Here is a 55,985-nt window from a genome sequence, read left to right as displayed (position 1 = left end):
GGTGGAGACCAGGCGGCTCATCCAGTCGCACGCCCTGCGGCTGTTCGCCGAGCGCGGCTTCGACGACACCACCGTCAACGACGTCGCGCGCGCGTCCGGGGTCTCGGCGATGACCGTCTACCGGCACTTCCCGACCAAGGAGGACCTGGTCCTCCACGGCCGGTACGACCACCTCGTCGCGGCCGGGGTCGCGGCCCGGCCGGCGGACGAGCCGCCGGTGCGCCGGATCGGCCGGGCCCTGGTCGAGACGGTCCGTGACCTCGCGGGGTCCGCCGACCGGGAACTGCTGCTCGCCCGGCTGCGGTTGATGGTCGACACGCCGGCGTTGCGCGCCCGGCACCTGGACAGCCAGTTCGCCACCCAGCAGGCCATCGCCGCGGCCCTGCTCGGCGACGCGCCCGAGCCCGACGCGGAGTTCCGCGTCGGGGCCGCGGCCAGTGCCTGCCTGGCCGCGATGCATGTCGCCCTGACGCGCTGGGCCCGGGAGGACGGGCGGCCCGACCTGCCGGGCCTGGTCGCCGCCGCGCTCGCCGCCGCCTTCGGGGAGGAGTTCGGCGACGACGTCGACTGACCGGCCGCGCGGTCGGCTCAGCGGGTGGGCCGGTCAGCGCGGCGAGCCGGCCGCGTCGTACTCCTCGCGGGCGCGCTCGACATGGCCGAGGTTGGCCGTGGCCCACTCGGTGAGGTGCGCGAAGAGCGGGGCCAGGCTGCGGCCCAGCTCGCTGATCTCGTACTCGACGCGCGGCGGCACCTCGGGGTGGTAGGTGCGGACGACCAGGCCGTCGCGCTCCAGCTGGCGGAGGCGCTGGGTGAGCACCTTGGGGGTGATCCCGGTGACGCGCCGCTCCAACTCGACGAACCGCTGGCGGCCGAAGGTGTGGAGCGACCAGAGGATCGGCGTGGTCCAGCGGCTGAAGACGATGTCCACCACCGGCGAGATCGGGCACGCCAGCTCGGGGTCGGTCGTGGCGTCGGCCTTCATGGCGCGGACCCCCTCCTGGGGTAGTCACTTTCCTCTAGGTACCTACTATACCCAGGCTGTTAGCGTCCCTCCCGTCGCGAGAAACCACAGGTAAGGACACGGGAGTCGAAGATGATCGTGGTGACGGGTGCCACAGGGAACGTCGGCCGCTGGCTGGTCAGCACGCTGGCCGAGGCCGGGGAGCAGGTGACGGCGGTCTCGCGCGGGATCGCCGCGGGCGACGTGCCGGCGGGCGTGCGGGCGGTGCCGGCGGACCTGGCCACGCCGGAGAGCCTGCGGCCCGCCCTCGACGGCGCGGAGGCGCTGTTCCTGCACGACGGCGGCGCGGGCGGCCACGGGCTCGACCCGCACGCCATCCTGGCCGTGGCCAGGGACGCCGGGGTCCGGCGGGTGGTGCGGCTCTCCTCGCAGGGCGTGGCGACCAGGCCGGAGTCGCCCTCGCACGGCGGCACCATGCGGGCCGTCGAGGACGCGGTGCGCGAGTCGGGCCTGGCCTGGACGATCCTGCGGCCCGGCGGCTTCGCGTCCAACGCCTTCGCCTGGGCCGAGTCGGTGCGCGCCGAGCGGACGGTCGCCGCGCCCTTCGGCGACGTCGGGATCCCGGTGATCGACCCGGCGGACATCGCCGAGGTCGCGGCCGTGACCCTGCGCAAGGACGAACACGCCGGCCACGTCTACGAGTTGAACGGGCCGGCGGTCGTCACGCCCCGGCAGCAGGCCGCGGCGATCGGGGCGGCGCTCGGCGAGCCGGTGCGGTTCGTGGAACTGACCCGGGAGGAGGCGCACGCCCGGATGGCCGCCTTCATGCCGGAGCCGGTGGTGGCGACCACGCTGTCCGTGCTCGGCGAGCCCAACGCCGCCGAGCTGCGGCTGAGCCCGGACGTCGAGCGGGTGCTCGGCCGCGCGCCCCGCTCCTTCGCCGAGTGGGCCGAGCGCAACGCCGGGGCCTTCCGCTAAACTCTTCCCGTTCGCCTTCGGCGCCCCGACCTGGGGCGGCCGGAGGCTTTTTTCATGTCCTCTCACCCCAACACCCGAGCCACGGCGGCCGGTTACCGGGCGCTGCTGCGCGACCGCGAGTTCGCCGGCCTCTTCCTCGGCTTCATGCTGACCGTCGCCGCCGGCACCCTGTCCGGCTTCGCCCTCGGCACCCTTGTCGACGACCGCACGGGCTCCCCGTTCCTCACCGCCGTCAGCATGTACGGCGCCACGTTCGCCACCGTCCTCGGCGCGCTGACCCTGATGTCGGTGGCGGACGGGCGGCGCCCGCGGCGCACGCTCGTCGCGCTCCACCTGCTCACGCTCGTCGGCGTCGCGACGCAGGCCGTCCCCGGGCTGCCGCTCGGCGCGCGGTTCTGCCTGCTGCTGACGCTCGGCTTCTTCCAGGCGCTCGGCACCGGCGTCCGGCTGGGGCTGCTGGTCGAGATCGTGCCCGACGCCGGCTACGCGACGGCGCGTTCGCTGATGAACGTCACCTCGGGCGGGGTGATGATCCTCGGCTACGCGGTGGGCGCGGTGCTGCTGCGCCGGCTGGACCCGCAGGGGGTGTTCGTGGTCGCCGCGGCGCTGACCGGTCTCGCGCTGCTGGTGGTGGCGGCCACCGTCCGGGAACACTCGATCCGGCTCACCCGGCGCCCCGGACCGCGCGAGACCTGGCGCGCCAACGTCGAGCTGTTCTCACACCCCGGCCGGCGGGCGCTGCTGCTGAACCTGTGGGTGCCCAACGGGCTGGTCGTCGGCTGCGCGGCGCTGTTCATCGCCGACGACGCGGAGTGGGCCGGCGTGCTGCTCGCCGCGTCCTCGGCCGGGATGCTGCTCGGCGACCTGGCCGTCGGCCGGATGTGCACCGCCGAGCTGCGGTGGCGGCTCGCGTTCCCGATGCGGCTGCTGCTGGCCGCCCCCTACCTGCTCTTCGTCCTGGACCCGCCGCGGTGGCCCCTGGTCGGCGCGGTCTTCGTGGCCGGCGCCGGGTTCTCCGCCTCCCTCGCGCTCCAGGAACGGTTGCTCGCGCTGACGCCCGAGGCGGTGCGCGGGCAGACACAGGGCGTGGAGTCGGCCGGCCGCCTCACCTGCCAGGGCCTGGGCGCGGCCCTCGCCGGCGGCGTGGCCCAGTGGACGGGGCCCGCCGCCGCGATGGCCGCCCTGGCGGCGGCGTCGCTCGCCGTCACCCTCGCCTCCCGCCCGTGGGTGAGCCGGGCCGGCCGCGGGTAGCGGGCGGCTAGCCCACCGGCGGTAGGGACCGCTGCATCAGGATGGTGTCCAGCCAGCGGCCGTGCTTGGTGCCCACGGCGGTCAGCCGGCCGGCGTCGGTGAAGCCGAAGCGGCGGTGCAGCGCCGGGGAGGCCGCGTTGTCGCCGGCGTCGGCGATCACGGCGATCAACTGGCGGACGCCGGCCTCCGCGCAGGCGGCCAGCAGCGCTTCGAGGAGCCGGCTGCCGAGGCCCTTGCCGGTGTGGTCGGGGGCGAGGTAGATCGAGTTCTCTGCGGTGTGCCGGTAGGCGTGCTGGGCGCGCCAGGGGCCGGCGTAGGCGAAGCCGGCGATCCCGCCGCCGGGCGCCTCGGCGACCAGGAAGGGCAGGCCGCGCGCCGTGAGGTCGGCGAGCTTCCGCTCCCAGTCGGCCGTGGTCGGCGCGGTCTCCATGAACGTGACGACGGTGTCGGTGACGTAGTGCGTGAAGATCGCGGCGATGGCGTCCAGGTCGGCGGCGCGGGCCGGCCTGATGTCGCTGGAGTCGTGCATGCCCGCACTGTAGGGAAGCGCGCTTGACGGGCGGCCGGCGGGGGCGCTCACGGGACGGGGGCCGGCGCTTATTGGGTACACTGTACGAGGTTTAGTCCAGCCCTTCAGGTACCCCAGGGGGAATCACGTGTCCGCAGAGCAGCCGCCGCCGCACTCCAGCACCTTCGACGTCTCCGGCGCCCTCGCCAGCCTGCCGACCGAGGCCGACGGGCACACGGTCATCCAGGTCCGCGGCGCCCGCGAGAACAACCTGCGGAACGTGTCGGTCGACATACCCAAGCGCCGGCTCACCGTGTTCACCGGCGTCTCCGGCTCCGGAAAGTCCTCGCTCGTCTTCGGCACCATCGCCGCCGAGTCGCAGCGGCTGATCAACGAGACCTACACGGCCTTCCTCCAGTCCCTCATGCCGAGCCAGGCCAGGCCCGACGTGGACGGGCTGCACAACCTGAGCGCCGCCATCGTCGTCGACCAGGAGCGGATGGGCGCCAACTCCCGCTCCACCGTGGGCACCGCCACCGACGCCTACACGATGCTGCGGATCGTCTTCAGCCGGCTCGGCACCCCGCACATCGGCACCGCCACCCACTTCAGCTTCAACAGCCCCGAGGGCATGTGCCCCGACTGCGAGGGCCTCGGCCAGGTCACCGCCATCGACGTCGACCAACTCGTCGACCGCACCCGCTCGTTGAAGGAAGGGGCCATCACCGTCCCCAACTTCCAGGTCGACTCCTGGTACTGGCAGGTGATGGCGGGCTCGGGACTCTACGACCCGGACAAGAAGCTGGCCGACTTCACCGAGACCGAGTGGCACGACTTCCTGTACAAGGAGCCGACCAAGCTCAGGATCGGCACCAACAACGTCAGCTACGAGGGCCTGGTGGTCAAGATCAGGCGGCTCTGGCTCGGCAAGGACCGCGACAGCATGCAGCCGCACATCCGCGCCTTCGTCGACCGGGCCGTCGTCTTCACCGAGTGCCAGGCCTGCGGCGGCAGCCGGCTCAGCCAGGACGCGCTGTCCTCCCGGATCGACGGCCGCAACATCGCCGAGTGCTCCGCCCTGCAGATCAGCGACCTCGCCGCCTTCGTGCGCGGCATCTCCGAGCCCTCGGTCGCGCCGCTGCTCGCCGGCCTCGGCCAACTCCTCGACTCCCTGGTGGAGATCGGCCTCGGCTACCTCTCCCTCGACCGGCCGTCCGGCACGCTCTCCGGCGGCGAGGCGCAGCGCGTCAAGATGGTCCGGCACCTCGGCTCCTCGCTCACCGACGTCACCTACGTCTTCGACGAGCCGACCACCGGCCTGCACCCGCACGACATCCAGCGGATGAACGACCTGCTGCTGCGGCTGCGGAACAAGGGCAACACGGTGCTGGTCGTGGAGCACAAGCCCGAGGTCATCGCCATCGCCGACCACGTCGTCGACCTCGGCCCCGGCGCGGGCGAACACGGCGGCACGATCTGCTACACCGGCGACGTCGCCGGGCTCGCCGCCTCGGACACGCTCACCGGCCGCCACCTCGGACACCGGGCCGCGCTGCGCGAGAAGGTCCGCACCCCGGCCGGCCACCTCTCCATCAGGGGCGCCGACCTGCACAACCTCAAGGGCGTCGACGTGGACGTGCCGCTGGGCGTGCTCACCGTCGTCACCGGCGTCGCCGGCTCCGGCAAGAGCTCGCTGATCCACGGCTACCTCGCCAGGCGCGACGGGGTCGCCGTCGCCGACCAGACCCCGATCCGCGGCTCACGACGCAGCAACCCGGCGACCTACACGGGTCTTCTGGGCCCCATCCGCAACGCCTTCGCGAAGGCCAACGGCGTCAAGCCGGCGCTGTTCAGCGCCAACTCCGAGGGCGCCTGCCCCCACTGCAACGGCATCGGCCTCGTCTACACCGACCTGGCGATGATGGCCGGCGTGGCGACCGTCTGCGAGCGGTGCGAGGGCCGGCGCTTCACCTCCGAGGTGCTGGCGTACACGCTGCGCGGCCGGAACATCCACGAGGTGCTGGAGATGTCGGTCACCGAGGCCCACGCCTTCTTCACCGAGCGCCAACCACGGGCCGTCCTCGGCCGGATGACCGACGTGGGGCTCGGCTACCTGCGCCTCGGCCAGCCGCTCAACACCCTCTCGGGCGGCGAGCGGCAGCGCCTCAAGCTGGCCATCCAGATGGCCGAGCCGTCCACGGTCTACGTGCTCGACGAGCCGACCACGGGACTGCACATGGCCGACGTCGACAAGCTGCTCGCGCTGCTCGACCGGCTGGTGGACGACGGCAACACGGTCGTCGTCATCGAGCACCACCAGGCCGTGATGGCCCACGCCGACTGGCTCATCGACCTCGGCCCCGGCGGCGGCCACGACGGCGGCCGCGTCGTCTTCACCGGCACCCCGGCCGACCTCGTCGCCCACGGCGACACGCTGACGGGCCACCACCTGCGCGAGTACGTGACGGCCGTTTAGGCCTGCCGGCCTACCGGTCCGAAGGGACGCCAGGTTGGTGGGCCCCTGGGCCGGCCGCGGCCGGATGGCCGGTCTCGGCCTGTGGTCTCGTGGCCGGGCCCCGGCGCCCGGTGCCTGTCGGCTCGCCGCGTGGGCCGCCGCCACCACGCTGCTGCCGGTTCGTCATGCCAGCCAGTCAGGCGTGGCCGGTGTCGGCCGGCGCTTCGCGGCCGTGCCTGGCCCATGCGTCGCGGGGTGTCCGCCGCCCCTCTATCCGCGTGGCGAGCCCGCCAGGCCGGACCGGGCCGCCCGGGCGGAGCGCCGGGCATGGCCCGGCGTCCGCCGGCCGGGTGGCGCGGCCGCCGCGCGCAGCCGCCGCCGGCCGGCGGCCCGCGTTCGCGGAGTGGTTACGCCGCTTTGGCCAGCGCAGCGCTCCGGCGTTGGATGAGGAACGCGCCGACGCCGAGGGCCAGGACCGCGTAGAGCGTGGCCGCGATCGGGCTGGAGACCAGGACCGTCGGGTCGCCCTCGCTGACCGCCATCGCCCGCCGGAACTCCGTCTCGGCGAGCGGGCCGAGGATGACGCCGATGAGCACCGGGGCGACCGGCAGCCCGTAGCGGCGCATCGCGAAGCCCAGCAGGCCGATGGCCAGCACCAGCACCAGGTCGAGCAGCTTGCTGCTGGTCGCGTACACGCCCAGCATCGCGAAGACCGTGATGCCGGCGTACAGGTAGTGCCGCGGCAGTTTCAGCAGCTTCGCCCACAGCGGCGCGAACGGCAGGTTGAGGATCAGCAGGACGACCATGCCGATGAAGAAGCTGGCGAGCAGCGCCCACACCAGCTCGCTGGCCCGTTCGAAGAGCAGCGGCCCCGGCTGGAGGCCGTACTGCCGGAACGCGGCGAGCATCACGGCCGCCGTGGCCGACGTCGGCAGGCCGAGCGCCAGCAGCGCGCCCATGGCGGTGCCCGCCGTCGCGTTGCCGGCCGCCTCGGGGCCCGCGACGCCCTGGATGGCGCCCTTGCCGAACATCGAGCCCGGCTTGCGGGAGGCCAGCCGCCGCTCGGTGCCGTAGGCGAGGAACGTCGGCACCTCCGAGCCGCCGACCGGGATGATGCCGAACGGCACGCCGATCGAGGTGCCCCGCAGCCAGGCCGGCAGCGCGAGCCGGAACTCCTCGCGGGAGAGCCAGAGTCGGCCGCCGGACGGGATGAGCTCCGTGTCCTGCCGGGTGCCGCGCCGCGCGGCGACCGCGATCACCTCGCCGAGGGCGAGCAGCCCGACCGTGATCACCACGATGTTGATGCCGTCGAACAGTTCGGGCTGGCCGCCGGTGAAGCGGGCGGCGCCGGACATGCCGTCGACGCCGACCAGCGCGATCGCCAGGCCGATCACCAGCGCCGTCAGGCCGCGCACCAGCGACTCGGCGACCACGGCCGAGATCGCGACGAACGCGAACACCGCGAGCGCCAGGTACTCCTCGGGGCCGAACAGGGTGGCCAGGTCGGCCAGCGACGGGGCGAAGAAGACCACGAGTACGGAGGACAGGATGCCGCCGATGAACGCGGCGATCGCGGAGGTCGCCAACGCCTGCGCCGCCCGCCCGGTCCGGGCCATCTTGTGGCCCTCGATCGTCCCGGCGATGGCGGTGCTGTTGCCGGGCGTGTTCATCAGGATGCCGGAGATCGAGTCGCCGAAGAGGCCGCCGAACAGCACGCCGGCGAACATGATGAACGCGCCGATCGGGTCGAGCGAGAACGTGACGGGCAGCAGCAGCGCCACCGCCATCGCCGAGCCCAGGCCCGGCAGGACGCCCACCGCGGTGCCGAGCAGCGCGCCGACCAGCACCCAGAGCATGTTCATCGGCGTGAGGACGGTGAGGAAGCCGTCGCCGAGGTTGGCCAGTGAGTCCATCAGAAAACTCCTGCGAGTACGCCCGGGGGAAGGTTGAGACCGAGGCCCGCGGAGAAGGCGAGCTGCACGATCGAGGAGACGGCGATCGACAGGAACGCGTCGAACAGCGGGCGGCGGCTGCCGAGGGCTCGCGCGACGCCCCAGAAGAGCAGGCTGCCGGAGAGCAGCCAGCCGAGCGGGTCGAGCACCACGATGAAGGCCACGAGGGTGCCGACGAGCGCGAGCACCGCGGGCCGGTTGCTCCTGACCCGAGTCTCCTCGGCGACGTCGGAGGCGTCGGCCGCGTCGGCGTCGGCCGCGTCGGAGGATGCGTCCTCGGCGTGCGCGGCCACCCGCTCGGGCTCGGGGTGGCGCAGCACGTCGACGGCCATCAGCACGGCGAAGACGAAGCAGGCGATCGCGATGACCGTGGGGAACAGCCGGGGGCCGGGCCAGGCGACGTTCTCCGGCACGTCCATCGTGATCGTGCCGACCGCCAGCACGACGCCGACGAGCAGCATCAGCAGCGGGAGGACGAGTCCCGTGCGGCGGCGCAGGAACTCTCCAGGTCCGCCGCGGGAGGCGAGTTCTTCCGCGGTGCTCACAGGCCCAACTCCTCGATGATCGCGTCGACCCTGGCCTGGTCCTCGCGGATGAACGTGGTGAACTCGTCGCCGGTCAGCAGGCTGTCGACCCAGCGATGGCGGGAGAGGGCGTCCGCCCACTCCGGCGTCTGTGTCATCTCGGTGACGATGGAGATCAGCTCCGCCCGCTCCGCGTCGCTGATGCCGGGCGGGGCGACCACGCCGCGCCAGTTGGGCAGGGCCACGTCGATGCCCTGCTCGACGAGGGTCGGGGTGTCGATGCCCGGCACCGGTTCCTCGGCCGAGACGGCGAGCGCCCGCAGGTTGCCCGCCTCGATCTGGTCGCGGAAGTCGTTGTAGCCGCTGACGCCGACCGCGACGGTGTGCGAGAGCAGCGCGGTCATCACCTCGCCGCCGCCGGCGAACGACACGTAGTTGAGCCGCGCCGGGTCGATGCCCGCCGCGCGGGCGGTGAGGCCGACGAGCAGGTGGTCGGTGCCGCCGAGCCCGCCGCCGCCGATCGCGAGGCCGTGCGGGTCGTCCCGCCAGGCGGCGAGCAGGTCGTCGAGGGTCTCGAAGGGGGAGTCCGCGGGGACGACGAGCACCTCGTAGTCCTCGGCGAGCCGGGCGATCGGCGTGGTGTCGAGCAGGTCGACGGACGAGCCGTTGACGGTGATGGCGCCCTCCATGACCGTGCCGGTCATCATCAGCCGCGTCGGGTCGGGGCCTATCTCGGCGAACTGGGCGAGGCCGATGGTGCCGCCGGCCCCCGGCACGTTGACGACCTGGGCGTTGTTCACGATCGAGCCGGCGCGCAGCGCCTGCTGGAGCTCCCGCGACGCGAGGTCCCAACCGCCGCCCGGCGCCGCCGGCGCCATCACGGTCAGTTTCGACCTCGGGGTGGCTCCGGAGGTGGAGCCGCTGGCGTCCACGGCGGCGAACGCCGCGAGCACCAGCGTGGCCACGACCCCCAGGACCTCGAGGACGGGACGTTTCTTCCGCACGGTCACTCCCTTGTGGCGTGGATTCTCATGGTTTGCGACACCGAGGGTGTCCGCCTAGTAGATATAGATGACCGCCAGGTGGTATACAACCCTTCGGGTCGAATCGATCGTGGAAAGGGGCGGGTTGTGACCACGGACGTCACGGAGAGTGCCGACGGCGCGGGCGGCGGCATCCGCGCGGTGAGCCGGTCCTGGGCGGTGCTGCGCGCCTTCACCCCCGAACGCATGTCGCTCTCGCTCGCCGACCTCGTGCGCGAGACGGGCCTGCCGAGGACCACCGTGCTGCGGCTCGTCGACACCCTGGCCGCCGAGGGCCTGCTGGAGTCCGGCGCGGACGGGCAGATCCGGGTCGGCGCCAGGCTGATCGCGTTCGCCGCCTTCGCGGACGCCGCGTGGACCGTGCCGCCCGCGTCGCTGGCCCGGATGCAGGCGCTGGCCGCCGAGACCGGCGAGACGGTGAGCCTCTACGTGCGGGAGGGCACGCGCCGGGTCGTGGTCGGCCAGGCGCCTAGCCCCAACACCCTGCGGCACGCCGTGCAGCAGGGCGACGAGCTGCCGATGTCGGTCGGGTCCGCGGCCTACGTGCTGCTGAGCCTCGAACCGCCCGCGGACCGCGACGGGCTGATCGACCGGATCGTCGCCGAGGCCGGCGGCGACGCCGCGGCCCTCCGCAAGGGGGTGGCGAGCGCCGCCGAGCAGGGCTGGAGCCTCTCGCACGGACACCGCGAGGCCGGCAACAGCGGCCTCGCGGTCCCGGTCCCGGCCACCGGGGGACGCCCGCCCGCGCGGATGTCGGTGCTCGCCCTCGGCGGCCCCACCGTGCGGTTCACCGACGACCGGATCCCCGGCTTCGTGCACGCCGTGCGGCGCTGCGCCGAGGACATCGCGCGCACCGGGCTGCCGCCGGCCCTCTACTGACCGAAGGCACCACCCCCAGCCGAACCACCAGGGAGAACCGTGCACGACTATCCGACGCCCGGCGCGCTGCCCGTCGCCACCGTCTCCGACGCCATGGACCGCTTCGGGGTCGCCGACGGCATACGCCCGCTGTGGCCCGGCGCGACGCTGTCAGGACCGGCGTTCACCGTGTGGACCCGGCCCGGGGACAACAAGGGCCTGCACGCGGCGTTCGAGACCATCAGGCGCGGCGAGGTGCTCGTCGTCAACGGCGGCGGGGACACCAGCCGGGCCCTGATCGGCGAGCTCGTGGTGCAGAAGGCCAGGGCGCTGCGGGTCGGCGGCATCGTGCTCGACGGCGCGGCCCGCGACGTCGCGGAGCTCGCCGCGCTCGGCGTCCCGGTCTTCGCCCGGGCGGTCACCCCGGCGGGCCCCTGGAAGAACGGCCCCTACCGGATCGGCGAGCCCATCGCCGTCGGCGGCGTCCCGGCCGCGCCGGGGGACTGGGTGCTCGGCGACGACGACGGCGTGGCGGTCGTCCCCCGCGCCCGGATCGACGAGGTCGTCGAGGGCGCGCGCGGGCTCATCGCCGGCGAGGCCGAGCGCCGCGCCGCCAACCAGCGGCTGGTGCCCCGTGGCTGACCGCCCGCTGGTCTGGATCCCGCGACCGGTCCACGAGGACGCCGTGCGCCGGCTCGCCGCCGTCGCCGAGGTGCGCCTCGGCTATGGCAGCGAGCCGGCAACGTTCGACGAGGTCAGCGACCGGGTCACGGCGATCCTGCTCCGCACCGAGCGGGTCGACGGCGAGATGCTGGCCCGCGCCCCGGCGCTGCGCGTCGTGGCCCGGCACGGCGTCGGCCTCGACACCGTCGACGTGGACCGGGCGCGGGAGTTGGGGATCGCCGTCACCACCACGCCGACGGCCAACGCCCAGTCGGTCGCCGAGCACGCCGTGGCGCTGCTGCTCGCCGTCCGGCGCGGCATCGGCGTCGCGGTGCGCGACGAGGGCGACACCAGGGCCGCGATCACCGGCCGGGAGCTATCCGGTGCCACGCTCGGGCTGCTCGGCTTCGGCCGGATCGCCCGCCGGGTCGCCGCCATCGGCGCCCACGGCTTCGGCATGCGGGTGCTGGCCCACGACCCGATGGTGCCGGCGGCCGAGATCGCCGCCGCCGGCGCCGAACCCGTGGACCTGCCCGAGCTGTTGGCCCGCGCCGAGAACCTCAGCCTGCACGTCCCGCTGGTCCCCGCGACCCGCGGCCTGGTCGGGCCGTCCGAGCTCCTCGCGCTGCCCGCGGGCGCGGTCGTCGTCAACACCGCACGCGGCGGGATCCTGGACGAGGACGCCCTGCTCACGGCGGTCCGCCGGGGCCACCTGGCGGGCGCCGGGCTCGACGTGACGGTCGTCGAGCCACTGCCCGACGACCACCCGCTGCGGGCCGAGCCCACCGTCGTCATCACCCCGCACACCGGGGCCCAGACGGCGGAGGCCCTGCGCCGCATGGCGACCGAGGCCGCCGACCACATCCTCGCCCACCTCGGCTGAGCGCGGCCTCAGCGGTCGTCGGGCAACTCCCGCTCCGGGGCGCCGTGGTAGCCCGCCAGCAGCGGCCGGGGGAGCGGGCCCTTGATGCGGGCGCCGCCCTCCCGCTCCTCCCAGGCGTGGGCGAGGATGCCGACGCTGCGGGAGAGGACGAACAGGCCGCGCCCCAGCTCGGGCGGGAAGCCGAGCTCCGCGTAGATGATGGCGGTGGCCCCGTCGATGTTCATCGGCACGGGGCGGCTCCTGCCCTCGGCGAGCGCCGCCTCGATCGCCAGCCCGGCCGCCAGCGCGCGGCCCGCCACCGCCCCCTCGTCGACGGCCTCCCGGACGAGCGCGAGCAGCGGATCGCGCCGCGGGTCGCGGGGGTGGAAGCGGTGGCCGAAGCCCGGCACATAGGCGCGGCGCTCCCGGAACTCCGCGACCACGGCCCCGGCGTCCGCGCCGGCGACGACGCGCGCCAGCACCTCCATGCACTGCTGCCCCGCGCCGCCGTGCACGTCCCCGAGCAGCCCGACGCCGGTCGCGACGGCGCTGTTCAGGCCGACGCCGCAGGTCGCCGCCATCCGGGCCGCGGCGATCGACGGCGCCTGCGGGCCGTGGTCGACCGCGGCCACCAACGCCGCCTCCAGCAGCCGACCCTGGGCGGGCGTCGGCAGCTCGCCGCGCAGCATCAGCCAGATCTGCTCCGCGAAGGTGACCCGGCCGATCAGCCGCTCGACCGGGTAGCCGCGCAGCGCGATCCGACCCGGCCGGATCTCGGTCACCGCCGTCGACCACCAGTCGGTGACGCGGCGCTCCTCGATCATCGGCTCGCCCATGGCTTCTTCCCGTTCCTCCCGCTCGCTCATATCGCGCCTCGCTCCCGCAGCCCGGCGATCCGCCGCCGGTCGTAGCCGAGTTCGGTCAGGACCGCGTCGGTGTGCTCGCCGAGCAGCGGCGGGGGAGCGGGGGCCGGGACCGGCTCGCCGTCGACCCGCACCGGGCTGCCGAGGACGCTCAGCGAGCGCTCGCGGCCGTCGGGGAACGGCAGGTCGAGTACGAAGTCGCGGGCCGCCAGCTGGTCCAGGCCGAGGGCCTCCGGCACGGAGAGCACCCGGGCCGCCGGGACGCCGGCGTCGGAGAGTATCTCCTCCCACTCGGCGGCCGGCCGGGCGGCCAGCGCGGACTCCACCTCGACGCGCAGCGCCTCGCGGTGCGTCTTCCGGTCCGCGGGGTGGGCGAACCGCGGATCGGACGTCAGGTCCTCGCGGCCGATCAGGCGGCACAGGGTGGCGTACTGCTGCTGCCGGTTGGCGGCGATGTTCAGGTGCCCGTCGGCGGTCGCGAAGGTGCCGGAGGGCGCCGCGGTGAAGTTCTCGTTGCCCATCGGACGCGGCTCGCGGCCGGTGATCAGGTAGTTGGACGTCACCCAGCCCATCGCCGTCAGCGCGGCCTCCAGCATGGAGACGTCGACGAACGCGCCCTCCCCGGTGCGGCCGCGCCGCACGAGAGCGGCCGCCACCGCGTAGGCGGCGGCCATCCCGCCGAGCGTGTCGGCGACCGGGAAGCCCGCGCGCAGCGGCGCCGTCTCCTCGGTGCCGGTCACGCTCATCATGCCGCTCAGGCCCTGGACGATCTGGTCGTAGGCCGGCCGGTCCCGCATCGGCCCCGTCTGCCCGAAGCCGGAGATGGCGCAGTAGACGAGCCCCGGGTTCTCCGCGCGCAGCGTCTTCCAGCCGAGGCCGAGCCGCTCCATCACGCCGGGGCGGAAGTTCTCCAGCAGCACGTCCGCCTCCCGCACGGCGCGCAGCAGCGCCTCGCGGCCCTCCGGGTCCTTGAGGTCGAGCGTGATCGAGCGCTTGCCGGCGTTCTGCGCCAGGAACGAGGCGCCCAACAGCTCGTCCGCGAGGGCGCGGTCGGCGCCCAGCTGGCGGGCGAGGTCCCCGGACCCGGGCATCTCCACCTTGACGACGTCGGCGCCCTGCAGGGCGAGCTGGTAACCGGCGAACGGCCCGGCGAGCACATTGGTGAGGTCGAGGACCCGGACGCCTTCCAGTAGGGCGGTCGACATCAGGCGGTGCCTCCGATGCAGTCGAGGGTGGTCAGGACCCGCGCGGCGTCCGTCAGCGAGGGCAGCAGGGCGGCGACGGCCTCGTCCGTGAAGCGGACGGTGGGGCCGCCGAGGCCGACCGCCGCGGTCAGCCGCCCCGACCGGTCGAACACCGGGGCCGCGACACCCGACACGCCCGGCTCGCGCTCCCCGTGGCTGACCGACCAGCCGTTCGCGGCCGCGGCGCGGGCACGCTCCCACAGCAGCTCCTCCCAGCCCTCGTGCGGGGCGCGGGCCGCGACCGCCGCGACGTCGGCGCGGTCGGCCCGGGAGAGCAGGACATGGCTGGCGGCGCCGGACCACAGCGGCATCTCGGCCCCGACGTGCACGACGTGCCGCAGGCTGCGCGTCCCCTCGTGGCGGGCGACGCACACCCGGGTGTTCCGCTGCCGCACATAGAGGCTCACGGTCTCGCCCTGGCTCGCCGCGCTGAGCTCCGCGAGGCGCCGCGACGCCTCCTCCGGCAGCCGCCACGTCCTGCCGGCCAGCTCGGCCCAGCGCAGCAGACCGGAGCCGGGGACGAGCTGGCCGTCGCCCCGGCTCCACAGCAGACCGGCCTGCTCCAGCGTGTGCACCAGGCGCACCACGGTGCTCTTCGGCAGGCCGGTCTCGTCGGTCAACTCACGCACGGAGCGGCTCGGATGCTCGCTGTCGAAGAGCGCGAGCAGCTCCACGGCGCGTTGCACACTGCGGACCCCACCCGAGTCGGCCTCGGCCACGGTCGTCCCTCCCTGATCGGCGAGCTGGCCGGGCCATCACATCATCGAACCGGCCAGCGGCACAAGTGGTCCACCAGGTGGTACGGGACCGGCCTGCCGGCCTACCGGTCCGAAGGACCTCGGCCCGCACGTGTCCGGGGCCCGCAGGGCCGGCCCTGTGCCGTCCGGGCTTGCGCCCTGCCCCTGCCCACCCTGCGGGGCGAAGCGCCGTGGCCACCACGTGGTCCAGGGCCTGCCGGTGCGCCGTTCGGGCTGGCGCCCGGGTTTCGCCGCGCGAGACGGTGCGGTCCGTGCGGCCGGACTGGCCCCGACACGGGAGCCCGCTCGGCGTCTCCTTGGGGCCGAAGGCCCCGGGCCGGTTCGGGCGGTGCCGAGGGCTCGGGGCGGTCTCAGGCTCGTTCGGCGCGGCGCTCCTTCGGGGCCGGTGGCCCCGCCCGCTTCGGGCCGGTGGCCCAGGCCGTACGCCGGGGGCGCGGGGCGGTCTCAGGTCCGCGCGTCCCGGCGGTCCTTCGAGGCGGTAGGCCGCCAGGCCGGTGCCGTCGCGCGGGCGTAGTCCGCGAAGTCGCGGGCGGGGCGGCCGAGTGTGCGGGGGACGTCGTCGGTGACGGTGGCGTTGCGGCCGTCGAGTACGTCGCGGAAGAGGTCGGCGAGCATGCCGGCCTCCTCGGGGGAGAGGCCGACCTCGGTGGTCAGGTGCGTGGCGTAGGCGTCCGGCGGGATCTCGCGGTAGCGGATCTCGCGGCCGGTGGCCTTGCTCAGCTCCGCCGCCGACTCGGCCAGGGACAGCGCGCGGGCGCTGGTCAGTTCCAGGGTCCGGCCGTCCAGCCCGTCCCCGGTGAGGGCCGCCGCCGCGACGTCCGCGATGTCGTCGGCGTCGACGAAGGCCTCGACGGTGTCGGGCGCGGCCGGCAGCAGCAGTTCGTCCCGCTCGCGCACGCCGACGACGGGGAACTCCTCGCTGAAGTTCTGGCAGAACCAGCTGGCCCGCAGGATCGTCCAGCCGGTGCCGGCCTCGCGAACCGCCTGCTCGGCGGGGTGGGCCGCCGGCAGGCCGCGCGCCGAGAGCAGCACCAGGCGCTCGACGCCGGCGCTGGCCGCCCGCTCGGCGAAGGCGCCGAGCACCTCGGCGGCCCACGGCACGGTGATGTCGGGGTAGTAGGCGAGGTAGGCGGCCCTGGTGCCGGCCAGCGCGGGGTCCCAGGTGGCCCGGTCGGTCCAGTCGAAGGGCGGGGTGCCGGTGCGGGAGCCGACGCGGGCCCCGGGCAGCAGGCGGGCGACGCGGCGGCCGGTCTTGCCGGTGCCGCCGAGGACGAGGATGTGGTGGTTCTCGGTCATGGGCCCATCCCACCGGGCCCGGCGGCCGAGGGACATCGCTCCGCGGCTCGCCCGCATAAGCGATCGTCTCACCGGTCTAGGCTGGTCACATGGACGTGCTGGGGAGCCTGTTGGCGGGGCCGCGGGCCCGCGGGGCCTTCCTGATGCGGGTGCTGCTCGACCCGCCGTGGGGCGTGCTGGCGCGCGACCGGGCGCCGTTGACCGTGGTGTGCGTGACGCGCGGCTTCACCTGGCTGGTACCGGAGGGCGGCGCGCCGGTGCGTCTCGAACAGGGCGACCTCGCGGTGCTCTCCGGCGGGGCGAGCTGCCTGGTGGCGGACGACCCGGCCACCGCGCCCGAGGCGTTCATCGAACCGGGCGGGTGCGGGGTCGGCCCGACCGGCGAGGACCTGTGTGACGCGCTCGACCGGGGCGTGCGCACCTGGGGTTCGGGCGGCGCGGGCGCGACCGAGCTGCTGGTCGGCACCTACCAGCTGGCGGGGGAGGTGACCGGTCGGCTGCTGCGGGCGTTGCCGCCCGTGGCGGTGGTGCGGGAGGGCGAGTGGGACTGTCCGCTGATGCCGGTGCTCGCCGCCGAGATCACGCGCGACGAGCCGGGGCAGGACGTGGTCCTCGACCGGGTGCTCGACCTGCTGGTGATCTCCGCGCTGCGCGCCTGGTTCGCCCGGCCGGAGGCCGAGGCGCCCGCCTGGTACCGGGCGTACGGCGATCCCGTGGTGGGTGGGGCGCTGCGGCTGATGCGGGACCATCCGGCGCACCCGTGGACGGTGGCCTCGCTGGCCGCCCGGGTCGGCGCGTCCCGGGCCGCCCTCAGTCGCCGCTTCACCGCGCTGGTCGGTGAGCCGCCGATGACCCATCTCACCGGCCTGCGGCTGGACATGGCGGCCGAGCTGCTGCGCGCGCCGGACGCCACCGTGGAGTCGGTGGCGCGCCGGGTTGGGTACGGCAGCGCGTTCGCGCTCAGCACCGCCTTCAAGCGGGAGCGCGGAATCAGCCCGAGCCAGTTCCGCGACGGGGCGTGACGTTCGCGGCAGCCGGCCGATCGTCCGGCGATTTCCGCGTCGCGGTGGCCGAACTCGGGAATACTTTTACCGGGCGGCGCGAGCACTCCAGATATAGTCGGCTGGATCTCGGACGCTGTCTCTGACAGGAAATTGAACATAATGGCGACCATCGCACTTTCCCCTGCGGCCCCGGGGGCGCGGATCGTTTCCCTCGGGCATTTTCTCCCGGCCACCGTCCTCACCTCCGAGGAAGTCGCGTCCAGGCTCACCGTGGACGCCGAATGGATCGTGTCAAGAACCGGCATCAGGGAACGCCGCATCGCGGACAAGGGCGAGACCGTCGCCGACCTGGCGACCGCGGCCGCCCGGCGGGCGCTGGAGAAGGTGCCGGACGGCACCGTCGACACGGTGCTCGTGGCCACCTCCACGCCCGAGTCCACGATGCCGAGCGTCGCGACCCGGGTCGCCGGCCGGCTCGGCCTCCCCGAGCCCTCCGCGTTCGACGTCAACGCCGCCTGCGCGGGCTTCTGTTACGCACTGGCCACCGCCGACTCGCTGATCCGCACCGGGGCCAGCCGGGGCGTCCTGCTGGTCGGCGCGGACAAGGCCAGCGCCTTCCTCGACTGGGCCGACCGCGACACCGCCGTGCTGTTCGCGGACGGCGCCGGCGCCGCCGTCGTCCAGCCGGCCGAACAGCCGGGCGTCGGCCCGGTGTTGTGGGGTTCCGCGGGGGAGCGCGGCGAGTTGATCACCATCGACGCGACCGACGGCGTGCTCCGGCAGAACGGTCCCGCGGTCTACCGCTGGGCCAGCGGTCTCGGCCCGATGGCGCGCCGGATCTGCGACCGGGCCGGCATCGCGCCCGACCAGCTCGCGGCCTTCATTCCCCACCAGGCGAACCTGCGCATCGTCAACGCGCTCGCGACCCATCTGAAGCTGAGGGAGGAGAACTACGTGGCCACCGATGTCGTCGACACCGGAAACACGATGGCGGCCACCATTCCGCTGGCGTTGTCCCGCATGAGTGAAAAGCGCTCGGTCGCCGATGACGAAGGCGTACTGCTTTTCGGATTCGGCGCCGGACTCTCCTATGCCGGCCAGATCATCACACTGAATGGATTGGCGCGCGCCTGACGCTTTCCCGCGCCACCGCTACGCGGGGTGGCGCTCCCGTCGGGTGTCGTATACGACCACCGGCTCCGGGCTGGCCGTCACCGAGGTCAGCAGCACCACCGAGTCGTCCATCGCCCGGAGCCCGTGCCGCGTCTGCGGGATCTTCATCAGCTGCCCGGAGCGCAGCTCCACGTCGCCCTCGGCGGCGACGAGCCGCACCCGGCCGCGCACCACCTGGAGGCTGGCGGCCGGCGGGGCGGCGTGCTCCTCCAGCTCCGCGCCGGCGGTCAGCGCGATCACGCTCTGCCGCAGCGGCCCGTCCCGCAGGAACAGGTGGGCGCTGCGGCCGTGCTCGGCGGCGTGCGCCAGGGCCAGGTGCCGCTCGGCCAACTCGGTGAGGTCGTCCATGCCTCCATGCTGCCGGGCGCCGCGCTCCCCGCAACTCCAGAGGGTGCTCAGCCCGCGCCCCGGGGGACCGTGAGCACAGCTGTGGCCATTGGTGACGTCCAGGCAATGTCCCCGCAACGGAACGGGCTCACGCTGGCGGCATGAGCAGCAGCCGCACCCAGCCGACCCTGGTCGCCGTCGCCCATGGCTCCCCCGACCCCCGCGCCGAGCAGGCCGTGCGCGCGCTGGTCCGGCGCGTCCGCGCGCTGCGACCCGGGCTGCGCGTCGAACTCGGCCACCTGGAGAACGACGAGCCGCTGCTGACCGACACCCTCGCCGCGCTGCGCGGCCGGGCCGTGCTCGTGCCGCTGCTGTTCAGCCGGGGCTACCACGTCAAGCACGACCTCCCTTCCGTGCTGGCCGGCGCCCCCCACCTGCGCACCCGCACCGCCGCCACCATCGGCCCGCACCCGCTGCTCGCCGATGCCCTGCACAGCCGGCTCGTCGAGGCCGGCTACCGGCGCGGCACCCCCGTGGTGCTGGCCGCGGCCGGCTCCAACGACCCCGAGTCGAGGGCCGGCACCGAGTACACCGCGCAGATGCTCGCCACCCGCCTCGGCGGCGTGCCCGTGCTGCCCGGCTACGCCTCGGCCGCCCGGCCCACCGTCCCCGAGGCGGTGGCGCGGCTGCGCGAGGCCGGACACCGGGAGATCGCCGTCGCCTCGTGCTTCGTCGCGCCCGGGCTGTTCGCCACCCGCTGCGCCGAGGCCGCGCCCGGCGTGGTCGCCGCGCCGCTCGGCAACCACCCCGCGCTGGCCAGGCTGCTGCTGCACCGCTACGACCGGGCCGTCGGCGCCCCCAGACCGGCGGCCGGCCGCCCGGGCGGCGCGCGCCACGCCAGCCTCGCCTTCGCGCCCTGACCCGCCCCCTGTCACCCCCGGGGGTTACGGTCGGGGCATGCACCAGGCGAGTGGATACGCGGCCGCCGACGCCGAACGCTACGACCCGGAGCCCGACAAGCGCCCCGGGCGCACCGCCTTCCAGCGCGACCGGGCCCGCGTCCAGCACTCGGCCGCGCTGCGCCGGCTCGCCGGCAAGACCCAGGTCGTCACCCCGGACGCCGCCGACCGCCACCACCTGTGGGACACGGCGCCCCGCACCCGGCTCACCCACTCCCTGGAGTGCGCCCAGATCGGCCGCGACCTCGGCGCCGCCTTCGGCTGCGACCCCGACATCGTCGAGGCCGCCTGCCTCGCCCACGACCTGGGCCACCCGCCGTTCGGCCACAACGGCGAGCGGGCCCTCGACACCATCGCCGCCGCCGCGGGCGGCTTCGAGGCCAACGCCCAGTCGCTGCGGCTGCTGACCCGGCTCGAACCCAAGCGGCTGCGGGAGAAGGACGGCCACCCGCTGGGCCTCAACCTGACCCGCGCCACCCTGGACGCCGCCACCAAGTACCCCTGGCCGCGCGGCGCCCACCCCACCAGGCCCGACTCGCCCAAGTACGGCGTCTACCCGGACGACCTGCCCGTCTTCCACTGGCTGCGGCACGGCGCCGCCCCGGCCGGCGCCCGCTGCTTCGAGGCCCAGGTCATGGACTGGTCGGACGACGTCGCCTACTCCGTGCACGACGTCGAGGACGGGCTGCACGCCGGCCACCTCGACCCCACGCTGCTGCTGGCCGAGCCCGAGCGCCGCGAGGTGTTCGCGGTCGCCGCCGCCCGCTACGCGCCGGACGGCACGGCCGAGGCCGAGCTCGCCGCCGCCCTCGACCGGCTGCTCGCCCAGGAGTGGTGGCCGCACGGCTACGACGGCAGCGCCCTGTCCCTGGCCCGGCTCAAGGACGCCACCAGTCAGCTGATCGGCCGCTTCTGCCTGGCCGCCGAGCGCGCCACCCGCGAGCGGTACGGCCCGGGGCCGCTGCGCCGCTACGCCGCCGAGCTCGTCGTCCCGCCGGCCACCCGCCTGGAGTGCGCGGTGCTCAAGGCCGTCGCCGACGTCCATGTGATGCAGCGTCCCGACCAGGAGCGGCTGCGGGGGCGGCAGCGCGAGCTGCTCGCCGAGCTCGGCGCGGCCCTGCTCGCCCGTGCCCCCGTCGGCCTCGACCCCCAGTACCGGGCGCTGTTCGCCGCAGCCGGCGACGACCGGGAGCGGCTGCGGGTGGTGGTGGACCAGATCGCCGCGCTGACCGACGCCGCCGCGCGCTCCCTCCACGCGCGGCTCACGCCCGGGGGCCGCTCCCCCGAGTGATCCGGGCGCCCGGGGCGGCCGTGGCCCTCTTTTCGTCGCCGCCCTTTTGCGAGGCCCCCTGCTCGGGGCAGTCTCCTGGGAGATCCGCCCCCGGAGCACGCGGGGCGCGGCAGGCAGACGCTCGGGAGGCGTTGCGTGGACGGAGCACACCGGACGTTTCTGATCATCGGCGGCGGTCTCGCCGGGGCCAAGGCGGCCCAGACGCTGCGGGAGGAGGGGTTCTCCGGGCGGGTGATACTGATCGGCGACGAGCACGAGCACCCCTACGAGCGGCCCCCGCTCTCCAAGGACTACCTCGTCGGCCGCGCCGAGCGGAACAGCGTCTACGTGCACGAGCCGTCCTGGTACGCGCACCACCGCGTCGAGCTCCACCTGGGGCAGCCGGCCGTGGCCATCGACCGGCAGGTCCGCGAGGTGCGGCTCGGCGACGGCACCCGGCTGTCCTACGACGCGCTGCTGCTGGCCACCGGCGCCGAGCCGCGGCGGCTCGACGTGCCGGGCACCGAGCTGGCCGGCGTGCACCACCTGCGCCGGCTGGCGCACGCCGACCACCTGCGCGGCGTGCTGACCGGCGGCCCCTCGGGGGACGACCCGGGCCTGGTGATCGCCGGCGCCGGCTGGATCGGCCTGGAGGTCGCCGCCGCGGCCAGCGCCCTGGGCGTGCCGGTCACCGTCGTCGAGCCGGAGCCCACCCCGCTCCACGGGGTGCTCGGCCCCGAGCTCGGCCGGTTCTTCGCCGACCTGCACGGCGACCACGGGGTCCGGTTCGTCTTCGGCGCCCGGCTGACCGAGATCACCGGCAAGGACGGCATGGTCGCCTCGGTGCGCACCGACGACGGCCGCGAGCTGCCGGCCCGCGCCGTGCTCGCCGCCATCGGCGCCGCGCCCCGCACCGCGCTGGCCTCGGCGGCCGGCCTCGCGCTGGCGGCCGAGGCCGGCGGCGGCATCGCCGTGGACACCTCGCTGCGCACCAGCGACCCGCTGATCTACGCCGCCGGCGACGTGGCCTCCGTCGCCCTGCCCGAGCCGGGGACCGGCCGCCGCCGGGTCGAGCACTGGGCCAACGCGCTCAACTCGGGACCCGCCGCCGCCCGCGCCATGCTGGGCCGGGACGTCACCTACGACCGGGTGCCGTTCTTCTTCTCCGACCAGTACGACGTCGGCCTGGAGTACTCGGGCTGGGCCCCGCCCGGCGCCTATGACCAGGTGGTGTTCAGGGGGGACGTGGGGAAACGCGCCTTCATCGCCTTCTGGCTGCGCGAGGGCCGGGTGCTCGCCGGCATGAACGTGAACGTCTGGGACGTCACCGACCCCATCCAGCGCCTGGTCAGATCGCCCGAACCGGTGGACCCGGCGGCCCTGGGGGACCCGGAGACGCCGCTCACCTCGTTGCTCGCCGAGTGAGGCCGAATGAGTTAGCCTAAAAAAGACGCTTATAGGGCAAATCGGGTGATAGGTGATGGGCGGCGGCGCTCCTGGCGGAAGGAGCCGAGTGCGGGCGAGAACCCCGGGGAAGCAGACCGTGACCTCCCTGATCAGGGCGGCCACGGCCGCGCCCTCCCTGCACAACGCCCAGCCCTGGCGCTTCCGCTACCTCAGCGAGAGCGGCGTGGTGCAGGTCCGCGCCGCCCTCGACCACGCCCTGCCACACTCCGACCCGCACGGGCGCGCGCTGCACATGGGCTGCGGCGCCGCCCTGCTCAACCTCCGGGTCGCCGCAGCCCACGCCGGGCTCGCCGCCGACACCACCCTGCTGCCCGACCGCTACGACCCGCGACTGCTCGCCACCGTCACACTGCGGAGCGGGGCCGACGGTGAGGACGGGCCCGGGGCCGGGCTCGGCGAGCTCTACGAGGAGATAAACCGCCGCCGCACCAGCCGGCTCCCGTTCTGCGACGAGCGCGTCCCCGACCCCGTCCGCGCCCGCCTGCGGGACGCCGCCGAGCGCGAGGGCGCCCAACTGCACTTCCCCTCCACCTGGCACACCGAGACCGTGCTCGACCTGATCCACGACGCCGAGGGCCGCGACCTCGCCGACCCGGGCCGCTCCGCCGAGCTCTCCGAGTGGACCGAGACCCCGCCGGGACACGACTTCACCGGCCGCCCCGTCCCCGCCGAGCTCCACGACACCTCCGCCGTCGAGTACGAGGAGGCCCCGCAGCTCGCCCTCCTCGGCACCGCCGAGGACCGGCCGACCGACTGGATCAGGGCCGGCCAGGCCCTGGAGCGGGTGCTGCTGCTCGCCACCCGCGAGGGGCTCTCCACCGCGCTCAGCTCCGAGGCCGTCGAGTGGTCCGACCTGCGCTGGACCGTGCGCGACCCGCTCTCCTCGATGGGCCAGGTGCACGTCGTGCTGCGCCTCGGATACGGCCCGCCGGTGCCGGCCACCCCGCGCCGCCCGGTCTCCCAGGTGCTCCACATCGACTGACACATCAGGCGATTCCGGTGCATCGGGGGTAAGTTCGCCCTATGGCGAAACAGACCGTGGCCGAGCAGTACGTCGACATCCTCGTCCGCTCCGGTGTGCGCCGGCTCTACGGCGTCGTCGGCGACAGCCTCAACCCCGTGGTGGACGCCGTCCGCCGCAACTCCGCCATCGACTGGATCCAGGTCAGGCACGAGGAGGCCGCCGCCTTCGCGGCCGGCGCCGAGGCCCAGGTCACCGGCCGGCTCGCCGCCTGCGCCGGCTCCTGCGGCCCGGGCAACCTCCACCTCATCAACGGCCTCTACGACGCCCACCGTTCGATGGCCCCGGTGCTCGCGCTCGCCTCCCACATCCCCAGCTCCGAGATCGGCACCGGCTACTTCCAGGAGACCCACCCCGACCAGCTGTTCCGCGAGTGCAGCCACTACTGCGAGCTGATCTCCAACCGCCGCCAGATGCCGCGCGTCCTGCAGACCGCCGTCCAGCACGCCATCGGCCGCGGCGGCGTCAGCGTCGTCGCGCTGCCCGGCGACATCGCCGCCGAGCAGGTGCCGGAGCGCGCCGAGGAGCACGCCCTGGTCACCAGCCGCCCGGCCGTCCGCCCCTCCGACGACCAGATCGACGCGCTGGCCAGGATGGTCGACCAGGCCCGCCGCGTCACCCTGTTCTGCGGCAGCGGCACGGCCGGCGCGCACGCCGAGGTGATGCGCTTCGCCGAGCGCGTCAAGTCGCCCATCGGCCACGCGCTGCGCGGCAAGGAGTTCATCCAGTACGACAACCCGTTCGACGTCGGGATGAGCGGGCTGCTCGGCTACGGCGCCGCCTACGACGCCACCCACGAGTGCGACCTGCTGATCCTGCTCGGCACCGACTTCCCGTACAACGCCTTCCTCCCCGACGACGTGCGGATCGCCCAGGTCGACGTCCGCCCCGAACACCTCGGTCGCCGCTCCACCCTCGACCTCGCCGTCTGGGGCGACGTCAAGGAGACCCTGGACTGCCTCACCCCGCGCGTGAAGGAGAAGAAGGACCGCCGCTTCCTCGACCGGATGCTGCGCAAGCACGCGGAGGCGCTGGAGGGCGTCGTGCACGCCTACACCCGCAAGGTCGAGAAGCACGTGCCGATCCACCCCGAGTACGTGGCCGCCGTCCTCGACGAGGAGGCCGCCGACGACGCCGTGTTCACCGTCGACACCGGCATGTGCAACGTCTGGGCCGCCCGCTACCTCACCCCCAACGGCCGCCGCCGGGTGATCGGCTCCTTCAGCCACGGCTCGATGGCCAACGCCCTGCCCCAGGCGATCGGCGCCCAGTTCACCGACCGCCGCCGACAGGTCGTCTCCATGTCGGGCGACGGCGGATTCGCCATGCTGATGGGCGACTTCCTCACCCTGGTCCAGTACGACCTGCCGGTGAAGGTGGTCCTCTTCAACAACTCCTCGCTCGGCATGGTCGAGCTGGAGATGATGGTCTCCGGGCTGCCGGCGTACGGCACCACCAACCGCAACCCCGACTTCGCCGCCATCGCCAACGCGGCCGGCGCCCACGGCATCCGCGTCGAGAAGCCCAAGGAGCTGCGCGGCGCGCTGCGCGACGCGTTCCGCCACCGCGGCCCCGCCCTGGTCGACGTCGTCACCGACCCCAACGCGCTGTCCATCCCGCCCAAGATCAAGGCCGAGATGGTCACCGGCTTCGCCCTCTCCGCCAGTCGCATGGTGCTGGCCGGCGGCGTCGGCCGGATGACGCAGCTGGCCCGCTCCAACCTCCGCAACATCCCGCGGCCCTAGCCTGTCGGCGGCCGGTCGTAGACTTCTGGCGTGGCGGGCAGGATCAACGACGAGGACGTGAAGGCGGTCAGGGACGCGGTCCCGATCGACGCCGTGGTCTCCGAGTACCTTCAGCTGCGCCCCGCGGGCGGCGGGAACCTGAAGGGCCTGTGCCCCTTCCACGACGAGAAGTCCCCCTCGTTCCAGGTCAGTCCGAGCAAGGGCCTCTTCCACTGCTTCGGCTGCCAGGAGGGCGGCGACACGCTGACCTTCGTCATGAAGGTCGAGCACCTGTCGTTCGCCGAGTCCGTCGAGCGGCTGGCCGCCCAGGCCGGCATCACCCTCCGCTACGAGCAGGGCGGCTACGGCGTCGGCCGCCAGCAGGGCGAGCGCACCCGCCTGATCGAGGCGCACAAGGTCGCCGCCCAGTACTACGCGGAGCAGCTCGCCTCGCCCGAGGCCGAGATCGGCCGCCGCTTCCTCACCGAGCGCGGCTTCGACCAGGCCGCCGCCCAGCACTTCGGCGTCGGCTACGCCCCGGCCGGCTGGGACCACGCGGTCCGCTTCCTGCGCGGCCGCGGCTTCACCGACAAGGAGCTGATCCTCTCCGGCATCGCGCAGGACGGCAGGCGCGGCCCCATCGACCGCTTCCGCGGCCGGCTGATCTGGCCCATCAGGGACATCACGGGCGAGGTGATCGGCTTCGGCGCCCGCCGGCTCCGCGACGACGACAACGGGCCCAAGTACCTGAACACGCCGGAGACCCCGATCTACCGCAAGTCCCAGGTGCTCTACGGGATCGACCTGGCCAAGCGGGACATCGCCAAGAGCAACCGGGCGGTCGTCGTCGAGGGCTACACGGACGTGATGGCCTGCCACCTGGCCGGCGTCCCCACCGCGATCGCCACCTGCGGCACCGCCTTCGGCGGCGAGCACGTCAAGATCCTCCGCCGGGTCCTGCTCGACAACTCGGACGCGCACAGCGCGGGCGAGGTCGTCTTCACCTTCGACGGGGACGCGGCCGGCCAGAAGGCCGCGCTGCGCGCCTTCGAGGACGACCAGAAGTTCGCCGCCCGCACCTCCATCGCCGTCTCCCCGGACAACATGGACCCGTGTGAGCTGCGGCTCGCCAAGGGCGACGAGGCCGTGCGGGAGCTGGTCGACTCCGGCACGCCGCTCTTCGAGTTCGCCATGCGCTCCATCGCCGCCCGGCACAACCTGGACACGGTGGAGGGCCGTTCCGCCGCCCTGGAGCACGCGGCACCACTGATCGCGCAGATCAAGGACCCGTCCATCCGGCACGACTACGGGGTGCGGCTCGCCGGCATCGTCGGCAACCCGGACGAGCAGTTCGTGATCCGCCGCATCGGCCAGCTGGCCCGCTGGGGCCGCGAGCGGCAGCGGGCCGCCGGCGGCGAGGGCCGGCGCCAGCCGCAGCCCGAGCCCTCGGCACCCGCGGCGCCCGCGCGGCGCGGCGGCCCCCCGCTGAACCTGCGCAGTCCGGTCTACGTCCAGGAGCGCGAGCTGCTGAAGTTCGCGATCCAGTTCCCCGAGCTCGTCGCCCCCGCCTTCGACGCCTATGGCGTGGACGAGTTCACCGCCCCGCCCTACGCGCTGATCCGGGGCCTGATCGCGGAGGCCGGCGGCGTCGGCGCCGCGGACGACGGCTACCTGGAGCGGCTGCGCGAAGCCGCCCCCGACGACACCGTCCGCGTCATGCTCAACGAGCTGGCCGTGGAGTCCGTGGTCGCCTCCCGCCGGCAGCGGGAGCTCGACCACCTGGCCGGCCACTACCTCGTCGAGGTGCGGCTCGCCGCCGTCAACCGCCGCATCGAGGACCTGGAGTCGGCCGCCAGGCGCGCCGAGGCCCAGTCGGGCAACGCCCAGGCGGCCGCCGACATCCGCCAGGAGCTGTGGACCCTCGTCCAGTACCGGACCGCCCTGCGAGAGCGCGGCGTAGCCGCGCTCTAGCCACGCGGCGCCGTGCCTCGGCGCTCCGCGCCGGAGCGAGGTAGCTGAGCTGTGCTGCCCGCGAGCTGCCGTGTCGGGCCGCGGCGCGTCGGTCGGGCCCTGGGCCGTGCCAGAGCGCGGTGCCCGGGCCCCGCCGACCGGGCGCCACCGGGCTGAGCTGCCGTGCGGTGACCGCGCCTCGCCGACCCGGCCGGCACCGGGCCGCCAAGGCAGCCCGTGCCGGTCGACGGCTCGCCGTGCTGGACGGTGCTGCGGCGCGGCGGTCGGCCCCGGGCCGCGCCGAAGCGCGGTGCCCGGGCCTCGCCGACCGGGCGTCACCTGGCCGCCAAGGCACCCCGCGCTGCGGCGCGCGTGCCGGCACCGGGCTCGTCGACCGGGCGTCGCCGTGCCGCCGAGGCACCCCCCGCCGGAGCGAGGTAGCCGAGCTGTGCGAGGTGCCGTGTCGGGCTGTGCGCCGGCGCTCCGGCCGGCACCTCCGCGTCGGTCCCAACGGTGCCCCCGGTGGGCGCCGGGGCGCCAAGGCCCCGCAGGGGCCCGGCGGCCTGGCCGCGTCGCGCGGCACGGCCGGCGAGCCACGCCGCGCAGAACCGCCGGAGGCAACCCGCCCCGTGAAACCGCCGGAGAGAAGCCAGCCCACAGAACCCCCGGAGGAAACCCGCGAAACCGCCGGAGGCAACCCGTCGGAGGCGTGCCGTAACCGGCGAGACATAAAAAGGGCACGCACGACCCTCGTGGACGGAGTGTGCCGTACCGCACACTGGGGGCGGTGCCGCTCCGTCGTTCCGTCTGATCGTGTTCTCCCCGTGCTCTTCCCGTGCTTCCCCCGCGTGTTCTCCTCGTGCCGCGATCACTGGAGGTCGCCCCGTGCAGACCGAGACGCTCATCAGCGCGGCCCCGGCCGCCGTCCGTGACCCCGGGGCCCCGCCGCTGACGCGCCGGCGGCTCGACGCCGGGGGCGGTGGCGCGACCGCCGGCACGGGTGACCTGTTCCGCCAGTACCTGCGCGAAATAGGCCGAATACCGTTGCTCACCGCGGCCGACGAGGTGGAGCTCGCCCGCCGGATCGAGGCCGGACTGTTCGCCGAGGAGCGGCTGGAGTCCGGCGTCGGCCTCGACGACCAGCTGGCGCTCGACCTCGACCGGCTCATCGTGCGCGGCCGGTTGGCCAAGCGGCAGCTCATCGAGGCCAACCTGCGCCTGGTGGTCTCCGTCGCCAAGCGCTACATCGGGCGCGGCCTCACCATGCTCGACCTGGTGCAGGAGGGCAACCTCGGCCTGATCAGGGCCGTCGAGAAGTTCGACTACGCGCGGGGATTCAAGTTCTCCACCTACGCGACCTGGTGGATCAGACAGGCCATGTCCCGCGCCATCGCCGACCAGGCCCGCACCATCCGGGTGCCGGTGCACGTCGTGGAGCTGATCAACCGTGTCATCAGGGCGCAGCGCCGGATCCTCCAGGAGCGCGGCCACGAGCCGAGCCCCGCGGAGGTCGGGGTGCTGCTCGGCCTCACCCCGGCCCGGGTCAGCGAGATCCTACGGCTCGCCCAGGACCCGGTGTCGCTCCAGGCGCCGGTCGGCGACGAGGACGACGTCAACCTGGGCGACCTGATCGAGGACGCCGACGTGCCGTCGCCCGCCGAGTCCGCCGCCTTCCTGCTGCTGCGCGAGCAGTTGGAGGCCGTGCTGTCCACGCTCGGGGACCGGGAGCGGCGGGTCGTGGAGCTGCGCTACGGACTGCTCGACGGCCGGCCGCGCACCCTGGAGGAGATCGGCCGGCTGTTCGGCGTCACCAGGGAGCGCATCCGGCAGATCGAGCACAAGACGCTGAGCAAGCTCCGTGACCACGCCTACGCCGAGCAGCTGCGCGGCTACCTGGACTGAGCGGCCGTGCTGCTCGCCGGCTCGGCCGCGGGGGCGGGGACCGCGGCCCCGGCGGCCGGGCGGCGCGGTCTCGCCCAGCGCTCCATCGCCGGCCGCTCCACGAAGCGGTACAGCGCCCAGGTGGCGGCCAGCGTCAGGGCCGCCATCAGCAGCACGTAGCCCAGCGCGACCGGCGTGGCGTAGGCCGCGCCGGGACCCGCGACCAACTGCGTGACGTACATGATCACCACGTAGTGGCTGAGGTAGCAGGCGTAGGTGCGCTCGCCGGCCGCCACCATCCAGTCGCTGCTCAACCAGCGCCCGCGGCCGAGCAGGTCCCGGTGGGCGAGTGCGGCCACCACCAGCGCCACCGGCCCGGCGGACAGCGGCCCGAAGGTGAAGACCGCCGGCATCTGGAGGGTCAGCAGGATCGTCACGAACGGCAGCGCGGCGACGTGGCGCAGCCGCGGCGGCCGCCAGCCCTCGGCGATCAGCCGGGCCAGCAGCATCCCGATCAGGAACTCCGGCAGCCGGGAGACCGGGAAGACATAGGCCAACCAGTACTGCTCCAGGGAGATCTGCGGCATGCCCGGCACCGGCGCGGGCGCCGGCAGCAGCCACTGCGCCACGCAGGGCACGCTCGCCGCCGCGGCGACCATCGCCAGCGTCCAGGCGCCGAGCCTGGCCCTCGGGATGGCCCGCACCCACCTGATCAGCACCGGGAACAGCAGGTAGAACAGCACCTCGCAGGCCATCGACCAGGTCACCGGGTTGGCGGCCACGATGAAGTCGCCGCTGGGCACCCAGACGTGCACCAGGAACAGGTTGGCCAGCACCGCCCCGGGATGCCACGGCCCGTCCTCGACGGACAGCTGGGCGCCCACCCCGCAGGCCGCCACCAGGACGGCCGCCGCCGCCAGGCACAACACGTGGTTGGGCACCACCCGCACCAGGCGCCGCCGCCAGAAGCGCCGGGCCGGCTCGCCCGGTCTCGCCGTCCAGGTCATCACGAAGCCGCTGAGCAGGAAGAACAGCGTCACGGCGACGGTGCCGGTGGAGGCCATCTCGCCGAAGAAACGTTGTAGCTCGGGGTCGGCGAACAGTCTGGGGGCGTCGAGGGCGTGGGCCGCGAAGACGACGAGGCAGGCGAGGAAGCGCACCCCGGTCAGCGACGGCAGATGCCGGGGCAGGCCCGGCGGACGGGTGGAACGGGCGACGGCCATCGAGACGACCCCTCTTGCGAACGTGCCCCGCGACCCCGCGGAGCCGGACGGTGGACCTTTTCCAAGGAGAACCGCCCAGCAGGGCGCCGGGCACCCTAAACCACCCCAACGAGCGGACCGGGGGGTCGACGCGGAGACGGCCGGGAGCCGAGGGTCAGTCGAACGCGCCCGGATGCGTCTCGTCGCGTACCGCCGCGTACTGCTGACGCACCGTCGCGCCCACCGCCGTCTCGTCGCCCGGCTCCAGCGTCTCGCCGGCGGCCGGTGGCCAGGCCGGCGGCTCGTCGGCGGTCAGCGTGCCCTGGTCGACGCCCTGGGCCCAGGCGGCCTGGCGGGCCGCGCCGAGCGCGGTGTAGTCGGCCGGCTCGGGGACCACGACCGTGGCGTCGAGCAGCGACGGGGCCAGCGCCCTGACCGCGGGCAGCTCCGCCGCTTGGCCGAGCAGGAAGACCCGCTCGATCACCACCCCGCGCCGGCGCAGCACGCCGGCCGCGTCGGCGAGGCCGCACAGCATGCCCTCGAACGCCGCCCGCGCCAGGTGCTCCGGCTTCATGCTCTCCCGCCGCAACCCGGTCAAGGTGCCGGAGGCGTGCGGGAGTTCGGGGGTGCGCTCGCCGGCCAGGTAGGGCAGGAGCACGAGGCCGTGCGCGCCGGGCGTGGAGCGGAGCGCGAGCTCGGAGAGCCCGGGCAGGTCGACGCCGAGCAGTTCGGCGGTGCCGCGCAGCGTGCGGGTGGCGTTGAGGGTGCGCACCACCGGCAGGTGGTGGCCGGTGGCGTCGGTGAGGGAGGTGATGGTGCCGGTGGGGTCGGTGAGCGCCTCGTCGTGCACCGCGCAGACGGAACCCGTGGCGCCGAGCGAGACGACGGCGTCGCCCGGGCCGACGCCGAGGCCGAACGCGGCGGCCATGGTCTCGCCGGTGCCGGCCGAGATCAGCAGCCCCTCCGGGGTGCGGCCGGCCGGCTCGGCCGGGCCGAGCACGTCGGGCAGCTCCACCGGGTGCCCGATGGCCAGCTCGGCCAACTCGTGGCGCCAGGACTCCGATACCGCCGACCAGTAGCCGGTCCCCGAGGCGGCGCCCCGGTCGGTGGTCCAGCGCTCCGGCCGGCCGAGCAGCTGCCAGACCAGCCAGTCCTGGGCCTGGAGCACGGCGACGGCCCGCCGCGCCGCCTCCGGCTCGGCGCGCCCGAGCCAGCGCAACTGCGTGACCGGGTGCGTCGGTTGGGGCACCGCGCCGACGGCCTCCGCCCACGCGGCACGCCCACCGAGCGCGTCCACCAGACCGAGCGCCGCGGCCCGCGCACCCTCGTTCCCCCCGGTGAGCGCCGGCCGCACCGGCTGACCCTCGGCATCCAACGCGACGACACCGAGCGGCTGCGCGGTCACCCCGATCGCCGTGACCTCCTCGAGCACCCCACCGTCGGCGGCCTCACCCAGCGACAACAGCCAGGCACCGGGGGTCGGTTCGTCCGCCGGATGGGGAGCCTGGCCCTGCCGGAGTATCCGCCCGGTCTCCGGGTCACAGACGACGATGCGGGTGTGGGTGGACGAACTGTCGAGGCCGGCGACTATTCCCATGAAGCCAGATGATGCCCTATCCGTCCCCTTGCGCGGCTCATATCGTCATTCCGGTGTCCATCTCCGGTCACCGCCTTCCGCGCGAAGCGCGGGAGAGGCCGGCCGTCGGTGGCCCCGCCTGGCGGCGGAGCCACCTTGGCGCAGGCCCGCGCGAAGCGCGGGACACTTCCGGCCGGCCCACAGGGCCGCCTCCGGCGCGGAGCGCCGAAGGGAGGGCGGGACGGTGCGGATACCCCGCCCCCTGGCGGCCCTGGCGGCGGTGCCGCCAGGCCGGTGTCTCGCGCAGAGCGCGGGGCCGCTCCAGACTCGGCCCGCAGGGCCGTCCCCGGGCGCAGCGCCGAGGACTCGGCTGCTGGTGGCCCTGGCGGCGGTGCCGCCTTGGCGTCGGGCCGTCGGCCCGTGCCCCGCGCGTGGCGCGCGAAGAAGGGGTGGCCGGCCGCGGGCGGCCCGCCTCGGCGCCCGGCCGCCAGGCCGGTGCCTCGCGCGGAGCGCGGAGCCGCTCCAACCCCGGCGCGAAGCGCCGTCAGAGGGGCGGGTGGGTGGGGGAGAAGCCCGGCGCGCAGCGCCCAGGCGCCCGGCGGCGTAGCCGCCGCCCAGCCCAGGTGGGCGGGGGAACCACGTCGCCGAGGCCGCCCCGCCCAGGGGCTACGCTCCGGATTCCGCCGCCACCACCGTCGCCGTCGCGCGTCGCTCGGCGCGCCGCTCCCGCAGTCGGCTGGCGACCGGCTCGGTCCACCGCGTCGCGAAGGGCCCGACGATGACCAGTATCAGTACGTACGCCGTCGCCACCGGCGCGATCCGCGGTTCGGTCGCCGCGGCCAGGCCCGCTATGACGATGGAGAACTCGCCGCGCGCCACCAGCGCGCCGCCCGCCCGGAAGCGGCCGCGCGGGCCGATGCCGGCGCGCCGCGCCGCCCACCAGCCGGTGGCGATCTTGGTGCCGGTCGTGACGATGGCCAGCAGCAGCGCCGGCACCAGCACCGGCGGGATCGCCGTCGGGTCGGTCGACAGGCCGAAGAAGACGAAGAAGACGGCCGCGAACAGGTCCCGCAGCGGGGTGAGCAGCCGGCGCGTGTTGTGCGCGACCTCGCCGGAGAGCGCGATGCCGACGAGGAAGGCGCCGACCGCCGCCGAGACCTGGAGCTGTTGCGCCACGCCCGCGACGAGCAGCGTCAGGCCGAGGACCACGAGCAGCAGCATCTCGGGGTTGTCGGAGGAGACGGCCTTGCTGATGAACCGCCCGTGCCGCAGCGCGACGTAGAAGGCGATGCCGGCGGTGCCGAGCGCGATCACCAGGGTGAGGCTGCCGCTGGCCAGGCCGACGCCCGCCAGGACCGTGGAGAGGACCGGCAGGTAGATCGCCATGGCCAGGTCCTCCATCACCAGGATGCCGAGGATCACCGGTGTCTCGCGGTTACCGAGGCGGTTGAGGTCGGTGAGGATCTTGGCGATGACGCCCGATGAGGAGATGTAGGTGACGCCCGCCAGCGCGAGCGCGCCGACCGGGCCCCAGCCGAGCAGTAGTCCGGCCACCGCACCCGGGGTCGCGTTCAGCACCAGGTCCACCAGCCCCGAGGGGTACTGGGTCTTGAGGCTGTCCGCCAACTCGGTCGCGGTGTATTCCAGGCCCAGCATGAGCAGCAGCAGGATGACGCCGATCTCGGCGCCGATCTCGATGAAGTCCTCGGTCGTGGAGAGTGGGATCAGGCCGCCATGACCGAAGGCCAGCCCTATCAGGAGATAGAGCGGGATGGGGGAGAGGCCGAGCCTACCGGCCAGTCGTCCCACGAGCCCGAGGCCCAGGACGACGGCCCCCAGCTCGATCAACATGGTCGTGGTGTCGTGCACGCTCACCGCACCTTTCGGTTGTCAAGGTCATTCGCACGAGCGTCGGCGCACCGACGTCGTGTATCCGTGGCCCAGGCGACCGACAGCGCGGAGATCAGGCCCCTGCGATGATGTCGGCCAGGTCGGCGACGCCCTCACGGGTGCCGACGACCAGCAACGTGTCGCCCGCCTCGAGGCGGAAGTCCGGCCCCGGCGACGGGTGCGCGCCGGTCCTGCGCAGCACCGCCACGATCGAGGCGCCCGTCCTGGTGCGGGCCCGGGTGTCACCCATCGGGCGCCCGCGGTAGGGCGAGTCGGGCTCGATCGGGATGCGCTCGGTGACCAGGTCGAGGCCGAGTTCGCCGTCGTGCAGCGTGACGGTCGGCTTCTGCGGGGCGAGGATCGACGCCAGCCGGGCGGCCTCCTCCTCGTCGAGGGCGACGGTGCCCTGACAGGAGTCCGGGTCCTCCGGGTCGAAGAAGCCGATGAAACGCCGGCCGTCCTCGTGCGTCACGACGGAGATGTGTCGTCCGTCCCGTGACGCGATGTCGTACTGGGTGCCGACGCCCGGCAGGGGGGTGCGTCGCGTGCCCATGCTGATCTGCCTCCTCAACCGCGGTCGCAGTGAGCATAACGCGGGAGACAGCACGTTTGTTCTGGAGATTGGCCGGAACTGGCCCGTTTACCAAAGAGATCTTCGCGAAGAAGTCTTTGCAAAGAGATCTTGGCGATCTACCGTGAGCGCATGACGGAACCCGAGGAGGCGCCCGCCGCGGAGCGGGTCGTGCTCGACGGCAGGGGGCTGCGCGCCCTGGCCCACCCGGTGCGGGTGCGGCTGGTCGGCCTGCTCCGGCAGCACGGCCCCGCCACCGCCACCCAGCTCGCCCGCCGGTTGTCCCTGAACTCGGGGGCCACCAGCTACCACCTGCGGCAGCTCGCCGGGGCCGGCTTCGTCGAGGAGGACACGGAGCGGGGCAACGCCAGGGACCGCTGGTGGCGGGCGGTGCACCAGCTCACCGCCGTGGAGCCCGAGCTGGTGGCGGCCGAGCCCGAGGCGGCCCAGGTCTTCCTCCAGTCCGTGGCGGCGGCCCATACCCTGCGCCTCCAGCAGGGCCTCAACGAACTGGCCACGATGCCGCGCGACTGGGGACCGGCGTTCCACCTGAGCGACGTGACGCTGCGCCTCACCCCTGAGCAGGCGCGGGAGCTCGGCCGGGAGCTGTGGGAGGTACTCGACCGCTACCGGGAGGAGAACCGGCGGCACGCGGACGAGCCGGGCCGGCAGAGCGTCGCCGTCCAGTTCCACGTGCTGCCCGAGTTCGCCGGTGACGAGGAGCACGAGGCGTGAGGGCCAGGGCCCTCGTCGGCCTGCTGGCCGCCGTCGCCGTCTCGCAGCTCGGCACCAAGATCTCCGCCGTCGCGCTGCCCTGGTTCGTGCTGGTCACCACCGGCAGTCCGGCGCAGACCGGGCTCGTGGCGTTCTGCGAGATGACGCCGTACGTGCTGGCCAAGGCGCTGTCAGGGCCGCTGATCGACCGGGCGGGGCCCCGGGTCACCTCCTGGACCACCGACGTGGTCAGCGCCGCCGCCGTGGCCGCGATCCCGCCGCTGCACGCCGCCGGGCTGCTGCCGCTGTGGCTGCTGCTCGTGCTGGTCGCCCTGGTCGGCGTCACCCGGGGGCCAGGCGACCTGGCCAAGCAGGTCATGGTCCCGGAGGCCGCCGACCGCGACGGGGTGCCGCTGGAGCGGGCCACGGGCCTGGCCGGCGTCGCCGAGCGGCTGGCCGGCACGGTGGGCCCGGCAGGGGCCGGCGTGCTGGTGGCGGCCCTGGACGCGATGACCGCGCTGGTCGTCAACGCGGTCTGCCTCGCCGCCGGTTCGCTGCTGATCGCGCTGACCCTGCCGCGCGGCATGGGCCGCGGCAGGCCCGCCGCACCGGAGGCGGCCGAGGCGGCGGGGGACGAACCGGCCGGCTACTGGCGGCGGTTCGGGCAGGGGTTCGCCTTCCTGCGCCGCGAGCCGATGCTGTTGGCGATCAGCCTCACCGTCGCCGTCACCAACCTCCTCGACGCCGCCTACAGCAGCGTGCTGCTGCCCGTGTGGGCCGAGGAGTCGGGGCACGGCCCCTCGGCGATCGGCATGATCGGCGCCGTCTTCGGTGGCACGGCCGTCTGCGGCAGCCTGCTGGCCGCCGTGGTCGCCCACCGACTGCCCCGACTCCCGCTGTTCTTCGGCGGCTTCCTGCTCGCCGGCGCGCCCCGCTTCGTGATCCTGGCGCTCAGCGTCTCGGCCGGCGCGCCGCTGTGGTCGGTGCTCGCGGTGTGCGCCGTGGGCGGGTTCGGCTCGGGGTTCCTCAACCCCATCATCGGCGCGGTGGTGTTGGAGCGCATCCCGCGCCACATGCTGGGCCGCGTCCAGGCGTTGTTCACCTCGCTCGCCTGGTCGGGCATCCCGCTCGGCGGCTTGGTCGGCGGCGCCGCGGTGGGCGCCGCGGGCCTGGTGCCGGTGCTGCTGGTCGTCGGCCTGCTGTACTTCCTCATCACCAACCTGGCGGCGCTGCGCCCGGAGTGGCGGCGGATGGACCGGGAGCGCGCGGCGGCCAGGACCGGTCGCGCCGATCGCGGCGATCGCGGCGATTCGGCCACGGCATGTCACGGCGCGGCCACCGGATCGGGTTAGTGTCTGGGCGTGTTGTTGACGTGGGCCGGGCGGGCGGTGGGTGACAGGTTCGGGCCGGCGCGCCTGCTTCCGCTGTTCGTCGGCGTCGGCTATCTGCTGCTCGTCCAGCGTGCCGCGCCCGACGCCGCCGACTGGTTCGTCACCCTGGCCGCCGGCGCCCTCTTCCTCGGCGGCGGCGCCTGGCCGCTCGCGGTCTCCATCGCCCAGAGCCTGTTACTCGTGCTGGCCCACCCGCTGGTGTCCAACACCCCGGTCGCGGCCAAGGTGATCGCCAGCGTGGCGCTGCTCGAACTCGCGGTGCGCCGCCCGCCCCGCGAGGCGCTGCTCGGCACGGCCGTGCTGATCACCGCCTACGTCCTGCTGATCAAGGACCACGAGACGGTCACCGGGATGCTGGCCGCCGGCTACCGGGTCGTGGTGGTGGCCGTCGCCCCGCTGCTGCTCGGCGCCTATGTGCGCGCCACCGGCCGGGCGTTGGCCCAGGCGAAGGCCAGGGCGCGGGAGGCCGAGGAGCGCCGCGAACTCGCCGCGCACAGCGCGCGTCTCGCCGAACGCACGGAGCTGGCCCGCGAGTTGCACGACCTGGTGGCGCACCACGTGTCGTCCATGGCGCTGCGGGTCAACGTGGCCCGTGCGGTGCTGCCCGACCTGGACCCCCGGGTCCGCGGGGTGTTGGACGACGTCTACGGCTCGGCCACCACCACGCTCGCCGACCTGCGCCGGCTGGTCGCCGTGCTCCGCGACCCGGCGGCCGTCGCGCCCGAGGGCGGCCCGCCGCTGGTCGTCGAGCCGGCGGAGCTGCCGGCCGCCGTGGCCGCCGTCGTGGAACGCGGCGTCCAGGCCGGGCTCCAGGTGCGCGCCCACGTCGATCCGGCCATCACCGGACTCGACGCGGTCCGTGGCCTCGCCGTGCTGCGCGTGGTCCAGGAGGGGCTCACCAACGCCACCAAGCACGCCGGCTCCGGCAGCACCATCACCGTCGACGTGACGGTCACGGAAGGTGACGTCCGGGTCGAGGTGAGCGACGACGGCGGCCCGGCCGAGGTGTCTTCCGACCTGCCGCAGGGGCCGGGATTCGGCCTCGTCGGCCTGCGCGAGCGCGTCGGTCTGGTCGGCGGCACGCTCACCGCCGGGCCGCACGCGGGCGGCTGGCGGCTGTGCGCCGAGCTGCCGGAGCGCGTCCCGGGTGGTGCCCCCTCGGCGACCGTCCCATAGTGGGACATATGTCCAGAGCTGTGAGATTCGACGAGTACGGTGACGTCGACGTGCTGCGCGTGGACGAGGTGCCGCGCCCCGAGCCGGGCCCCGGGGAGGTCGTGGTCCGGATCAAGGCCGCCGGCATCAACCCGGGCGAGGCCGCTATCCGCCGCGGCCTGCTGCGCAAGCGCTGGCCCGCCACGTTCCCCTCGGGGCAGGGCAGCGACCTGGCCGGCGTCGTCACCGAGACGGCACCCGACGTGCGGCAGTTCGACCGCGGCGACGAGGTGCTCGGCTTCACCAACCACCGGGCCAGCCACGCCGAGTACGCGGCGGTCGAGGCCGACCAGCTGATCCGGCGGCCGACCGACGTCTCCTGGGCCGAGGCCGGCTCGCTGGCGATCGTCGGCACCACCGCCTACGCGGCGGTGCGCGCGGTCGGCGTGCGCCGGGGCGACACGGTGGTGGTCTCGGGCGCGGCCGGCGGAGTCGGCACCCTCGCCTGCCAGTTGGCGCGCAACCTGGGGGCCACGGTGATCGGCCTGGCCAGCGAGGACCACCACGGCTGGCTCTCCGACCACGGGATCCTGCCGGTCAACTACGGCGAGGGCGTGGCCGAGCGGATCAGGGCGGCGGCGGGCGGCGCGTCACCCGACGCGTTCATCGACACCTACGGCGCCGACTACGTGCGGCTCGCGATCGAGCTCGGCGTCCCTCCCGAGCGGATCGACACCATCATCAACATGGCCGACGCCGAGGAGTACGGCACCAAGATGGAGGGCAGCGCCGCGGCCGCCGACGCCGGGGTGCTGGCCGAGCTCACCGCCGCCGTCGAGGACGGCAGACTGCACGTCCCGATCGCCAGGACCTACCCGCTGGACGACGTCCGCGAGGCCTTCCGCGACCTGGAACGGCGCCACACGCTGGGCAAGATCGTGCTGATCCCCTGACGCCTGGCGCCGGGGAGCCTCACAGGCCGGGGATCTCCCCGTCGGCCACCCGCTCGTAGGTCTGGCCGAGGCCGCTCTCCCACTCGACGGCCAGCGTCTCGCTCTCCCGGGTGATGGTGGCGACGGTCCACTCCTCGTCCGCCGTGTCGCAGCTGAAGCTCACGCTGTCGTCCCGCAGCGTGCCGCTGCAGAAGGCCGTGTCCGTCTCGAAGGCGATGGCCTCGGTGAACGAGACCAGGTCGCCGTAGAAGGTGAGCACGCTGTCGGAGTCGTCGAGCCCGGTCGCCCAGGTGCCGTCGAGCGCCCCGCCCCCGCCCTCGCCTTCCGCGGGGGCCGTCGAGGTCTCCTCCTCGGCCGGCTCCTCGTACTCCGTCACGCCGGTGAACGGGTTCTCCTCGGAGCAGCCGCCGAGCAGCAGCGTCCCCGCCGCCACGAGCGCGGACAGCGCCAGCCTCGAAACCACGCGTCTCCTCATCATGTCCCCCCGGACCTCAGCGACGTTGGAGCGGGCCGTGTCCCCGGCAGGGTAGTGGCCCGCCGGCCGGTTCGACCCCGCGCGTCAGGCGGTCTTCCCGGCCGGACGTTGCGCGGCCAGCGAGTCCAGGTGCCGGGCCAACACGGCGGTGGCCCAGCCCTGGTCGGCGTCCGCGGGCTCGCGCAGCAGGTGCGCGGCGAGGCCGTCGAGCAGCGCGTGCAGCCGCGCCGCCTCCAGGTCGAGGTCCGCGCCGGGCGCCAGGTCGACGCCGTTGTCCAGCTCGCCGACCAGCCGGCGGCACGTCCGCCGCCTCGCCAGGTGCGCGGCGTCCCGCGGCCCGCGCAGCGTGGCGTCGGTGCGTGCCACGTCGCACAGCGCCAGGTACGCCTCCGACTCGGCGCGCCGCTCCTCGTCAAGCGGCAACATCCCGCGCGCGGCGGCCGCCACGGACTCCCGCGCGGCGCCGGGCGGCCGCGGCGCGGTGGACCGCTCCCTGAAGCGCTCGGCGACCATCTCCAACGCGAAGAGCAGCAACTCCCGCTGGCTGGCGAAGACATGGCGCAAGGAGCCGGCCGAGACCCCGGCCTCGGCCGCCACCCCGCGCACCGAGGCGCGGCCGATCCCGTCCCGCACGATGACCCGCCAGGCGGCGTGCGCGATCTCCCGGCGCCGCTCGCCGCGGTCGATGAGTCTGGGCATGGGGGTAGAGGCTAAGCCACCATGATCACGATCGACTCGGCATTCGATATCGCCCGGGAAACGGTTCCCCTGCCGGGGGCTTGGCCAGCGGGCCCTGGCCGGTGGCCCCCGGCCGGCCCCCGCGGCCCCGCCCGACCCGTCGGCCCGGGAAGGCGATTCGAGTCGCGCCACGCGCCGAGAATTGCCCGAAACCGCCGCCGTCCGGCGTTTTCCCGTCGTCTCGTCGCCATTCAACCGACGATGTTTTCCGGGGCCGACGGATTGTCGAATACCCGTAATACCCGGGTACTCGGGATCGCCGCGAAATACCGCCGGTTACAGGCGAATGGCCGGCTCGCCGGCGGCGAAATCGTCGAGTGCCACGGAGAACGCGGCCATCAGCCGCGCCGCGGGCGGCGCCGCGTGGCTGACCACGGTCAGGCTCAGCGCGGCCGCCCGCTCCGGCGTCCTGGTGTGCCCCGCGAGGAAGAAGCTGACGACCCCCGGCGGCGGCACGTCGGGCAGCACGAACCCGCCGGTCAGCGGCCGGCCGAGGAGCGACCAGGGACCCCGACGGAGCACCAGCGAGGTGCAGCACACCGGCGCGTACGACGCCGAGATGACGTGCGCGCCGGCCGCCCGCGGCGCCCAGGCGCCGAGCAGCGCCGCGCCCCCGACCAGGCGGGCCGCGTTGACCGCCCGCGCCCTGAACCCGGGCGCGGCGAGCGCCGCGTGACAGGCGGCCAGCCGGTCGCGCGGGTGGTCCTGCCCGATCGGCAGCGGCACCCGGGCCGCCGACAGCACGTTGCCGAGCTCCCCGCCCGCCCCGGAAGGACGCAGGTCGACCGGCACCAGCGCGTAGAGCGGCCGCTCCCGGCCCGGCCAGCCGGACGGCGCGCCGTGCACCTCGCGCAGCGCCCCGGCGACGGCGGCGAGCAGCACGTCGTTGAGGCTGATGCCGGCACGCGGCAGGGACCGGCGTGCCGCGCGCACGGCCGCCGGGTCCACCTCGGTCCAGGCGATGGTCGGCGCGGCCGGTGTTCCCGGCAGGCGGCGGCTCGGCCGCGCGTGGTGCAGCAGGTCGCCGACGAGCCGCCCGAGCCCCGCCGGGGAGTGCTGGGGCTCCGCCGGCTTCGGGGCGGCGGCCGGCGGGCCGTCGAGCAGCACGTTGAGCAGCGCCTCCAGGGACCGTCCGTCGAGCGCCGCGTGATGGGCGGTCAGCAGCAGCGCGAAGCCGTCGGAGCCCTGGCCAGGCACCAGGCGCAGCCGCCACGGCGGCGGACCGGCCGGCAGCGGGCGGCGCGCCACCGCGTCGACGAGCTCCGTCAGCCGGGTGCCGGGCGGCTCGGCCCGCACCTGGAGCACCGGGTCGAACTCGTCGAGCACCAGCCACCGGTGCCGCCGCAGCGCGCTCGGCCCGGGCGGCGGCAGCAGCACCGAGCGCAGCCTCGGCAGCCCGCCGAGCCGACCGGCGACCAGCTCCCGCAGCTCGTCGAGGCCCGGCGCGGGCCCCGAGAAGAACACCGCGGAGCCGATCGTCTTCGGGGTGCCGCCCGCCGCGAAACACTCATCAGAAGCCGAGAGTGCGATACTATTTTCCATCCTCCCAGCCCTTTCCCCTCCGCCGGAAACCGCCGAGAAAAACCGCGGAATCACATCGCGCGTGGGGGAGCAATCTAATCGCTGTGATCGGACAGGCTGCACTCTGACACGACAGGGAAGAGGCCCAGGTAACGGCATGGCAGACATCTTCGACAAGAAGCCGATCGCGGCGTTCGGCGAAATGGCGGAGACGGGCGCGAGACCCTACTACCGCACCGCGGCCCCGGACGCGATCATGGCCGGCTGCAACGACTACCTGGGCCTGGCCACCGATCCGCGGGTCGTCGAGGCGGCCGCCGCCGCGTTGGCCAGGCACGGCACCAGCTGCTCCGGATCCCGCATCCTCAACGGCACGCTGCCGCTGCACGAGGAGCTGGAGGCGGCCCTCGCCGACTTCCTCGGCTGCGAGGCCGCCCTGGTCACCACCACCGGGTTCCAGGCCAACCTGGCCGTCGGCGCCCTGCTCGGCCCCGGGGACGCCTCGTTCAGCGACATGGCCAACCACGCCTCGCTGGTGGACGGGGTGCTGCTCGGCCAGGGCAGCAGGCACCGCTACCGGCACGGCGACCTCGACCACCTGGAGCGCCTGCTCGCCGCCGCCGACCCCGACGCCGGCAAGCTCGTCATCACGGACGGCCTGTTCTCCATGGAGGGCGACCTCTGCCCGCTGCCCGGGCTGCGCGAGCTCGCCGACCGGTACGGCGCCCGGCTCGTGGTGGACGGCGCCCATGACATCGGACTGCTGGGCGCGTGCGGTCGCGGCGTCGCCGAGCACTTCGGCGCCATGGACGCCGTCGACCTGTTCACCGGCACCTTCTCCAAGTGCTTCGGCTCCCTCGGCGGCCTGCTCGCGGGACCGGCCGGCATCGTCGAGTACCTGCGCTACACGGCCCGCCCGGTGCTGTTCTCCGCGGCGATGTCCCCGGCCTCCGCGGCGGCCGCGCTGGCCTCGTTGGAGATCATCAGGACCGAACCGGCCCGCCGCGAACGGGTCTTCGACCACGCCGAGCGGCTGCACAACGGGCTGCGCGCGCTCGGCTTCTCCACCGGCCCCTCGGTCACCCCCGTCGTCCCCGTGCACGTCGGGCACGCCGTGCCCTGCCTGCGGATGTGGCAGGCGCTGCACGACGCCGGCGTCTACACCAACGCGGTGGTGGCGCCCGCCGTCCCGCGCGGCCGCGCCCTGATCCGGGTGACCCCGCAGGCCACCCACACGGAGGAGCAGATCACCCGGATCCTGGACGCCTTCGCCGCCTGCGGCCGCCGCCTCGGGCTGGTGCCCGAGCGGGCCGAGCACGACTGGACGCCGGTCGCGCTGGCCCGCCCCAAGCTCACCCCGTGACGAAGACCAGCGCCACGTTGTGCCCGCCGAAGCCGAACGAGTCGCTGACCGCCACCGGCACCGGCCGCTCCCGCGGCTTCTTGACCACCAGGTCGATCGCCAGGTCGGGCGCCGGCGCCCCCACGTTGGCGGTCGGCGGCACCACCCCGCGCTCCACGCTCAGCACCGTCAGCACCGCCTCGACGGCGCCCGCCGCGCCCAGGCCGTGCCCCAGCGCGCCCTTCGCCGAGGTGACGCTCGGGCCGTGCGGGAACACCCGCTCGATCATCCGCCCCTCCGCCGTGTCCCCCTGCCGGGTCGAGGTGGCGTGCGCGTTCACGTGCTCCACGTCCCGCGCCTCGACCCCCGCCTGGGTGAGCGCCGCCCGCACCGCCGCCTCGGCCCCCCGCCCCTCGGGATGCGGCGCCGTGGGATGGTGCGCGTCCGTGGAGACCCCGCACCCCGCGAGGACCGCCCTGGCCCGGCCGCCCCTGGCCCGCAGGTCCCGCACCCGCTCCAGCACCAGCGCCGCGGCGCCCTCGGCCATCACGAACCCGTCGCTGTCCGCCGCGAAGGGCCGGGAGGCGCCGGTCGGGTCCTCGCCCCGCCGCGACAGCGCCCCGGCCCGCTGAAAGCCCGTCACCATCAGCGGCGTCGTCGCCGACTCGGTGCCGCCCGCGACCACCACGTCGCACCGCCCGTCCACCAGCCACTCCCGCGCGGTCGCCACCGCGCTCGCCCCCGAGGCGCAGGCCGTCACCGCCGCCAGGCTCGGCCCCCGCGCGCCGAGCGCCAGGGCGATCTCGCCGGCCGCCATGTTCGGCAGCATCATCGGGATCAGCGCCGGCGACACCCAGTCGGGCCCCTGCCCGGTCAGCCGCCGCTCCTGCTCCCGCACCGCGTGCATGCCACCCATGCCGCACCCGACGACCACCCCGACCCGCGCCCCCTCCCACGTCGCCGGGTCGAGCCCCGCGTCCCCCACGGCCTCCACGGCCGCCACCAGCGCCAGCCGGGTGAACCGCTCCATCCGCCACAGGTTCCGCACCCCGAGCCCCGCGCCGACGTCGTCCCCCGGCACCCGGCAGCTGAAGTCCACCGGCAGCCCGGCCAACGCGGGATCCCGCGTCGCCGTCCCCACCCCCCGGCACACCCCCTCCCAGGTGGCCGCCACGCCCACCCCCGCCGGGGTGACCGCCCCCACCCCCGACACGACCACCTCGTCCCGGCTCACGACGCCACGGCCCGCGCCGCGTCCAACGCCCGCGCCACGTCCGCCAGCGTCGACTCCCCGGTCAGCCCGTCCTCGTCGAGCGCCACCCCCGTCTCCTGCCGCAGGCACAGGGCGAACTCGGCCCGCCCCAGCGAGTCGAGCCCCACCTCCTCCACGGTCACCTCGGGCGAGAGATCGTCACGCACGAACTGGAACTTGCCGACCAACACGGACACCACGGTGTCGTAGCTCTCGCTGTGCTCGCTCATGGAGCGCAGTCTCCCGGCCCGTCGGCGCCATATGTTCCATTGAGGGCGGGAATGCACCCGTCCGCAGCAGGACGGGTGCCGGCCCGGGGCCGCTACTGCAGTGCGCCGTCCGCCAGGTCCCAGTCGCCCCAGTAGGAGGCGCCGCTGGTGCTGATGCCCGAGGTGGTGCCCGGGAGCCGGACGGCGGCCTGGTCGCCGCTGCCGCCGTCGACCAGCAGGTCGGCGCGGCCGTCGCGGTTGGTGTCGCGCAGCCGGACGGTCGTGCCGAAGCGGTCGTACTGCTGCCGGGCGCCCGGCACGCCGGACGTGCCGCGGTCGAAGGCCTGCGAGTTGGTGCCGGTCACGCCGCTCGGGCCGCCGCGGAGCACGTGGACCGCGCCGGCGTCGGTCAGGTCGCCGATCTGTTCGCCGGGCGCGCCGATCGCCAGGTCGGGGTAGCCGTCGCCGTTGACGTCGCCGGCCGAGACGCTCCAGCCGAACTGGTCGTTCACCTCGGGCGAGCCGGACACGCCGGCCGTCGACTGGGTGATCCGCACCGCGGACACCGGGCCGTTCGCGCCGCCGCGCCAGACGGTGGCCCGGCCCCGGTTCTCGTTGTACGCGTCGTCGCCGAAGGCCACGTCGCCGTAGCCGTCCTGGTCGAAGTCGGCGATGACCCCGTCGGCCCACCAGCTGTCCTGGGTGGGGGAGAGGCGGCCGGAGGTGCCGGGGGCCAGGGTCGAGCCGCCGCGCACGAACCAGGCCTCGGTGCCCTCCTCGCCCTCGTAGCCGTTGACGCCGATGACCACCAGGTCGGTGGCCGTGTCGCGGGTGACGTGTCCCGCGACGAGGCGGGTGGCGAAGAAGCCGGGGTCGCGGTTGAGCCGGGTGACGGAGCCGGCGACGCCGGAGGGCGTGATGTCCCCGCGGAAGACGTAGGCGTCGTTGCCGTCGATCACGGCCAGGTCGGGGCGGCCGTCCGCGTTGAAGTCGCCGGTGGCCAGGTCGTCGCCGAAGCGGTCGTAGGCCGCTGGGCTCTGGCTCGGCACATTGGTCCCGCCGGTCAGGCCGTTGGCGCTGCCCCACAGGATCGTCACGCTGCCCTGGTCGACCCGGCCCGAGACGTCCTCGCCCGGCGCGGCGACCGCCAGGTCGGCGTAGCCGTCGCGGTTGAAGTCCGCGCCGGTCCTGGTGGCGCCGAACATGTCGTCCGCCTCGTTGGCGCCGGGCACCCCGGGGCTGCCCTGGTGGATCACCTGCCGCCGGGTGCCGATCCCGGACGCCGTGCCGTAGGTGATCTCGACGGCGTCCGCGCCGTCCGTCTCCTCCGCCCACGCCCAGGCCGCGTAGTCGCGGTACCCGTCCCCGTTGAAGTCGTCCGCGTACCGGGCGGGCGCCGCCTGCGCCGTCCCGACCGGGACGGCCGGCAACAGGCCACCCCCCACGACAGCGGCCGCCCCCAGCGTCGTCGCGATCCGCAACGTGCTCCGTCTCATCCAGCTCTCCCTGGCCAGAAGAATCAACACAACAGAGGGAAGACCCCTGGGATGTCCCGGAAGTTGTACGGGAGTTCTCTGAGAGTTCGACTCACGGCCTGATGTTCTTCATGGTCAGGTGGGACCCCAGGCGCAGCACCGCGGGCAGGGGGCTGAGCTTCCCCATGAGGAAGGCCGCGTAGGCGGCGTGGTCGGCGACGGCGACGCGGATGAAGTAGTCGGGGCGGCCGTACATCCGACGGAACTCCACGACCTCGACTGGTGGTGGGCCGGCCTGTCGGTGGCCGTGGCCCCCGGCCACCACCGTGTGACCGCACCTGTGGCGGCGCGGCGCGCGCTCAAGCATCCTCGGGGGCACGGTCGTCCACCGGAGCGGGGTGACGATGTGTGGGGCGGGTGGGACTCGAACCCACGGCCGACGGATTATGAGTCCGTTGCTCTAACCGGCTGAGCTACCGCCCCAGGAACGGCGTGCCGCGCACATCTGTGCGCGCCGTCTGCCGCAGCATAGCTGTTCATACGATCTCCCGCGCGGGTCGGGGTGCTCGTACGTGGGCTGTGACTGCGGGCATGGGGTGATCGGTTCCCGATGGTGGTCAAGAGATGCACGCGGGACGCGAGAGAAAGCCGGAGAAAGTCGCCGAACGAACGAAGGGCCCCCGGAAGGGGCCCTTCGTGTGGCGCTCCCCCGACTGGACTCGAACCAGTAACCTGCCGGTTAACAGCCGGCTGCTCTGCCAATTGAGCTACAGGGGACTGCTCCGCTCGGGTCGGCCGCCCGGATCCCGGGGGCGCGTCCTCCGCGCGCCGCTTACATTAGCGCATGTGAGGGGGTGCGTTGAAATCGGTATCCGGGCCACCCGGTTGCCAGGGCCGTTATGGGTCAGGAGAAGATCGGGAAGTCCGACGAAGGGAAGCGTCTGATGCGCAAGCTCATCTTCATCGCGGGTCTGGCCGTCGGGTACGTGCTGGGGGCCAGAGCGGGGCGGGAGCGGTACGAGCAGCTGCGGGAGGCGGCGGACCGGGCCCGGCGGAACCCGACGGTCCGGAACACCGTGGACAGCGCCTCGCAGGCCGGCCTGCAGGCCGCCGGTCGGGCGGCGGGGGTCATGGCCGACCGGACCGCGGGCAGGGTGCCCAGCTCGGTGACCGACACGCTACGCTCGGTGCGGGACCGGGCCACGGGCAAGGACGTCGACGCCTGGCACGAGTCGTAGCCGGAGCCTCCCGGCCATTGCCCACGGTCACCGTGGCTGGTTAGCTATGTTCGAGATTCCGGAATTCGCCCGGGATCTCGAACAGACGAGTGCCGGGAGGGCGAGGGGCATGGGGCGTCGCGTGCCGGCGGTCAGCCGGGCGTTGGACATACTGGAGCTCTTTCTCGACGGGGACGGCACGCTCTCCGCGCCGGAGATCACCCGCAGGCTCCAGCTGCCGCGCACCACCGTGCACGAGCTGGTCACCACGCTGGCGGCCCGCTCCTACCTGGTGCCGGTGCCCGAGCAGCCGGGCCGCTACCGGCTCGGGGTGCGCACCTACCAGCTCGGCAGCCGGTACGCCGAGCAGCTCGACCTCGCCGCCGAGGGGCAGCAGGTGGCCCGCGCGGTGGCCGAGACCTGCGGCGAGACCGTGCACGTGGCCGTCCTGGAGGACGCCGACGTCATCTACATCGCCAAGGTGGACAGCACCCACGCGGTCCGCATGGTCTCGGCCGCCGGCCGCCGGCTGCCGGCCCACTGCACGGCGGTCGGCAAGATGCTGCTGGCCTCGCTGCCGCCGGACGAGCTCGCGGAGCGCCTGGCGTCCGCCGGCGAGCTGCGGGCCATGACGCCCCACTCCATCACCGAGCCCGACGCGCTGCGGGCGGCGCTCGACGAGATCAGGGAGCGCGGGCTCGCCTCCGAGCAGCGCGAGTCCAACCCGGACGTGAGCTGCGTCGCCGCGCCGGTGCGCGACCGGGCGGGCCGCGTGGTGGCCGCGCTCAGCGTGTCGGTGCCGATGATCAGGTGGAGCGAGGAGCGGCAGGCGGAGCTGGCCGACCTGGCGGTCAAGGGCGCCGGGCAGTTGTCCGAGCGGCTCGGCCACCACGGCTGACGGGCCGGGGACCAACCCAAGGAGAGAGGACGGGCATGGTGGCGGACGGTCTGGAGATCGCGATACGGGCGCGGGCCGACCTGGGGGAGGGGCCGACCTGGGACCCGGCGGCCGAGCGGCTGGTCTGGGTGGACATCCTGGCCTCGCGGATCAACCTCTTCGACCCGGCCACCGGCCGGCGCACCGTGCTCCCCACCGAGCAGCACGTCGGCGCCGCCAAGCCGCGCGCCGGCGGCGGCTTCGTGGTCAACCTCAGGGACGGCGTCGGGCTCTACGACGAGGCGGGCGGGTTCTCCTGGCTGCGCCACGAGGCGGTGAAGGGCCGTCGGGGCAACGACGCGGCGGTCGCGCCGGACGGCGCCCTGTGGGCCGGGAGCATGCGCTACGACGAGCGTCCCGGCGGCGGCTCGCTGGTCCGCGTCGCGCCGGACGGCGCGGCGACCGTGCTGCTGCCCGAGGTCACGGTCAGCAACGGCACCGGCTGGAGCCCGGACGGCTCGCTGGTGTACTACGTCGACACCCCGACACGGCGGGTCGACGTGCTCACCGTGACCGAGGACGGCGGTGGGCGCGACCGTCGGCCGCTGGTGGACACCTCGGAGTTCGCCGGCTACCCGGACGGCCTGACGGTGGACGCCGAGGGCTGCGTCTGGGTCGCGTTCTGGGACGGCCGGGCGGTGCGCCGCTTCACGCCCGAGGGCAAGCTCGACCGGGTCGTCGAGGTGCCGGTCTCCCGGCCCACGGCGTGCGCCTTCGGCGGCCGGGACCTCACCGACCTCTACATCACCACGGCCAGCGTCGGCACCGACCCGGGCGCCGAGCCGCTGGCCGGCTCCGTCCTGGTCCTGCCGGGCGCCGGCCGTGGCCTGCCGCAGCCCGCGTTCGCGGGCTGACGCCCCGTGAGCCCGCCGGCCCGGCGCCGGCGGGCCCGCCGGACCGCTCCGTAAATCCCCTACTGCACGACCGTTGACCTCGTCCGGTGGCCGCCCCTACGTTCACGTTCGTATCTCCGATCCATGTTCGGGATTACGAATGGAGGATGGGTGAGCCGCATGACAGAACCATCCGTGCCACCGCCCGCCGGCCCGACCAGACGGCGGATGCTCGGTTCCCTCGCGGGGCTCGGCACCCTGGCCGCCCTCGCCGCCGCCGGCTGCGCGGCCCCGAGCGGCGTCGGCTCGGGCCAGACCAGGCTCCGCTACTGGCACCTGTTCGGCGGCGGCGACGGCGCCAACATGGCCGCCATGCTCGACGCCTTCCAGGCGGAGCACCCCGACCTCGACCTGCAGGCCGCCACCCTCTCCTGGGGCTCGCCCTACTACACCAAGCTCGGCATGGCCGGCGCCGGCGGCCGGGCTCCCGAGGTCGCCGCCATGCACCTGGCGCGGCTCGCCGGCTTCGCCCCCGGCCGGCTCCTCGACCCCTTCGACCTCGACCTGCTCGCCGAACACGGCATCACCGAGGCCGACTTCCCACCGGACCTGTGGCAGCGCGGCATGGTCGACGGCGAGTTGTACGCCATCCCGCTCGACACCCACCCGCTGGTCCTCTACTACAACACCGACGTCTGCGAGCGCGCCGGGCTGCTCGACGGCGACGGGCGGCTCCGCGCCATCGAGGGCGCCGACGCCTTCGCCGAGGCGGTCCGCGCCGCCGGCGAGGTCACCGGCGGCCCCGGCCTCGTCGCCGAGACCCTGGGCGCCGACACCATCGGCCCCTGGCGGATGTTCAACGCCTTCTACGCCCAGACCGGCGGCCAACTGCTCACCGAGGACGGCACCCGGATCGCCATCGACGACGCCAAGGCCCGCACCGTGCTCGACTACATGCGGCGGCTCACCCAGGAGGGCCTGTGCGTGGAGCGCGCCGACTACCCGGGCGCGGTCGGCATCTTCGCCGCCGGCGAGACCGGCTTCTTCATCAACGGCGAGTGGGAGGTCACCACCTACACCAACAACGGGCTGCCGTTCTCCATGGCCCGGATACCCAACCTCTTCGGCACCGCCGCCACCCAGGCCGACTGCCACGCCTTCGTGCTGCCGCACCAGAGAGGGCGCGGCGGCGCCTCCAACGAGGCGGCACACGCCTTCGTCGCCTGGATGCTCAGGCACTCCGTCGACTGGGCCGCCGGCGGCCACGTCCCCGCCTACCTCCCCACCCTTGAAGAGCCCGACTACCTGGCGATGCGCCCGCAGTCCGAGTACCGCGAGGTGATCGACGAGGTGGTGCTCGACCCCCGCGTCTGGTTCGCCGGCTCCGCCTCCCCGCTCTGGCTCGAACTCGGCGCCGTCTTCTCCGGGGTGCTGCTCGGCACCCGCACCCCCGAGGACGCGCTGACCGAGGCCAGGCACCGGCTCCAGCAACTCCTGGACACCCCAAGCCCGTTCGGGGAGACCGCATGACGACCACCGCGCCACCCGAGCCGACCATCCAGCCGGCCACCGCCGGGAAACGACCGGCGTCCGCCACCGTGCGCCGCCACTGGACCGAGCACGGCCTCGTCTTCACCCTGCCCTTCCTCGTCGTCTACGCCCTCTTCCTGGTCTGGCCGCTGCTCTCCGGCGTCAGGATGAGCCTGACCAACGCCGACGTCGCCGGCACCCGGGCCGACTTCATCGGCTTCGACAACTACGCCGAGGCCCTCACCGACCCCGACGTGTGGTCCTCGCTCTGGAACACCCTCTGGTTCACCGTGCTGTCCACCGTGCCGCTGGTGGTCGTGGGCCTGGTGCTCGCGCTGCTCGCGCACCACCTGCGGGTGGTGGCCTGGCTGTGGCGGCTCAGCTGGTTCGCGCCGTTCCTGCTGCCGTCCGGCGTGGTCTGCCTGCTGTGGCTGTGGGTGATCTACCCGTCCGACTTCGGCTTCGCGGACCAACTCCTCGCCGAGTTCGGCCTGCACCCCGGCATCGGCTGGCTCACCGACACCCGCTACGCGATGCTCTCCATCGTCCTCACCACCATCTGGTGGACCGTCGGCTTCAACTTCCTGCTCTACCTGGCCGCCCTGCAGTCCATCCCACAACACCTCTACGAGGCGGCCGAGTTGGACGGCGCCGGCGCCTGGCACCGGCTGCGCCACATCACGCTGCCGCAACTGCGCTCCACCACCGGCGTGGTGCTGGTGCTCCAACTCCTGGCCTCGCTCAAGATCTTCGACCAGGTGTACATCATGACCGGCGGCGGCCCAGACGAGTCGACCCGGCCCATCCTGCAGTACGTCTACCAGTCCGGCTTCACCGGCTACCGGATCGGCTACGCCTCGGCGATCTCGTACATCTTCTTCGCGTTGATCGTGATCGTCTCGCTGATCCACCTGCGCATCACCCGCCGGCGGCGAGAGGAGAGTTCGATATGAGCGCCGTGGTAGAGGGCACGGCGGCCGGCCGCCGGCCGCGTTGGACCCCCGGGCGGCTCGTGATGCTCGGCTGCGCGCTGCTGCTCGCCCTGCTGTGGCTGCTGCCGCTGGCCTGGGCGCTGGCCACCTCCTTCAAGCCGGAGAGCGAGACCACCGAGACCGGCTTCCAGTGGATCGGCTCCTACCTCACCCTCGACGCCTACCGGGCGGTGTGGGAGTCCGGCGACCTCACCCGCTGGATGGTCAACACCGCCTACATCGCCTCCATGACGACGCTGCTCACCGTGGCGCTCACCGCCATGGCGGCGTACGGCTTCAGCCGCACCGAGTTCCGCGGCCGGCGGGTGCTCTACGGCCTGGTGCTGGCCGGGATCATGGTGCCGCCGCAGGTGCTGATCGCGCCGCTGTTCGCGGAGATGGTCAGCCTCGGCCTCGTCGACACCTACTGGGGCGTCATCCTGCCGCAGGTCGCCGTGCCCGCCATGGTGTTCATCCTGGTGAAGTTCTTCGAGGGCGTGCCCCGCGAACTGGAGGAGGCCGCCTACGTGGACGGCGCCGGCCGCTGGCGGGTGTTCTGGACCATCGTGCTGCCGCTCTCCCGCCCCGTGCTCGCCGCCGTGGCGATCTTCACCTTCATCCAGACCTGGAACAACTTCCTCTGGCCGTTCCTGGTGACCACCGACCCCAACGCGATGACGCTGCCGGTCGGCCTGGTCAACGTCCAGTCCACCTACGGGGTCCGCTACGCCCAGGTGATGGCCTCGGTGATCATCGGCGGGCTGCCGCTGCTGGTGGTCTTCGCCTTCTTCCAGCGGCAGATCGTGCGGGGTGTCGCCCACACGGGGTTGGCGGGGCAGTGAAGGAGGGGCGAGCGGACAACCCGTTGACCGGCGGGTCGTTCGGGCCTTAGGTTCACTGTTCGAAGTAACGACCGTCGTTCGACATCACGAACAAAACTGGCTGACGGAGCAAGGACCCGCATGAGCGAGACATCGCACACCGCCCGCTTCACGCTCGACCCCGACTTCACCGTCTCGGCCGTTGACCCGCGGCTGTTCGGCTCGTTCGTGGAACACCTCGGCCGGTGCGTCTACACCGGCATCTACGAGCCAGGACACCCCACCGCCGACGAGGCGGGGCTGCGCGAGGACGTGCTGGAGCTGATCAGGGAGCTGGGCGTGAGCGTCGTCCGCTACCCCGGCGGCAACTTCGTCTCCGGCTACAAGTGGGAGGACGGCGTCGGCCCCAAGGACCAGCGGCCGCGCCGGCTCGACCTGGCCTGGCGGTCCACCGAGACCAACCAGTTCGGGCTCGGCGAGTTCGTCGACTTCGTCCGCAAGATCCAGGGCGAGCCCATGATGGCCATCAACCTCGGCACCCGCGGCGTCGCCGAGGCCATCGAGCTCCAGGAGTACGCCAACCACCCCGGCGGCACCGCGCTCTCCGACCTCCGCGCCGCCCACGGCGACAAGGACCCCTACGACATCCGCCTCTGGTGCCTCGGCAACGAGATGGACGGCCCCTGGCAGACCGGCCACAAGACCGCCGACGAGTACGGCAGGATCGCCGCCGAGACCGCCCGCGCCATGCGGCAGATCGACCCCGACGTCGAACTCGTCGCCTGCGGCAGCTCCTCCCAGTCCATGGAGACCTTCGCCGCCTGGGAGTCCACCGTCCTGCAGCACTCCTACGAACTCGTCGACCACATCTCGCTGCACGCCTACTACTACGAGCGCGACGGCGACCGGGACTCCTTCCTCGCCTCGGCCGTCGACACCGAGTCCTTCATCGAGAACGTCGTCGCCACCTGCGACCACGTCGGCGCCCGGCTGAAGTCGAAGAAGACCATCAACCTCTCCTTCGACGAGTGGAACGTCTGGTACCAGGACGGCAGCGCCCCCACCCTCTCCGGCGAGGGCCGCGGCGAGGACTGGGCGGAGGCGCCGAGGCTGCTGGAGGACAACTACAGCGTCACCGACGCCGTCGTCTTCGGCTCGCTGCTCATCGCCCTGCTCCGGCACGCCGACCGCGTCAAGGTCGCCTGCCTCGCCCAACTCGTCAACGTCATCGCCCCCATCGCCACCGAGCCCGGCGGCGCCGCGTGGCGGCAGACCACCTTCTACCCCTTCGCGCAGGCCTCCGCGCACGGCCGCGGCACCGTCCTCGACGTCCGCGCCGAGAGCCCCCGGCACACCACGGCCCAGTACGGCGAGGTCGACCTGCTGCACGCCACCGCCGTCCGCGACGAGACCACCGGCGCCGTCACCGTCTTCGCCGTCAACCGGCACCAGACCGAGACGCTGCCGCTCGAGGTCACCCTGCGCGGCCTCGGCCTCGGCGAGGTCGTGGAGCACAGCGTGCTCGCCGACGCCGACCCCGACGCCCGCAACACCGCCGCCCGGCCGGACCGGGTCACCCCGCACCCGGCCACCGGCACCACCCTGGACGGCGAGGTGCTGCGCGCCACCCTCGAACCGCTGTCCTGGAACGTGATCCGGCTGGCCTGACATCCGCACGCATAAGACGTCGACCCACCGGAAAGGGATCCGGTGGGTCGACGTCCCTCACGGCTCACCTTCCGTTCATCTCCTGCCTGAAGAGTGCCCGCCGAGAAGACGAGAAACCGGCGAAACACCCCAAGGGGAGCGACGATGGGCCACGGCCACCATCACCACCACGGTCACGACCACCACCACGGCCACGACCACGAGGCCGAGTCCAGACCACTGCCGGCGGCCATGGACGTCAACGTGCCGGACAGCGAGCTGAGCCCGGACCAGCTGTCCCGCCGCTCCATGCTGCGCCGCGCCGGCCTGCTCGGCGCCGGGGTGGCCGGCGCCAGCGTGCTCGCCGGCACCGGCGCGGCCGCCGCCGGCAGCCTGCTCGGCGACGACTCCGGCGCGAGCGGCGGCGGCCGCGGCGGAAGCGGCCGGCTGCTGTGGCTGGCCGGCGACCACCACATCCACACCCAGTACAGCTCCGACGGCAAGTACCGGGTCGTCGACCAGGTCCGCCAGGGCGCCAGGCACGGCCTCGACTGGATGGTCATCACCGACCACGGCTCCGTCAACCACTCCCGGATCGGCGTCGAGAAGGTCAACCCCGACATCCGCGCCGCCCGCGACCAGTTCGACGAGACCCTCGTCTTCCAGGGCCTGGAGTGGAACATACCGGCCGCCGAACACGCCACCGTCTTCGTGCACCCCGGCGACAACGAGGTCTCCGTCCTCAAGCAGTTCGAGACCGACTACGACGGCGCCGTCCGGAACGCCACGGGCTCCACGCCGCAGAACGAGGCCCTCGCCATCTCCGGCCTCAACTTCCTCGCCGAGCAGGTCCAGCGCCGCAAGGTGCGGGACGCGGTGATGTTCGCCCACCACCCCTCGCGCAAGGGCATCGACTCCCCGCACGAGATCCGCGGCTGGCGCGACGCCCAGCCCCGCATCGCGCTCGGCATGGAGGGCGCCCCCGGCCACCAGGCCGCCGGCATCCCCGCCCCGCACGGCCCCGGCGGCGGCCGCGGCTACTACGACTCCAGCCCCGGCAGCGGCTCCTTCCCCGGCTACCCGGCCGAGAGCTACCGCACCTGGGGCGGCTTCGACTGGATGACCGCCACCGTCGGCGGCCTCTGGGACAGCCTGCTCGCCGAGGGCAAGCCGTGGTGGATCACCGCCAACTCCGACTCGCACAGCGTCTACGGCGACGTCGCCGTGCGCCCCGAGGGCACCGACTTCAACGGCAACGGCTACCACGACGCGCCGGTCTACGGCGGCCCCGCGATGGACCTGGAGGCCGGCGACTACTGGCCGGGCCAGTACAGCCGCACCCACGTCGGCGCGGCCGGCTTCTCCTACGCCGCCGTCATGGACGGGCTGCGCGCCGGCCGGGTCTGGGTGGACCACGGCGGCCTGATCTCCGGCCTCAACGCCCAGCTGCGCGGCGGCGGCCAGTCGGTCACCCTCGGTGGCTCGCTCTCCGTGCGGCGCGGCACCGACGTCACCCTCACGCTGGAGATCGCGCTGGCCAACGGCCCCAACTGGGCGCAGTTCGTGCCGAAGCTGGCCCGCGTCGACGTCATCCGCGGCGAGGTCACGGGCCCGGTCTCGGACAAGGACGTGTTCCACACGCCGGACACCCGGGTGGCCAAGTCCTTCGAGGTCAACAAGTCCACCGGCAGCGTCACCCTCGAGTACCGACTCGGCCGCGTCGACCGCCCGTTCTTCCTGCGGGTGCGCGGCACCGACGGCAACCGCACGCAGGTGGGCCTGAACGGCGCGGCCGTCGACCCCAACGGGCCGGCCCTCGATGTCCTCGGCGACGCCGACCCGTGGCGCGACCTGTGGTTCTACTCCAACCCGGTCTGGGTGCTGCCGCGGTGACCCTGCTCGGCCTCTCGGACGGCAGCCGCGGCCTGCGCGGCGTCGACCACCTCGCGCACCGGCTGGCCGAACTACTCCCGCTGCCGGCCGGTGCGCACGCCCGCACCCATGTGGTGCGCACCCCCGAGCCGGGTCTGGCGCTCTCCGTCGAGCTGCCGGACCCGGCCGGGGCCCTGCCGGACGACGTGGCCGTCGCCTACGACGACGGCCGGGTCACGGGCCCGGCCGAGCACCGGGCCGCGGCGGTGGCGGCGCTCGCCGCGCACGACCGGGACGGCGCGCGGGCCGTGTACTTCCCCGGCTCGGCCGGTCTGACCGGCACGCTCACGCTGGCGGAGCTCTTCGCGCGCACGGCGATCGACTCGGCCGTCGCGCTCGGCGGCGCGATGCCGCCGCCGTCGGCGCGGCTCGACACCCGGGACCACGTGCGGCCTGAACTCCGCGGCGGGCGGCTGCTCCTGCGGGTGGCCCCCGCGCGGGGCGGCGTCTACGTCCCCTTCGAACTCCCCGACCCGCACCCGTGCTGCGGCGCCGACCACGACGACTGACGGCCGCCCCGGCACGGCGCGGCACGGCGCGCTCCGCGCGGCTTCTCCCCACCCACCCTTTCCGGCTCCGCCGGGCCGGCGGCTGGCACGCGCTCCGCGCGGGGCTTGCCCCACCCCGGCGCAGCCGGAAAG

51 protein-coding genes and 2 tRNA genes (1 of these 53 running past the window's edge) are annotated in these 55,985 nt (G+C 74.1%); 30 read left to right on the top strand and 23 right to left on the bottom strand.

What is annotated here, in order from left to right:
* Positions 1 to 571, top strand: the 3' portion of a protein-coding gene (locus RNC47_RS16115) for a TetR/AcrR family transcriptional regulator (RefSeq protein WP_311599398.1). 38 nt of this gene lie to the left of the window's left edge; only the last 571 of its 609 coding nucleotides appear in the window; its start codon lies off the left edge, out of view; its stop codon occupies positions 569 to 571.
* A gap of 33 nt (positions 572 to 604) precedes the next feature.
* Here the strand turns inward: RNC47_RS16115 and RNC47_RS16110 are convergent, their stop codons facing one another.
* The gene (locus tag RNC47_RS16110; protein ID WP_311599396.1) at positions 605 to 982 is read right to left on the bottom strand and encodes a winged helix-turn-helix transcriptional regulator; all 378 of its coding nucleotides are present in this window, start codon (positions 980 to 982) and stop codon (positions 605 to 607) included.
* Between the two features lie 111 nt (positions 983 to 1,093).
* On the opposite strand from RNC47_RS16110, the gene RNC47_RS16105 reads away from it, so the two are divergent.
* Both RNC47_RS16105 and RNC47_RS16100 read left to right on the top strand, forming a co-directional pair.
* Positions 1,094 to 1,939, top strand: coding sequence for an NAD(P)H-binding protein (locus tag RNC47_RS16105; RefSeq protein WP_311599394.1), 846 nt, complete (start codon positions 1,094 to 1,096; stop codon positions 1,937 to 1,939).
* 54 nt (positions 1,940 to 1,993) lie between these two features.
* Complete coding sequence (locus tag RNC47_RS16100; RefSeq protein ID WP_311599392.1) at positions 1,994 to 3,190, top strand: MFS transporter; 1,197 nt, start codon at positions 1,994 to 1,996, stop codon at positions 3,188 to 3,190.
* A gap of 7 nt (positions 3,191 to 3,197) precedes the next feature.
* Here the strand turns inward: RNC47_RS16100 and RNC47_RS16095 are convergent, their stop codons facing one another.
* The gene (locus RNC47_RS16095) at positions 3,198 to 3,719 is read right to left on the bottom strand and encodes a GNAT family N-acetyltransferase (protein WP_311599391.1); all 522 of its coding nucleotides are present in this window, start codon (positions 3,717 to 3,719) and stop codon (positions 3,198 to 3,200) included.
* 190 nt (positions 3,720 to 3,909) lie between these two features.
* On the opposite strand from RNC47_RS16095, the gene RNC47_RS16090 reads away from it, so the two are divergent.
* Positions 3,910 to 6,174 (top strand): excinuclease ABC subunit UvrA, encoded by a 2,265-nt coding sequence (locus RNC47_RS16090; RefSeq protein WP_311599480.1) that lies wholly within the window; start codon positions 3,910 to 3,912, stop codon positions 6,172 to 6,174.
* Positions 6,175 to 6,560: 386 nt separating this feature from the next.
* Here RNC47_RS16090 and RNC47_RS16085 read toward each other — a convergent pair whose 3' ends face one another.
* The 3 genes from RNC47_RS16085 to RNC47_RS16075 are packed head-to-tail and all read right to left on the bottom strand — an operon-like array spanning position 6,561 to position 9,633.
* A complete protein-coding gene (locus RNC47_RS16085; protein ID WP_311599389.1) occupies positions 6,561 to 8,066 on the bottom strand; it encodes a tripartite tricarboxylate transporter permease in 1,506 nt (501 codons plus the stop codon).
* Positions 8,066 to 8,650, bottom strand: a complete 585-nt coding sequence (locus RNC47_RS16080; RefSeq protein ID WP_311599387.1) for a tripartite tricarboxylate transporter TctB family protein — start codon at positions 8,648 to 8,650, stop codon at positions 8,066 to 8,068. Before RNC47_RS16080 ends, RNC47_RS16085 begins: the two co-directional genes overlap by 1 nt.
* Positions 8,647 to 9,633 carry a Bug family tripartite tricarboxylate transporter substrate binding protein gene (locus RNC47_RS16075; RefSeq protein WP_311599386.1) on the bottom strand — a complete coding sequence of 329 codons (987 nt, stop codon included), beginning with the start codon at positions 9,631 to 9,633 and terminating at the stop codon, positions 8,647 to 8,649. Before RNC47_RS16075 ends, RNC47_RS16080 begins: the two co-directional genes overlap by 4 nt.
* 126 nt (positions 9,634 to 9,759) lie before the next feature.
* On the opposite strand from RNC47_RS16075, the gene RNC47_RS16070 reads away from it, so the two are divergent.
* From RNC47_RS16070 to RNC47_RS16060, 3 genes are read left to right on the top strand one after another with little or no spacing between them, the layout of a single operon-like run.
* Entirely contained in the window at positions 9,760 to 10,551 is a 792-nt protein-coding gene (locus RNC47_RS16070) for an IclR family transcriptional regulator (RefSeq protein WP_311599385.1), read from the top strand.
* 39 nt (positions 10,552 to 10,590) lie between these two features.
* Complete coding sequence (locus RNC47_RS16065; protein ID WP_311599384.1) at positions 10,591 to 11,172, top strand: RraA family protein; 582 nt, start codon at positions 10,591 to 10,593, stop codon at positions 11,170 to 11,172.
* Positions 11,165 to 12,076 (top strand): hydroxyacid dehydrogenase, encoded by a 912-nt coding sequence (locus RNC47_RS16060; protein WP_311599383.1) that lies wholly within the window; start codon positions 11,165 to 11,167, stop codon positions 12,074 to 12,076. The genes RNC47_RS16065 and RNC47_RS16060 overlap by 8 nt, the downstream gene beginning before the upstream one ends.
* Before the next feature lie 8 nt (positions 12,077 to 12,084).
* Here RNC47_RS16060 and RNC47_RS16055 read toward each other — a convergent pair whose 3' ends face one another.
* The 4 genes from RNC47_RS16055 to RNC47_RS16040 all read right to left on the bottom strand — a co-directional run bounded on the left by RNC47_RS16055 (position 12,085) and on the right by RNC47_RS16040 (position 16,216).
* Positions 12,085 to 12,921 carry a citryl-CoA lyase gene (locus tag RNC47_RS16055; RefSeq protein WP_311599382.1) on the bottom strand — a complete coding sequence of 279 codons (837 nt, stop codon included), beginning with the start codon at positions 12,919 to 12,921 and terminating at the stop codon, positions 12,085 to 12,087.
* Positions 12,918 to 14,123 carry a CaiB/BaiF CoA transferase family protein gene (locus RNC47_RS16050; RefSeq protein WP_311599381.1) on the bottom strand — a complete coding sequence of 402 codons (1,206 nt, stop codon included), beginning with the start codon at positions 14,121 to 14,123 and terminating at the stop codon, positions 12,918 to 12,920. The genes RNC47_RS16055 and RNC47_RS16050 overlap by 4 nt, the downstream gene beginning before the upstream one ends.
* Positions 14,123 to 14,881, bottom strand: coding sequence for an IclR family transcriptional regulator (locus RNC47_RS16045; RefSeq protein WP_311599379.1), 759 nt, complete (start codon positions 14,879 to 14,881; stop codon positions 14,123 to 14,125). The genes RNC47_RS16050 and RNC47_RS16045 overlap by 1 nt, the downstream gene beginning before the upstream one ends.
* A 483-nt stretch (positions 14,882 to 15,364) precedes the next feature.
* A complete protein-coding gene (locus RNC47_RS16040; protein ID WP_311599377.1) occupies positions 15,365 to 16,216 on the bottom strand; it encodes an NmrA family NAD(P)-binding protein in 852 nt (283 codons plus the stop codon).
* Positions 16,217 to 16,305: 89 nt separating this feature from the next.
* On the opposite strand from RNC47_RS16040, the gene RNC47_RS16035 reads away from it, so the two are divergent.
* A complete protein-coding gene (locus RNC47_RS16035; protein ID WP_311599375.1) occupies positions 16,306 to 17,238 on the top strand; it encodes an AraC family transcriptional regulator in 933 nt (310 codons plus the stop codon).
* A gap of 141 nt (positions 17,239 to 17,379) precedes the next feature.
* A complete protein-coding gene (locus RNC47_RS16030) occupies positions 17,380 to 18,354 on the top strand; it encodes a beta-ketoacyl-ACP synthase 3 (RefSeq protein WP_311599372.1) in 975 nt (324 codons plus the stop codon).
* 18 nt (positions 18,355 to 18,372) lie between these two features.
* On the opposite strand, the gene RNC47_RS16025 is transcribed toward RNC47_RS16030, so the two are convergent.
* Positions 18,373 to 18,741, bottom strand: coding sequence for a cupin domain-containing protein (locus tag RNC47_RS16025; protein ID WP_311599371.1), 369 nt, complete (start codon positions 18,739 to 18,741; stop codon positions 18,373 to 18,375).
* A gap of 140 nt (positions 18,742 to 18,881) precedes the next feature.
* Between RNC47_RS16025 and RNC47_RS16020 the strand changes: the two genes are divergently transcribed.
* The 7 genes from RNC47_RS16020 (at position 18,882) to RNC47_RS15990 (ending at position 29,013) form a co-directional block, all read left to right on the top strand.
* Complete coding sequence (locus tag RNC47_RS16020) at positions 18,882 to 19,640, top strand: sirohydrochlorin chelatase (RefSeq protein WP_311599368.1); 759 nt, start codon at positions 18,882 to 18,884, stop codon at positions 19,638 to 19,640.
* Positions 19,641 to 19,677: 37 nt separating this feature from the next.
* The gene (locus RNC47_RS16015) at positions 19,678 to 20,970 is read left to right on the top strand and encodes a deoxyguanosinetriphosphate triphosphohydrolase (RefSeq protein ID WP_311599367.1); all 1,293 of its coding nucleotides are present in this window, start codon (positions 19,678 to 19,680) and stop codon (positions 20,968 to 20,970) included.
* A gap of 135 nt (positions 20,971 to 21,105) precedes the next feature.
* Positions 21,106 to 22,374 carry an NAD(P)/FAD-dependent oxidoreductase gene (locus tag RNC47_RS16010; RefSeq protein WP_311599366.1) on the top strand — a complete coding sequence of 423 codons (1,269 nt, stop codon included), beginning with the start codon at positions 21,106 to 21,108 and terminating at the stop codon, positions 22,372 to 22,374.
* An 88-nt stretch (positions 22,375 to 22,462) separates the two neighbouring features.
* Positions 22,463 to 23,398: a nitroreductase family protein gene (locus RNC47_RS16005; protein WP_311599365.1), complete on the top strand. Its 936-nt coding sequence runs from the start codon at positions 22,463 to 22,465 to the stop codon at positions 23,396 to 23,398.
* Between the two features lie 41 nt (positions 23,399 to 23,439).
* Positions 23,440 to 25,182: a pyruvate dehydrogenase gene (locus RNC47_RS16000; protein WP_311599363.1), complete on the top strand. Its 1,743-nt coding sequence runs from the start codon at positions 23,440 to 23,442 to the stop codon at positions 25,180 to 25,182.
* 30 nt (positions 25,183 to 25,212) lie between these two features.
* Positions 25,213 to 27,132, top strand: coding sequence for a DNA primase (gene dnaG, locus RNC47_RS15995; protein WP_311599361.1), 1,920 nt, complete (start codon positions 25,213 to 25,215; stop codon positions 27,130 to 27,132).
* 846 nt (positions 27,133 to 27,978) lie between these two features.
* Positions 27,979 to 29,013: an RNA polymerase sigma factor gene (locus RNC47_RS15990; RefSeq protein ID WP_394814796.1), complete on the top strand. Its 1,035-nt coding sequence runs from the start codon at positions 27,979 to 27,981 to the stop codon at positions 29,011 to 29,013.
* On the opposite strand, the gene RNC47_RS15985 is transcribed toward RNC47_RS15990, so the two are convergent.
* From RNC47_RS15985 to RNC47_RS15970, 4 genes are all read right to left on the bottom strand, one after another.
* Entirely contained in the window at positions 29,001 to 30,215 is a 1,215-nt protein-coding gene (locus RNC47_RS15985; RefSeq protein WP_311599360.1) for an acyltransferase family protein, read from the bottom strand. The genes RNC47_RS15990 and RNC47_RS15985 overlap by 13 nt on opposite strands.
* 154 nt (positions 30,216 to 30,369) lie before the next feature.
* Positions 30,370 to 31,791: an FGGY family carbohydrate kinase gene (locus RNC47_RS15980; protein ID WP_311599359.1), complete on the bottom strand. Its 1,422-nt coding sequence runs from the start codon at positions 31,789 to 31,791 to the stop codon at positions 30,370 to 30,372.
* A 645-nt stretch (positions 31,792 to 32,436) separates the two neighbouring features.
* The gene (locus RNC47_RS15975) at positions 32,437 to 33,639 is read right to left on the bottom strand and encodes a cation:proton antiporter (RefSeq protein WP_311599358.1); all 1,203 of its coding nucleotides are present in this window, start codon (positions 33,637 to 33,639) and stop codon (positions 32,437 to 32,439) included.
* A 94-nt stretch (positions 33,640 to 33,733) separates the two neighbouring features.
* Positions 33,734 to 34,213 carry a cation:proton antiporter regulatory subunit gene (locus RNC47_RS15970; protein ID WP_311599356.1) on the bottom strand — a complete coding sequence of 160 codons (480 nt, stop codon included), beginning with the start codon at positions 34,211 to 34,213 and terminating at the stop codon, positions 33,734 to 33,736.
* A 150-nt stretch (positions 34,214 to 34,363) separates the two neighbouring features.
* Here RNC47_RS15970 and RNC47_RS15965 point away from each other — a divergent pair, with 150 nt between their 5' ends.
* Genes RNC47_RS15965 through RNC47_RS15950 form a run of 4 tightly spaced genes read left to right on the top strand, consistent with a single transcriptional unit; the run spans position 34,364 to position 38,444 of the window.
* Positions 34,364 to 34,966, top strand: coding sequence for a helix-turn-helix domain-containing protein (locus RNC47_RS15965; protein ID WP_311599354.1), 603 nt, complete (start codon positions 34,364 to 34,366; stop codon positions 34,964 to 34,966).
* Entirely contained in the window at positions 34,963 to 36,297 is a 1,335-nt protein-coding gene (locus RNC47_RS15960; RefSeq protein ID WP_311599352.1) for an MFS transporter, read from the top strand. The genes RNC47_RS15965 and RNC47_RS15960 overlap by 4 nt, the downstream gene beginning before the upstream one ends.
* A gap of 9 nt (positions 36,298 to 36,306) precedes the next feature.
* Entirely contained in the window at positions 36,307 to 37,512 is a 1,206-nt protein-coding gene (locus tag RNC47_RS15955) for a sensor histidine kinase (protein ID WP_311599350.1), read from the top strand.
* 8 nt (positions 37,513 to 37,520) lie between these two features.
* On the top strand, positions 37,521 to 38,444 hold the full coding sequence (locus tag RNC47_RS15950; RefSeq protein ID WP_311599348.1) for an NADP-dependent oxidoreductase: 924 nt from the start codon (positions 37,521 to 37,523) through the stop codon (positions 38,442 to 38,444).
* Positions 38,445 to 38,463: 19 nt separating this feature from the next.
* On the opposite strand, the gene RNC47_RS15945 is transcribed toward RNC47_RS15950, so the two are convergent.
* The 3 genes from RNC47_RS15945 to RNC47_RS15935 form a co-directional block, all read right to left on the bottom strand.
* The gene (locus tag RNC47_RS15945; protein WP_311599346.1) at positions 38,464 to 38,907 is read right to left on the bottom strand and encodes a hypothetical protein; all 444 of its coding nucleotides are present in this window, start codon (positions 38,905 to 38,907) and stop codon (positions 38,464 to 38,466) included.
* A 96-nt stretch (positions 38,908 to 39,003) separates the two neighbouring features.
* Positions 39,004 to 39,618 (bottom strand): TetR/AcrR family transcriptional regulator, encoded by a 615-nt coding sequence (locus RNC47_RS15940; RefSeq protein WP_311599344.1) that lies wholly within the window; start codon positions 39,616 to 39,618, stop codon positions 39,004 to 39,006.
* Between the two features lie 315 nt (positions 39,619 to 39,933).
* Positions 39,934 to 41,199, bottom strand: a complete 1,266-nt coding sequence (locus tag RNC47_RS15935) for a wax ester/triacylglycerol synthase domain-containing protein (RefSeq protein WP_311599342.1) — start codon at positions 41,197 to 41,199, stop codon at positions 39,934 to 39,936.
* Positions 41,200 to 41,335: 136 nt separating this feature from the next.
* Between RNC47_RS15935 and RNC47_RS15930 the strand changes: the two genes are divergently transcribed.
* Positions 41,336 to 42,541, top strand: coding sequence for an aminotransferase class I/II-fold pyridoxal phosphate-dependent enzyme (locus RNC47_RS15930; protein WP_311599340.1), 1,206 nt, complete (start codon positions 41,336 to 41,338; stop codon positions 42,539 to 42,541).
* Here RNC47_RS15930 and RNC47_RS15925 read toward each other — a convergent pair.
* From RNC47_RS15925 to RNC47_RS15900, 6 genes are all read right to left on the bottom strand, one after another.
* Complete coding sequence (locus RNC47_RS15925) at positions 42,531 to 43,754, bottom strand: beta-ketoacyl-[acyl-carrier-protein] synthase family protein (RefSeq protein ID WP_311599338.1); 1,224 nt, start codon at positions 43,752 to 43,754, stop codon at positions 42,531 to 42,533. The two genes, RNC47_RS15930 and RNC47_RS15925, sit on opposite strands and share 11 nt — an antisense overlap.
* Entirely contained in the window at positions 43,751 to 44,002 is a 252-nt protein-coding gene (locus tag RNC47_RS15920) for an acyl carrier protein (RefSeq protein ID WP_311599336.1), read from the bottom strand. The genes RNC47_RS15925 and RNC47_RS15920 overlap by 4 nt, the downstream gene beginning before the upstream one ends.
* A gap of 92 nt (positions 44,003 to 44,094) precedes the next feature.
* Positions 44,095 to 45,477, bottom strand: a complete 1,383-nt coding sequence (locus RNC47_RS15915; RefSeq protein ID WP_311599335.1) for an FG-GAP and VCBS repeat-containing protein — start codon at positions 45,475 to 45,477, stop codon at positions 44,095 to 44,097.
* A 91-nt stretch (positions 45,478 to 45,568) separates the two neighbouring features.
* Entirely contained in the window at positions 45,569 to 45,727 is a 159-nt protein-coding gene (locus tag RNC47_RS15910; RefSeq protein ID WP_311599334.1) for an Lrp/AsnC ligand binding domain-containing protein, read from the bottom strand.
* A 138-nt stretch (positions 45,728 to 45,865) separates the two neighbouring features.
* Positions 45,866 to 45,939: transfer RNA gene (locus tag RNC47_RS15905), tRNA-Ile, on the bottom strand.
* 221 nt (positions 45,940 to 46,160) lie between these two features.
* Positions 46,161 to 46,233 (bottom strand) — tRNA-Asn (locus RNC47_RS15900).
* A 164-nt stretch (positions 46,234 to 46,397) separates the two neighbouring features.
* Between RNC47_RS15900 and RNC47_RS15895 the strand changes: the two genes are divergently transcribed.
* From RNC47_RS15895 to RNC47_RS15855, 9 genes are all read left to right on the top strand, one after another.
* Entirely contained in the window at positions 46,398 to 46,694 is a 297-nt protein-coding gene (locus RNC47_RS15895; protein WP_311599477.1) for a YtxH domain-containing protein, read from the top strand.
* A 109-nt stretch (positions 46,695 to 46,803) separates the two neighbouring features.
* Positions 46,804 to 47,571, top strand: a complete 768-nt coding sequence (locus tag RNC47_RS15890) for an IclR family transcriptional regulator (protein WP_311599333.1) — start codon at positions 46,804 to 46,806, stop codon at positions 47,569 to 47,571.
* Between the two features lie 35 nt (positions 47,572 to 47,606).
* On the top strand, positions 47,607 to 48,464 hold the full coding sequence (locus RNC47_RS15885) for an SMP-30/gluconolactonase/LRE family protein (RefSeq protein ID WP_311599332.1): 858 nt from the start codon (positions 47,607 to 47,609) through the stop codon (positions 48,462 to 48,464).
* A 159-nt stretch (positions 48,465 to 48,623) separates the two neighbouring features.
* A complete protein-coding gene (locus tag RNC47_RS15880) occupies positions 48,624 to 49,973 on the top strand; it encodes an extracellular solute-binding protein (protein WP_394814793.1) in 1,350 nt (449 codons plus the stop codon).
* Positions 49,970 to 50,926, top strand: a complete 957-nt coding sequence (locus RNC47_RS15875) for a carbohydrate ABC transporter permease (protein WP_311599330.1) — start codon at positions 49,970 to 49,972, stop codon at positions 50,924 to 50,926. Before RNC47_RS15880 ends, RNC47_RS15875 begins: the two co-directional genes overlap by 4 nt.
* On the top strand, positions 50,923 to 51,786 hold the full coding sequence (locus tag RNC47_RS15870; RefSeq protein ID WP_311599328.1) for a carbohydrate ABC transporter permease: 864 nt from the start codon (positions 50,923 to 50,925) through the stop codon (positions 51,784 to 51,786). The genes RNC47_RS15875 and RNC47_RS15870 overlap by 4 nt, the downstream gene beginning before the upstream one ends.
* Positions 51,787 to 51,906: 120 nt before the next feature.
* A complete protein-coding gene (gene arfA, locus RNC47_RS15865) occupies positions 51,907 to 53,433 on the top strand; it encodes an arabinosylfuranosidase ArfA (protein ID WP_311599326.1) in 1,527 nt (508 codons plus the stop codon).
* Positions 53,434 to 53,577: 144 nt separating this feature from the next.
* Positions 53,578 to 55,305 (top strand): PHP domain-containing protein, encoded by a 1,728-nt coding sequence (locus RNC47_RS15860; protein WP_311599325.1) that lies wholly within the window; start codon positions 53,578 to 53,580, stop codon positions 55,303 to 55,305.
* Positions 55,302 to 55,853, top strand: coding sequence for a hypothetical protein (locus RNC47_RS15855; RefSeq protein WP_311599323.1), 552 nt, complete (start codon positions 55,302 to 55,304; stop codon positions 55,851 to 55,853). The genes RNC47_RS15860 and RNC47_RS15855 overlap by 4 nt, the downstream gene beginning before the upstream one ends.
* Positions 55,854 to 55,985: the final 132 nt, after the last annotated feature.

The organism is Streptomyces millisiae (genome assembly GCF_031845425.1).
Taxonomy (GTDB): Bacteria; Actinomycetota; Actinomycetes; order Streptomycetales; family Streptomycetaceae; genus Streptomyces; species Streptomyces millisiae.
This window is presented reverse-complemented; position numbering and strand designations above follow the sequence as displayed.

Bases quoted from the DNA above. Each gene is read 5' to 3' on its own strand.
- RNC47_RS16110 (WP_311599396.1), bottom strand. From the start codon at position 982: ATGAAGGCCGACGCCACGACCGACCCCGAGCTGGCGTGCCCGATCTCG.
- RNC47_RS16105 (WP_311599394.1), top strand. From the start codon at position 1,094: ATGATCGTGGTGACGGGTGCCACAGGGAACGTCGGCCGCTGGCTGGTC.
- RNC47_RS16100 (WP_311599392.1), top strand. From the start codon at position 1,994: ATGTCCTCTCACCCCAACACCCGAGCCACGGCGGCCGGTTACCGGGCG.
- RNC47_RS16095 (WP_311599391.1), bottom strand. From the start codon at position 3,719: ATGCACGACTCCAGCGACATCAGGCCGGCCCGCGCCGCCGACCTGGAC.
- RNC47_RS16085 (WP_311599389.1), bottom strand. From the start codon at position 8,066: ATGGACTCACTGGCCAACCTCGGCGACGGCTTCCTCACCGTCCTCACG.
- RNC47_RS16055 (WP_311599382.1), bottom strand. From the start codon at position 12,921: ATGAGCGAGCGGGAGGAACGGGAAGAAGCCATGGGCGAGCCGATGATC.
- RNC47_RS16050 (WP_311599381.1), bottom strand. From the start codon at position 14,123: ATGTCGACCGCCCTACTGGAAGGCGTCCGGGTCCTCGACCTCACCAAT.
- RNC47_RS16040 (WP_311599377.1), bottom strand. From the start codon at position 16,216: ATGACCGAGAACCACCACATCCTCGTCCTCGGCGGCACCGGCAAGACC.
- RNC47_RS16035 (WP_311599375.1), top strand. From the start codon at position 16,306: ATGGACGTGCTGGGGAGCCTGTTGGCGGGGCCGCGGGCCCGCGGGGCC.
- RNC47_RS16030 (WP_311599372.1), top strand. From the start codon at position 17,380: ATGGCGACCATCGCACTTTCCCCTGCGGCCCCGGGGGCGCGGATCGTT.
- RNC47_RS16025 (WP_311599371.1), bottom strand. From the start codon at position 18,741: ATGGACGACCTCACCGAGTTGGCCGAGCGGCACCTGGCCCTGGCGCAC.
- RNC47_RS16020 (WP_311599368.1), top strand. From the start codon at position 18,882: ATGAGCAGCAGCCGCACCCAGCCGACCCTGGTCGCCGTCGCCCATGGC.
- RNC47_RS16015 (WP_311599367.1), top strand. From the start codon at position 19,678: ATGCACCAGGCGAGTGGATACGCGGCCGCCGACGCCGAACGCTACGAC.
- RNC47_RS16000 (WP_311599363.1), top strand. From the start codon at position 23,440: ATGGCGAAACAGACCGTGGCCGAGCAGTACGTCGACATCCTCGTCCGC.
- RNC47_RS15985 (WP_311599360.1), bottom strand. From the start codon at position 30,215: ATGGCCGTCGCCCGTTCCACCCGTCCGCCGGGCCTGCCCCGGCATCTG.
- RNC47_RS15980 (WP_311599359.1), bottom strand. From the start codon at position 31,791: ATGGGAATAGTCGCCGGCCTCGACAGTTCGTCCACCCACACCCGCATC.
- RNC47_RS15970 (WP_311599356.1), bottom strand. From the start codon at position 34,213: ATGGGCACGCGACGCACCCCCCTGCCGGGCGTCGGCACCCAGTACGAC.
- RNC47_RS15965 (WP_311599354.1), top strand. From the start codon at position 34,364: ATGACGGAACCCGAGGAGGCGCCCGCCGCGGAGCGGGTCGTGCTCGAC.
- RNC47_RS15950 (WP_311599348.1), top strand. From the start codon at position 37,521: ATGTCCAGAGCTGTGAGATTCGACGAGTACGGTGACGTCGACGTGCTG.
- RNC47_RS15940 (WP_311599344.1), bottom strand. From the start codon at position 39,618: ATGCCCAGACTCATCGACCGCGGCGAGCGGCGCCGGGAGATCGCGCAC.
- RNC47_RS15935 (WP_311599342.1), bottom strand. From the start codon at position 41,199: ATGGAAAATAGTATCGCACTCTCGGCTTCTGATGAGTGTTTCGCGGCG.
- RNC47_RS15930 (WP_311599340.1), top strand. From the start codon at position 41,336: ATGGCAGACATCTTCGACAAGAAGCCGATCGCGGCGTTCGGCGAAATG.
- RNC47_RS15920 (WP_311599336.1), bottom strand. From the start codon at position 44,002: ATGAGCGAGCACAGCGAGAGCTACGACACCGTGGTGTCCGTGTTGGTC.
- RNC47_RS15915 (WP_311599335.1), bottom strand. From the start codon at position 45,477: ATGAGACGGAGCACGTTGCGGATCGCGACGACGCTGGGGGCGGCCGCT.
- RNC47_RS15890 (WP_311599333.1), top strand. From the start codon at position 46,804: ATGGGGCGTCGCGTGCCGGCGGTCAGCCGGGCGTTGGACATACTGGAG.
- RNC47_RS15885 (WP_311599332.1), top strand. From the start codon at position 47,607: ATGGTGGCGGACGGTCTGGAGATCGCGATACGGGCGCGGGCCGACCTG.
- RNC47_RS15880 (WP_394814793.1), top strand. From the start codon at position 48,624: ATGACAGAACCATCCGTGCCACCGCCCGCCGGCCCGACCAGACGGCGG.
- RNC47_RS15875 (WP_311599330.1), top strand. From the start codon at position 49,970: ATGACGACCACCGCGCCACCCGAGCCGACCATCCAGCCGGCCACCGCC.
- RNC47_RS15870 (WP_311599328.1), top strand. From the start codon at position 50,923: ATGAGCGCCGTGGTAGAGGGCACGGCGGCCGGCCGCCGGCCGCGTTGG.
- arfA (WP_311599326.1), top strand. From the start codon at position 51,907: ATGAGCGAGACATCGCACACCGCCCGCTTCACGCTCGACCCCGACTTC.
- RNC47_RS15860 (WP_311599325.1), top strand. From the start codon at position 53,578: ATGGGCCACGGCCACCATCACCACCACGGTCACGACCACCACCACGGC.